This is a genomic window from Bacillus sp. FSL R5-0585 (assembly GCF_038004545.1).
In the GTDB taxonomy this organism is placed as follows: Bacteria; Bacillota; Bacilli; order Bacillales; family Bacillaceae_G; genus Bacillus_A; species Bacillus_A cereus.
In genome coordinates this window covers 2,478,451-2,536,121 of the sequence record NZ_JBBORJ010000001.1, presented here as the reverse complement: position 1 = coordinate 2,536,121, position 57,671 = coordinate 2,478,451, and the positions used below count along the sequence as shown (strand labels likewise).

Below are 57,671 nucleotides of genomic sequence, written 5' to 3'. Positions count from 1 at the left end.
GAATAAGGAATTACATATGTCGAGTGATCCTGGAATTGCCATGCTTCGTTTTAATGAAAAAAATACCGCGTTAGCAAATAAAAAGGTGCGTCAATCTATTTCATTAGCGTTAAATAAAGATGATTTCGTTGCTCACTTTATTAATAACGGAGCAAAGCCTGCAAGTGGGCTTGTACCAGTTGGTCATGTAAATGAAGTGACCGGTAAAGATTTTAGAAAAGAAAACGGAGATCTTTCTTCATATGATTTGCAAAATGCGCAAAAGATTTGGAAAGAAGCGAAAAAAGAGCTTGAAGTAGAGCAAGTAAACCTCGAGTTTTTAACGTTTGAACAAGATAATGCAAAACGGATGGCAGAATATATAAAAGGTGATTTAGAAAAGAATTTGCAAGGACTCACGATACAAATTAAACAACAGCCATTTAAGCAAAAATTACAGTTAGAACAAGCAGGTGATTACGATATAACTATGGCAAATTGGGGACCTGACTATAAAGACCCAATTAGTTATTTAGAGTTATTTACGACAGGGAATCCGAATAATAAAATGAATTATTCTAATGTTCATTACGATGAATTAATAAAGAAAGCGAAAACGGATTTTGTACTAGATACGGAAAACCGATGGGAAGCGTTGCGAGAAGCCGAGCAGGTATTATTAGAAGATGCTGCGGTGGCGCCGCTTTATCATATTGGCTCAGCATATGTACAAAAAGATTATGTAAAAGGAATTGAAAAGCATCAATTTGGTGGTATTTATACTTATAAGAATGCTTATATTGCTAATGAATAAATATAAAAAACCTTACTTTTTAAAAGTAAGGTTTTTTACACATGAATTCTATTAAACCGATTTTAATAAAGCGTAAAAATTCGTATCATATGGGACATCATCTTGATACATATAATTTTTTAGAACGCCTTCTTTTTCAAAGCCTAATTTTAATAGTACTTTATTGGAAGCTTCATTTTCAAGAAATACAATTGCTCCAATCCGCTTTAAATGAATTGTATGGAAACCGTATGATATAACCTCAGAAACAGCTTCAGTCGCATATCCTTTTCCCCAGTGTTCAGGCAAAAAGGCATAACTTATATTGGCTCGTTTATGCTCAAAAGACCAATCGTGAAAACCGATGGTACCGATGAGTTCTTTCGTGTCTTTTAATTCGATTCCCCATTTTATACCGCTTCTTGCATTGTAACTCAACTTAAAGTTATGAATGATTTGTTTCACTTGATCAACATCTTGTAACGGTTTTTGGCCATAATAGCGCAGTACATTAGTATTAGAAAAGCATTGTAGTATACGCGGTGCATCTTCTTCGGTAAGTTCTCTTAAAATGAGTCGGTCTGTTTTCAATATAGGAAACATGCTTTCACTCCATTTCTTTTGAAACTAGAATGTGTTGTTATTATATAATCTAGTCTGAAAATAAAGATTATTCAAGAGGGGAGTATGGTTTTAATTTATGATAAAATTGATTGTGGAATATATTTCAAAAAGAGGTTTGTATATGGAGAAAAATTCAATTTTAATTGTAGATGATGATCAAGATATTGTTCAATTTATAAAAGTGAATCTCATGCAAGAAGGTTTTAAAGTTTTTAGTGCTCATAACGGAGAAGAGGCTTTAGAAATAATAAATAATGACAGTATTCAACTTGCTATTTTGGATATTATGATGCCACAAATGGATGGGATAGAATTGTGTAGAAGGATTAGAGAGAAACATAGTTTACCAATTATGTTTTTAAGCGCGAAATCATCGGATGTCGATAAGGTAATTGGATTTAGTACTGGGGCAGATGATTATATTGTGAAGCCGTTCAGTACAATTGAATTTATCGCAAGAGTGAAAGCTCAATTAAGAAGGTATACATATTTCAACCAAAATGCTGTCCAAGTAATGGAAAAGAAAATAAATATTAGAGGTTTAGAAATAGATGAAGTGTCGAGAACTGTAATGTTATATGGAGAAACAATGAATCTTACGAAAACTGAATATGATATTTTACACTTAATGGCAGCCGCAAGGAATCGTGTGTTTACAATTGAAGAAATATATGAGAGCGTTTGGAACGAAAGAGCCTATGAAAGTAATAATACAGTAATGGTTCATATTGCAAGATTGAGAAATAAAATTGAAGAGAATCCAAAAGAACCGAAGTTTATACAAAATGTTTGGGGAGTCGGATATAAAATTGAAGATTAGATCTTTACAGGGTATTAGGGCGAAATTTTTTTTAGCTTTCATATGTAGCATCTTGTTAGCGACTGTAAGTATAATAGTGCTTCAAATTTTAGTTGGAAATATATATAGTCATGTTAATGCGTTAGAGGAAAAATATTCATTTTTATACTTTATAGTTTTTTTGATTTTTACTACGACATACTTTGCATGTATGACAAAAACAATGATGAAAAGATTGTCTGAAATTAATAAGAACGTGAAGGAAATAAGTAATGGTAATTTTGAAGTACATATACCTATTTCAAAAAATGACGAGATTGGTGAATTAGCGACGAATGTAAATAGAATGGCCAAAAGTTTAAAAGAGTCTATCGAGAATGAAAAAAAATCACAGGAAATGAAAAATGAAATGATTAGTAATATTTCTCATGATTTACGAACGCCAGTAACATCTTTAATCGGTTATGCGGACCTGTTAGGAAATAAACTCCATTCGAATGGAGAAGAATGTGAACAGTATGTAAGTATATTAAAGCGAAAAAGTTATGAATTAAAACATCAAGTAGATGATTTATTAGAATACTGTCAAATAAATTATAGAGAGATTGAATTACATAAAGATGAAGTAGATATGAAAGCATTAATTGAACAAATCATGATTGGCTTTGTACCACAATTAGATGATGCTAATATGAGCTTTTATATTAAAAGTGATGAAGTGCTGTATGTAGAAGTTGATGTGGCACTTATAGTGAGACTATTTGAAAATATAATAGGTAATAGTATTATGTATGGAAAAGATGGAAAGGAAATTGCAATTGGAATTTCCAATAAAACAATGAATGTTGAAGTAGAAATTAAAAATTTTGGACAATGTATTCCGGAAGAGGACCTTCCTTACGTTTTTGAGAAATTTTATCGTAGTGAAAAATCACGTAGTTCTTATACTGGTGGGAAAGGAATGGGGCTTCCGATTTCAAAAAGTATAGCCGAGCTCCATCAAGGGGATATCACTGTACGTAGTAACGATAAAGAAACAGTTTTCACTGTGAAATTACCGCAGTATAAAAAAGTAAGAAAGTCGTAAGTATTTCTTTTATATGTCGTAATTTTTACTTTATATCATTGAGAAAAAGGATATGAGAGTAGGGATGCGACATGTGGAAGAAATTTTTATTAGTGATTATAGTTTCTTTTTTAATTATAAGTTGGATCTTAGTTTATGTAGCTAATGGTGTTACATCAGTTTTTGTTTGGTGGAGTATTCAGGCTTTTAGTTTTATTTCAGTTTTCCTCTTGGTAGGATCAGTAATAATATTTTTTTGGAAAGGCATATTTAGAAAGCGGATAGATAGAACGCTATTTTTAATCATTCTGTTTTCTATCATTGGAGCTTGGCCTATCGGTTGGTTTGCTAATATAGGTAGAATTGCTTACCCAGCAGATATACAATCTATGAGTCCTAAAGCAGTAGTTCGTGTTCCTTTGAATGAACGAGCATTAATAGGCTGGGGCGGTGATCAGTTAGAAACGAACTATCATGTTATAAAGCCAAATGAAAGGTGGGCATATGATATCCTCATTCCACCTGCTGAAGTGAAAAGTAATAAGTTAGAGGATTACGGAATATATGGAGCGAAAGTAATGGCACCAGCTTCTGGGACGGTTGTATCAATCAATAATAATGAAAAAGATTTAATTCCCGGATTGGATGATTTTCAGTCAATGGCAGGGAATTACATATATTTACGGATAGATGAAACAGAGACATTTTTGATTCTTGCCCACTTAAAGAAAGGGTCCATTAAAGTTAGAGAAGGACAACGTGTAAATGAAGGAGAATTTCTTGCTCAAGTCGGTAACTCAGGAAGTTCAAGTGAGCCACATTTACATATTCATCATCAAAGGCAAGATCCGTCCAAGGTAAGTATGTTTTTTGCGGAAGGATTGCCACTTTACTTTCGAACTGAAAATGGTGTGATGATGCCGGAAAGAGGGGCATACATAAGTGGTAACTAGAAGAAAATCATTTCATCCAAAAAGGGTATTCCAAATTAAAATTGGAATACCCTTTTTCATTACCCTACAAATGTTTGATACAGTAAGAAGATATTTAAAACGATAACGAGAGCAGCAATTATCCATGCGATAAATGTTGTTATGCGGTGGTTAACGAGTGCACCCATAATCTTTTTATTACTTGTAAACATAATAAGTGGCACTAATGCAAATGCAATACCGAATGATAAGACGACTTGGCTCATGACTAGAGCGTATGTTGGATTTACACCTAAAGCGATAATTACTAGTGGTGGAATCATTGTAATAAATCGGCGTAAATATAACGGAATATGCATGCGAATGAAACCTTGCATAATAATATCACCCGACATTGTACCGACAGAAGAGCTAGATAGTCCTGCTGATAAAAGTCCAATCCCAAATAATGCAGCCGATACAGGACCTACTAAATTGGTAAATTGAGTGTAAGCAACATCTAAATCTTCAACGTGCAAGCCATTTTTAAAAAATAGTGCAGCTGCTACAATTAACATACTTGCATTAATTGCTCCAGCAATAACCATTGCAATAATAATATCGATAAATTCGAAACGAAAAATCTTTTTCTTTTGTTCGTCAGTTGTTCCGACCACACGGCGTTGTGTTAATGCAGAATGCAAGTATATTGCATGCGGCATAACTGTCGCACCTAAAATCCCTGCTGCAAGTAATATACTGTCTACACCTTGGAATTTTGGAATAAATAGTCCTGAAAGAAGGGGACTTAATTCTGGTTTTGCATAAAAAACTTGAATCCCAAAAGCAATTACTACAATGAAAATCATTCCTGTAATAATAGCTTCTAGTGGACGAAATCCTCTACGTTGAAATTCAAGGATAATAAATGATCCGGCTGCTGTAATTAAAGCGGCAGGTAGCATGGGGATTCCAAATAGTAAGTAAAGCCCCAATGCAGCTCCAATAAATTCCGCTAAATCTGTAGCCATAATAACTAGTTCACCTTGTATCCATAAGCCGATAGACACAGGCTTTGGAAAGTTTTCACGAGCTATTTCGGGTAAATTGTTTCCTGTAGCAATTCCTAATTTAGCCGATAAAGTTTGGATTAATACAGCCATTAAGTTAGAAGCGAGTATAACCCATAATAGTAAATATCCATATTGTGAACCAGCTGCGATATTTGTAGCAAAGTTGCCAGGATCAATATAAGCAACGGACGCGATAAAAGCGGGTCCTAAAAATGGTAACAGTCTTTTCCAGCCTTTTGTTTCTCCACTTAAAGCTAAGTGAGCTGATTGTACGGTTGTACTTTCAGAAGGGAGATGTTCATCTTTTGTTATATCTTTATTCATAGTAGTTTTCCCCTTTAAAATGTTAACTTGATGAAATTATTGTATTTATTCTTACTCATTATTTCAATACATTTAAATATGTTATATGATAATTTCATTTGAACACGAAAGTTTCCTTAATGCAAATTATATGCCTTTATGCAATGGATGGTGTGATAACGTAAAATAAATTGGGAGTTTATGGTGTGATGACGTGGGGAAACATAATAAATTAAAGGGTTAATTTTGAAATTTATGTGAACATAAAGCCGATAATACAGCATATTAATTGATGGAATTGCATTTGTATGATATATAATATATTGGGATTACAACATAACCATAGTGTTTTGATGTGTAATCTTGTTTTTTATTTTTGTTAACTGATAGAAAATAGTATAAAGAAAAGAAAATGGGATTCATTTTCTTATTATATATGTTTTGATATGAACGTTAACTTATACATGATTTTAAAAATTAGATAGGTGGTAGAAATACATTGGCAACTACAAAACCATACAGAGTATTACTATATTACATGTACACAACAATTGAAAACCCAGAAGAATTCGCGGCAGAGCATTTAGAATTTTGTAATTCACTTGAATTAAAAGGAAGAATTCTTGTAGCGAAAGAAGGTATTAACGGAACTTGTTCTGGAACTGTAGAACAAACAGAGAAATACATGGAAGCAATGAACAATGATCCACGTTTTGACGGTATCGTATTTAAAATAGATGAAGCTGATGGTCATGCATTCAAGAAAATGCACGTGCGTCCTCGTCCAGAGTTAGTTACACTTCGTCTAGAAGATGACATTAACCCACACGAAATAACTGGCAAGTATTTAGAACCAAAAGATTTTTATGAAGCAATGAAACAAGAAGATACAGTTATCATTGATGCACGAAATGATTATGAGTTTGATTTAGGTCACTTCAAAGGTGCGATTAAACCTGATATCGAATCATTCCGTGAATTACCAGATTGGATTCGTGAAAATAAAGAAGTACTTGAAGGTAAAAAGATTTTAACTTATTGTACAGGTGGAATTCGTTGTGAGAAGTTTTCTGGTTGGTTAGTTCGTGAAGGCTATGAAGATGTAAGTCAGCTTCACGGCGGAATTGTAACGTACGGAAAAGACCCAGAGGTACAAGGTGAGCTTTGGGATGGACAATGTTACGTGTTCGATGAGCGTATTGCTGTACCAGTAAACCAAAAAGAACATGTTATCGTTGGTAAAGACCACTTTACAGGTGAACCTTGTGAGCGCTATGTAAACTGTTCAAATCCAGAATGTAATAAGAAAATTTTATGTTCTGAAGAAAACGAAGCGAAATATTTACGTGCATGTTCTCATGAATGTCGTGTAAGTCCACGTAACCGCTACGTAATACAACATGAATTAACGGAAGAGCAAGTAGCTGCTGCATTAGAGCAAATCGAAGCAGGGAAGTAAACTGAATTCGTATAATAAAAGGGGTACTTCAAGTTTAATTTTGGAGCACCCTTTTTTTATTATCCGGTCCTGTTATTTGTCGGTTTTTGTCGGTAAGTCGATATATTAAAAAAATCGCTGATATATTTCGAGTTGCGCCGATATAATCGGAAAATCGCTGGTAAAAATTTCACTTACTGCAGCGGGCCAAGAATTTGAAAATAATCTTCTTTAATTTTTATCTTCTTTCTCTTTAACGGCAGAAAGTACAGTTTGTTTTACCCAAGCTTTTCTTCGTTTATGTTGTAGACCCCATTGGTATAAACTTTGGGCTCCTAAAATAAGTGAAATGACAATGCCGCTAATCGCAATTAATAGAGCGAAAAATTCAAGAGGGGACGATATTTTGTTTGAATCGGTGTTTCTTAAAAGGTCAATCATAGTAAACCCTAACATTTGGCCCACTACAGAGTAGAGCGTTAAAATTAATAATAAAAGGCTATCTTTTTTAGAGGCGACATTTTCTTGATATTTAAACAAACTATCAAGATTTTGTTTCGCGTTCGAGTATAGAACCTCAATATTAAAAAGTTTTCTTAAGCGGAAGAAAATATCTTCACTTTGTGATTGGGATACTAATTCTAAAGAAAAATAATTAGCAGTGAACGAATTGATCGAATAAATTAATTTCTCTATTTCATTAGTATCTTGTTCAATGTTTAGCTCAGCATAGGCGTTTGCCATTTTTAATAAAACAATTTTATGGAATAGGTTTAATAGTAAAGCGTAATAAAATTCTCCGTACATTTGACTAGCAAGTTTAGAGATTTCGCGTTCGCCTTCATTTGTTACACATGTAAAAATATGTTCTTCCATAATGAAATAACGATTTGGAGCCCATCTCTGGTAAGCGTGTTTTTTTAAATAGTCATGAATGTAAGGAAGGTTATTTGCACTCACATAGGGCTTACCATCACTTGTTAATCCGGAAAGACTAGAAGTACGATAAACATCTACTTCATTAAGTTCCATACCTTCTTTTAGTGACAATAAAGTTTGAACGTACATTCTTTGGTCTTCAAAGAAAGGGAAGGTTTGAAAGTATGAACTTCTTAATCTCTTCTTTTCAAAGAAATCAGTTACACCATGAAATAAATAACCAAAAATGAATTTTTCAACTTGGGAATACTTCTTTCCGTTACATTCAATACAAATAGTCTCATTTGTATCATTTTTAGTTTCAAGTACACGGAAGCGAGCAGCGAATTCGATTGCTTCAGATAAAGTCATGTTTGGAGCAGTGTTTACTTCTGTTCGAATTGTTAAGAAGCCAAGTTCATAAGGACAAAGTGTTACATCAATAGAGTGTATCTTGAATGGAATTGAAATAAGGTTTGTTGTTAAATGTCCAGTTAAGTTAAGGTCCTTTGAATAACGTTGCAAGCCCTTTTGATGCTCTGAGTGAGGAAAGAGAATTTTATTGGTAAATGAAAGATAGTATGCTTCCATATTTTGATGTGAAACTTTAAACTCCCCATAATATGTATTTTCATCATCGAGATGATCGAGCCGAAAAGGACGAAAATCGTTTTTTTGTAAGAAAGGGAACATATTTTGTTCATATCCAGTTTTAAAAGAAAACGGGAATATAAATTGAAATATAGCTGTTGCTACATCTTTTTCCTCAATTGCTTGTATTGCCTCCATCTACATTGTTTCCTTTCCGTATATGCTATAGAAACAACATGCCCAAATTTATTTGAAAATAACCACTGTTTTATACCCGATTGAGAGTGAAAATTCAGCTTATTTAGCAGAGGACATGTATAATGTTATGTATACTAAAAGTTATAAAATTTTATTTTGAAAAGGGGGATGCTGTATGCGGATTTTAGTATTAGGCGCTGGTGGAGTCGGAGGATTTTTTGGTGGCAGATTAGTCGAAAAGGGAGAAGATGTTACATTTCTTGTTCGTAGTAAACGGAAAAAACAATTAGAGGAAAGAGGACTTGTAATCCGAAGTGTTAACGGGGATTTTTCCTTTCAACCGAAATTAATAACGAAAGAAGAGAGAACTTCTCCATTTGATGTCATTTTATTTTCAACAAAAGCGTATCACTTAAACGAGGCAATTCAAGATTTGAAGCCGTTTGTTGGCGAAAATACTGTAATCATTCCATTGTTAAATGGTATCGCTCATTTATCGCTATTACAAAAAGAATTCGGCGAAGAAAAAGTAATTGGCGGTTTATGCTTTATCGAGACGACGTTAAACGATCAAGGAGAAATTGTACAAACTAGCGCTGCCAACAGACTTGTGTTTGGAGAAATTAAGTCTCAAAATTCAGAGAGAGTAAAGCATATTTCTAAAGCATTTTCAGGTACGAAATCTAGTTTTGTTTTAAGTGAAAATATTACGCAAGATATGTGGCATAAATATTTATTTATTACTGTAATGTCAGGTGTGACAACGTTAATGCGTGCACCAATTGGACCAATCCGTGAAAGTGAAGGCGGCCGTGATTTTATCCGTAATGTGTTTGAGGAATCTGTACAAATCATGAGAGTATTAGGAGCTCCAGTAAAGGAAAATATTGCCCAGGAACATATGAAAACGATTGATAAAATTTCGTATGATATGAAGTCATCAATGCAACGTGATATGGAAAAGGGTTCGTTTATTGAAGGGAAGCACTTGCAAGGATATTTACTGGATGTAGCAGAGAAATTTTCTATAGCGGCACCATTATTAGAATCTATATATCAAAATTTAAAGGTGTATGAAGAGATGACCTTTAACAAATCTGTAATAGAATTAGATGTATGAAAAAATAAAAAAGATAGCAATATATAAGTGTATTGCTATCTTTTTTATTTTTTTGTATGACAAATTATTTATTTCTTTTCGTTCTATCTGTCAAATTTATTTCCTGTTCACGTTTACCATATAACTGATTAATTTCATTTGCTACTGCATCTAAATATGAATCGGAAAAAATAGGCTTCTTTTCTTTAGACATATGGGTCTCCTTTGCGGATTTTTTAGTATTCATTATGTATATTTCTCAGTGGATTATGCGCAATCATTTTAATTTTTTTCTTATTAAAAATTTTTGTTTACTTTTTGAAAATAAAGGAGTATTATAATCCACAGTTTCAATTTTCTAAATCGCTGAAACCGCATGGTACGGGGGACCCGTTTTTACGGATTAGTACATAATCCGATGGGGTGAATCCTTGAAAAAGGTAGGGCTACTCATAGGCCCGAATCCGACAGCTAACCTCGTAAGCGTTATATTGAGAAGGAAGGTGGAGCTTGTGCGACAAAAAAAATAATGTCTACAAGTCTATTTCGCTATGGCTTGTAGACATTTTTTGTTTTCTGAAGAAATAGTTTACTGGCTGTAACAAGCAGAAAAGTTCGTACAAAATTATTGGAGAGTGGACAGCATTGGTTTCATCTATTAAAAGATTTTTAATTGGAAGACCGTTAAAATCAACAGAGCTTGGAGAACAAAAGCTTAATAAAACGAAAGCTTTAGCTATTTTATCTTCTGACGCATTGTCATCAGTTGCTTACGGTCCAGAACAAATTTTAATTGCTTTAGCAGGTGTGGGAGCGATCGCTTATTGGTATTCCATTCCGATCGCTGTTGGGGTATTAGTATTATTGACAGCCCTTATTTTATCTTATCGTCAAATTATTTTTGCTTATCCGCATGGCGGGGGAGCGTATGTTGTATCAAAAGAAAATTTAGGGATGAATCCAGGCTTAATTGCTGGAGGATCTTTATTAGTCGACTATATTTTAACTGTTGCGGTAAGTGTATCTGCAGGTACAGATGCGCTAACATCTGCTTTTCCTAGTTTACATGCACATAATGTAATCATTGCGATTATATTTGTTATATTTATTACGATCTTAAATTTAAGAGGAGTAACGGAATCAGCTTCTGTTTTAGCATATCCTGTTTATTTATTTGTTTTAGCCCTATTTATATTAATTGGTGTAGGCATATATAATATTTTGACTGGTCACGTTTCACCAACTTTACACACGCCGATCGGAACGCCGGTTGCGGGTATTAGTTTGTTTTTACTGTTAAGAGCATTTGCATCAGGTAGTTCTGCTTTAACAGGTGTTGAAGCAATTTCAAATGCAATTCCGAACTTTAAAGATCCTGCGCCAAACAATGCTGCAAAAACATTGCTTGCAATGGGTGCATTACTTGCTGTGTTATTTTCAGGAATTGTATTTTTAGCTTATTATTACGGAGTGACTCCGAGTAAAGAAGTAACAGTTGTTTCTCAAATTGCTGAACAAACATTTGGACGTAATTTCATGTACTATTTCATACAAGGTACAACAGCTTTAATATTAATTCTCGCTGCTAATACAGGTTATTCTGCATTTCCTTTATTAGCGGTTAACCTTGCAAAAGATAAATTCATACCGAGAATGTTTACGATTAGAGGAGACCGTCTAGGTTACTCAAACGGTATTATTATACTTGGAGTTGCTTCGATTATTTTAATTGTAGCTTTCCAAGGACAAACAGAACATTTAATTCCGTTATATGCAGTAGGTGTATTTATTCCATTTACACTTTCTCAAACAGGGATGGTATTAAAATGGCTTCGCGAAAAGCCTGAAGGATGGGCTTTAAGATTAACGGTTAATTTAATTGGTGCAGTTATTAGTTTTATCGTAATGAGCATGTTCTTTTTAACTAAATTTGCACAAGTTTGGTCGATTCTTATTTTCTTACCAGTTATTATCTTCTTATTCCATCGAATTAAGAAGCATTATGATGCAGTGGGTGATCAATTAAGTTTAAAAACTTGCGAACCTCTTATTCCAATTGAGGGGAATGTAATTGTCGTTCCTGTAGCAGGTATGACCCATGTAGTAGAAAATTCATTGAACTATGCGAAATCTCTTTCGGCAGATCAAGTTATCGCAGTATATGTTGCTTTTGACAGAGAAGAGGAAAAGAAATTTGAAGAGAAATGGAAGAAGTGGCAACCTGAAGTAAGGCTTGTTACATTACATTCCCATTATAGAAGTATTATTCAGCCGCTAACGAAGTTTATCGATACAGTGCAATATAAGGCGAGTGAATCGAATTACCGTGTTACGGTCGTTATACCACAGTTTATTCCGAAAAAAGGTTGGCATAACATTCTTCATAATCAATCCAGTTTACTCATACGTGCGTATTTACTTTATAAAAGAAATGTTGTTATTACGACAGTTCCATATCATTTGAAAAAATAAGAAGATTTTTAAGGATAGCTTTGTGAAAATGAAGCTATCCTTTTTGTGTATATGCTATGCATAATTGCATATGGGCTTAAAAATTATACTAATATAATTTAATTAGTTATTTGAAAGTAGTGTTTTCTGTTGTGATATGTAGATATTTCAATCGATAAAGCGAATCGGATTATATTTTGAAATAAGGACATGAAAGCTTGAAAATAAAGGGAATGAAAATACTTCTTTACGATATATAAACAGCTGTGTTTAAATGACCTTACAGTACAAAACTTATATGAAAACAAAACGGAATTTCATATTTACTTACGTTATTAAGTTTAAAATGAATAATATTTTTATGTAATATATTCACTGTATCGATGTGGAAAATGAGGGTCGATAGAAAATTTATGCAATGTTATTCATACTAAGCACATATGAAAAGGTTTATAACAATAAGTAAGTACTGTGGCAATAACAGTTGGGAGAGATGGTTCGTACGTCAATCACGGTGAGTACGTCCTCTATTTTAACTATCTTAAATTATATGCAAGAAAATAGAATAATAAAATGCGATAGTAATAGTTGCTAATACATAGGAGGAGTTAAAGTGAAAAAAACTTTAATTACAGGGTTATTGGTTACAGCAGTATCTACGAGTTGCTTCATTCCTGTAAGCGCTTACGCTAAGGAGGGGCAAACGGAAGTGAAAACAGTATATGCGCAAAATGTAATTGCTCCAAATACATTATCCAATTCAATTAGAATGTTAGGATCACAATCACCGCTTATTCAAGCATACGGATTAATTATTTTGCAACAGCCAGACATTAAGGTAAATGCGATGAGTAGCTTAACGAATCATCAAAAGTTTGCAAAGGCGAATGTACGAGAGTGGATTGATGAATATAATCCGAAGCTAATTGACTTAAATCAAGAGATGATGAGATACAGCACTAGATTCAATAGCTATTATAGTAAGCTCTATGAACTAGCAGGAAACGTAAATGAAGATCAGCAAGCAAAATCAGATTTTATGAGTGCATATGGAAAATTACAATTGCAAGTACAGAGCATCCAAGAGAGTATGGAGCAAGATTTATTAGAGTTAAATCGATTTAAAACAGTATTAGATAAAGATAGTAACAACTTATCAATTAAAGCCGATGAAGCAATAAAAACACTGCAAGGATCAAGCGGAGATATTGTGAAATTAAGAGAAGATATTAAAAGGATTCAAGGGGAAATTCAAGCTGAACTAACTACTATTTTGAATAGACCTCAAGAAATCATTAAAGGTTCTATTAATATCGGTAAACAAGTATTTACAATCACAAATCAAACTGCACAAACGAAAACAATCGATTTTGTTTCTATCGGTACTTTAAGTAATGAAATTGTAAATGCCGCAGATAGTCAAACGAGGGAAGCAGCTCTTCGCATTCAACAAAAGCAAAAAGAGTTATTGCCACTTATTCAAAAGTTATCACAAACTGAAGCAGAAGCGACTCAAATTACATTTGTTGAAGATCAAGTAAATAGCTTTACAGAATTAATTGATCGTCAAATTACAACTTTAGAAACGTTATTAACGGATTGGAAAGTTTTAAATAATAATATGATCCAAATTCAAACAAATGTTGAAGAAGGCACGTATACAGACAGTAGTTTACTTCAAAAACATTTCAATCAAATTAAAAAAGTAAGTGATGAAATGAATAAGCAAACAAATCAATTTGAAGATTACGTTACAAACGTTGAAGTACATTAAACAGAAAAATAATTAGCGATATAGGGAGAGAAGAAAAATGACAAAAAAACCTTATAAAGTAATGGCTCTATCAGCACTGATGGCAGTATTTGCAGCAGGAAATATTATGCCGGCTCATACGTATGCAGCTGAAAGTACAGTGAAACAAGCTCCAGTTCATGCGGTAGCAAAAGCTTATAATGACTATGAAGAATATTCATTAGGACCAGAAGGCTTGAAAGATGCAATGGAAAGAACAGGTTCAAATGCTTTAGTAATGGATCTGTATGCTTTAACAATTATTAAACAAGGTAATGTTAACTTTGGAAATGTATCGACTGTTGATGCAGCTTTAAAAGGAAAAGTGATTCAGCACCAAGATACAGCTAGAGGAAATGCGAAGCAATGGTTAGATGTATTAAAGCCACAGCTTATTTCAACGAATCAAAACATCATTAACTACAATACGAAATTCCAAAACTATTATGATACTTTAGTTGCTGCGGTAGATGCAAAAGATAAAGCGACTCTTACGAAAGGCCTAACTAGATTATCAAGTAGTATTAATGAAAATAAAGCACAAGTGGATCAGTTAGTAGAAGACTTAAAGAAATTCCGAAATAAAATGACGTCGGATACGCAAAATTTCAAGGGTGATGCAAATCAAATTACATCTATATTAGCTAGTCAAGATGCAGGGATTCCCCTTCTGCAAAATCAAATTACAACGTACAATGAAGCAATTAGTAAATATAATGCAATTATTATCGGTTCATCTGTTGCGACAGCTCTAGGACCAATTGCAATTATTGGTGGTGCAGTAGTTATTGCTACGGGCGCAGGAACACCGCTAGGAGTCGCATTAATTGCAGGTGGTGCAGCAGCTGTAGGCGGTGGTACAGCTGGTATCGTATTAGCGAAGAAAGAACTTGACAATGCACAAGCTGAAATTCAAAAAATAACTGGACAAATTACAACTGCTCAATTAGAAGTAGCTGGGTTAACGAACATTAAAACACAAACTGAGTATTTAACAAATACGATTGATACTGCAATTACAGCGTTGCAAAACATTTCAAACCAATGGTATACAATGGGATCAAAATACAATTCTTTACTTCAAAATGTGGATTCAATTAGTCCAAACGATCTTGTTTTCATTAAAGAAGATTTAAACATTGCGAAAGATAGCTGGAAAAACATTAAAGACTATGCAGAAAAGATTTATGCTGAAGATATTAAAGTAGTAGATACGAAAAAAGCATAATCGAATACGAATCGTTAGGGCGTTAAGTGTTGATGAATGATTTGAAGCTCCTGTTCAGTTGTGAGCAGGAGCTTTTGATATCCTTATAAAGAGAATAGGTGAAAAATATGCAGAAACGATTTTATAAAAAATGTCTTTTAGCGGTAATGATTGCTGGGGTGGCAACGAGTAACGCATTTCCTTTACATCCTTTTGCAGCAGAACAAAATGTAACGGTGCTACAAGAAAATGTGAAAAACTATTCTCTTGGACCAGCAGGATTCCAAGATGTAATGGCACAAACGACATCAAGCATATTTGCAATGGATTCATATGCAAAATTAATTCAAAATCAACAAGAGACGGATTTAAGTAAAATAAGTTCGATTAATAGTGAATTTAAAGGGAATATGATTCAGCATCAAAGAGATGCAAAAATTAATGCAGCATATTGGTTAAATAATATGAAGCCTCAAATTATGAAAACAGATCAAAATATTATAAATTACAATAATACTTTTCAATCGTATTATAATGACATGTTAATAGCGATTGATCAAAAGGATAGCGGGAAATTAAAAGCGGATTTAGAAAAGTTGTATGCGGATATTGTAAAGAATCAAAATGAGGTAGATGGATTATTAGGAAATTTGAAAGCTTTTCGCGATAGAATGGCGAAAGATACAAATAGTTTCAAAGAGGATACAAATCAGTTAACATCGATATTGGCAAGTACGAATGCTGGTATTCCAGCTCTAGAGCAACAAATAAATACATATAACGATTCGATTAAAAAGAGTAATGATATGGTCATTGCTGGTGGCGTACTTTGCGTAGCTCTAATAACATGTCTTGCTGGCGGGCCGATGATTGCGGTTGCGAAAAAAGATATCGCAAATGCAGAAAGAGAAATCGCCAATTTAAAAGATAGAATTTCAGGAGCACAAGCAGAAGTCGTAATTTTGACTGATGTAAAAAATAAAACAACAAACATGACAGAAACAATTGATGCAGCAATTACAGCACTACAAAACATATCAAATCAATGGTATACAGTAGGTGCAAAATATAATAATTTACTACAAAACGTAAAAGGAATTAGTCCGGAAGAGTTTACGTTTATAAAAGAAGATTTACATACAGCGAAAGATAGCTGGAAAGATGTAAAGGATTATACAGAAAAATTACATGAAGGTGTGGCAAAGTAAACAGTGGACTAGTTCTGCTGTTTATTTTTTTATCCTGTTTTTTGTGAGAGTTGAGCTTGCAATTATATATAAGTTTGTCATGTGTTTTATCCATGTGTGTATAAAAATCTTTTCGTTATCGCTCCCTTTGATAGAATCTATTTTTATATGGTTTTTTACCGAATTTTTTAAAAATTAAATTTTATGGCTTGATAATTCATTTAAAATGATTTAATCTTATTTCAAATGATATGTTTATCTATCAAAAATGCTTTTGTAAAGATAAAGGAGTGATTGAGAATGTTAAACGCCCCATTGATGGTAAGTCTTTAGGTACAGCAGCATTGAAAAGATTGGGAAGAAATGAGTGAGCTTTCACAATAAAGAACTCTATAACTTTATGTAGTGTTTGATACCCTTCGATTAGATTTTTTGAAAAACAAATCAATATTAATTGAATCAAAGTTTAGAAAGTATGGTATGAAAGCAGGTTAGTGAGGGGAATTCAAAACCAATTTAATAAAAGCGAGGTAAATAATATGACTTTTGAAGAAAAATTACAAGCATATGCAGAACTTACGGTGAAAATCGGTGTCAATATTCAACCAGGGCAATACTTATTAGTCAATACATCAGTGGATGCATTGGATTTCGCCCGTATAGTTGTGAAAGAGGCTTATAAGGCTGGGGCAGGGCGTGTTCATGTTAATTTTTCGGATGAAGAAATGGAACGTGCTTACTTTGATTATGCCTCAGATGAAGAATTTAATCGCTTCCCAGAGTGGATAGTCAAAATGAATGATGAGCTGATCGAACGTAAAGGAGCACTATTAATGATAGATGCTACAGATCCTGATAAATTTACAGGTATTTCATCTGATCGTCTAGCTACCTATCAAAAGGTAGCAGGAGCTGCTCTGAGAAACAATCGCAACGCCGTAATGAAGGATTCAATAGCTTGGTCGATGGTAGCAGTTCCTTCACCAAAGTGGGCATCGAAGGTGTTCCCAGGTTTAGCAACTGAGGATCAAGTACCAGCATTATGGGAGGCTATTTTTAAAGCTGTTCGTATTGGTGACGGCAGTGCTATTGAAAAATGGCGTGAACATGTAACAAATTTAGAATCTCGTGCGGTCCTACTGAACGATAAAAAATATATGAAGCTTCACTATACAGCGCCAGGTACTGATTTAACAATTGCATTAGCACCACAGCATAAATGGGTTACTGGAGGTGGTAAAACTCCTGATGATACTATCTTTATGGCTAATATGCCGACAGAAGAGGTTTATACGTTACCGATGAAACAAGGTGTAAATGGCTATGTAAGCAATACAAAACCATTAGTTTATCAAGGGAATATTATCGATGGCTTTAAACTGACATTTGAAGAAGGAAAAATTGTTAAAGCTGAAGCACAGGTAGGACATGATTTATTACAAGAGCTTATTAATGTGGATGAGGGCTCTTGCTATTTAGGTGAAGTAGCACTTGTACCACATGAATCACCAATTTCAGCATCGGGAATTTTATATTTTAATACATTGTTTGATGAAAATGCATCGAACCATTTAGCGATTGGTAAAGCTTATCCAACTTGCTTAGAGGGTGGAAGAGATCTAGAAAACGATCAGCTTGAAACGTTAGGGGCAAATATTTCAGTAACACATGAGGACTTTATGATTGGCAGCAGTGAGATGGACATCGACGGTATTCTACCAGATGGAACTGTAGAACCAATTTTCCGTAAAGGTAGCTGGGCATTTTAAGTTTTTAATTTGAATAAAGGAGTAGAGTGGATGAAACGATTAGCATAATCGGTGCAACTATATAGGTGTTTCACCTGCTTTTGCTTAGGCTGAAAACAACCTCTTTAATTAGAAGTAAAATGCATGCAAAGGAGATAGGCCAATGAATTTCTGGGAAGTTGTTTTGATAGTAGTGAATTTTAGTCTATTGAGTTGGATACTGTTAATAGGCAGAGAAACGAAAAAGTGGTCTAAATTAGCTACTTTGATTGCCGTTGTAATGGTTACAGTTCAGTTATTGGCAGAAGGTTTTAGGTGGCAGATGATTCCGGCATATGTATCCCCAGTTATCTTAATTTTATGCTATTTATTAACTGGGCAGAAAAAGGGCTTTAGAAGTTCGGGTATATTCATAGTTAAGACTTCGTTACTATGTATCTATTTGTTTGTAGCAGTTGCGCTACCCTTACTTATGCCAGTATTTTCATTTGAAGAACCAACTGGTCCACATAGGATCGGTACGAAGCTATATCATTGGGTTGATCATCAGAGAAATGAACCATATTCGAAAAATCCAAATAATCGGCGCGAACTGATGGTGCAAATTTGGTATCCTGCAGCTGAAAAAAGCAAGGGGGATCCAGAACCTTATATTCGTAACATAAATGAGCTTTCCAAGGGATTGGAAAAAACATTGTCTATTCCTGCATTTGCATTCAGCCACATGGAATTGGTAAAGTCTCATTCGTTTATGGATTTACAACTCTCAGACTCAGAGAATCACTATCCCATATTACTCTTCTCTCATGGTTTTAATGGTTTTCGTAATCAAAACACGTTTCAAGTTGAGGAGTTGGCTAGTCAAGGATATATTGTTCTAAGTATCGATCATACCTTTGATGCTGCAGCTACCGTCTTTCCAGGTGGTCGAACTGCTTACGTACAGCCCATCAATTTAACTGATGAAGGAGATAGCCACATAAAATTATGGGAGGAAGATGTCAGCTTTGTCCTTAATCAGATAGAGAAACTTAACGAAAACGATGAGACCGGTTTCTTTACAGGAAGACTGGATACCTCGCGAATTGGAATGTTTGGCCACTCTTACGGTGGAGCTACCGCAGCACAAATACTTGCAAAAGATTCTCGTGTCAAAGCAGCTATCAATATGGATGGTACATTGTATGGTGAAATCTTGCCTGAAAGTGGCATTGGAAAACCATTTCTGCTCATGAATGCAGAAGAGCCTGATGAAGCAGATCCCTTTGAAGTGAGGGAGCGATACGGACGCGGGTTAGCTGGCGGTGGTATGTCAATGGTCATTCCTCATACGGATCATACAAGTTTTACCGATTTACATTTGTTCTCACCTCTGTTGCAGAGCCCAGGTGAAAATCCAAAGGAAGTTCATCGTATTATTAACGAATTCAGCCTGGCATTTTTTGACCAGTATGTAAAACAGAAGGATGACGGCTCAACCCTTAAAAGGCTGATAACCCAATACCCGGAAGTGAATTTTAAAATAAACCGATAACTTTATGCAGAAAGTAACTCGTACCATTTCCTTTGGCTCTTGTATTTATTACATTAAAGAATTTAATTTCTTCATCGTTATCTAAATAATGAAATGCTAAAAATGAAACATTCAAAGTACTATCAGTTTCAGGAATATAATTCTTTTTGAAAAGTTACATTCAGCAGCTGGACACTTTATTTGAGATTGTTTATTATAATATCAAATGATATATTTATCTATCAAAAATGACGACATTATACAGAAAAAGGGAGAGATTGACGATGAAGAAAGACTTGTCAGCGTTGAAGGAAGCGAGATTTAATGCAATTCTTGATTCAGCTACTATATTGCTTGTTGAAAATCCTACTGCTTCGATGAATGAAATTGCGGAATATGCGGGAATTGGAATTGCTACACTCCATCGCTACGTCGAAAGCAGGGAGAAATTGATGCTGTTCTTGGGCCATCGGGCTATACAACTGGTAAGTGATACTGTAAACCAGATTCCACTGGATGAGGAAAGAAGCGAAAACTATATCCCGGAACTCATTGAAGCGTTAATCCCTTTAGGTGACAAAATCTATTTTCTAGGTCATGATGCATCTGTATTTAACAACAAAGAATTAGGTGAAGCAGAAGAGAAGCTGAGGGAACCCTTAAGACGCGTTATTGAATTGCTACAACAAAGAGGTTACTTTCAGCAAACAGTTAGCAGTGAATGGATTTTGAATACGCTTTATGCTCTGCTTTTCCATACCTGGGAACAGGTACATGAAGGAAATGTGGCTAAAAAATCTGCTGCAGAGCTTGTTTTAAATACATTTTATTATGGTTTCAAAGCTAAGGATGAATTGAGAGGGAAGTGAACTGATTCAAATCCATGATAATTAATATTAATAATATAGAAAGTGAAAAGGAGCAATAGGATAATGAATAAAATCTCTATTGTAAAGGCTGTTCATCAATCCATGGTCGGCGCCCAGCTAAATGTAATGGCATTGGAATACATGGCGTTTCCACTTGCAGGATCTGAGGAGAAGAACACAGTCGATTGGACATTTTGTAAGCTATGGCGGCAGGAGAACAACCGTTTTAGTCATCAATACGCCTATGAAGCTCAAATGGATGGGAAAACTTTAGGGATGATTACTTGCTATCCCATACCCGTTTTAAATCGTCTTACCTGGCCCACTTTTAAACAGCTGCTTTCGTTCCGAAAGCTGGGTTTTGTTGTTTATAACATTCTGAATTTCAAAATGCTTTATTCCATGTTTACCTTGAAGGAGGGAGAAGATGATGAGTTTCACATCGGAACAATTGCCTTACTGCCCGAAAGTCGAGGACTAGGGATAGGTACCAGATTACTTGAATTTGCAGAGGAGCAAGCTTCGTTGCAAGGCTTTTCCAAATGCTCTCTGACAGTAAAGAAAGAGAACCAACTTGCTATTAAATTGTATCAGAGGATAGGCTACCAAATTACAGGTGAAATCAATAAACCAAAGTTATCGTTGTACAGAATGGTCAAAAACGTAGAACCTTACAACCATTTATAAAAAAGTTGTACAGTATTAGGGTACCACCACATGCCCATAAACTTAAGGATTCAAAATTACCCCAAATCGAAAAAATAGACTTTTTGCACAAGTTAACATAAGATTTTTAGCTTGATAGTGATGAGGCCTCTATATAAAAAACACAGTTTACACTCAAACTGTGTTTTTCGACGTACAATGATTTATAAACATCTCTTGTTATTCTTTAAAATCTGCAACAGAATCAGGATTTCCCCTCAAAGTATAAATTCCAAGAGGAACCGTTTTTTCATTTACTTATATACGTACAGCTGTACCACTGACAGCAACCATTAACATTCCATCGCGAATAACTTCGTAATCTACGTCAACACCAACGATAGCGTTCGCACCTTTTTGTTTTGCTAGTTCTTTCATTTCATCCATCGCAATATCACGTGCCTCTTTTAATTTACTTTCGTAAGCACCGGCACGACCACCGACAACATCACGAACGGAAGCCAATACATCGCGTACAATGTTTGCACCCATAATAGCTTCACCATTTACAATATCAATATACTCAATAATCTCTTTACCTTGAATTCCAGAAGTTGTTGTTACAATCATGAATGACACTCTCCTAATATATTATAATTTTTGATTAGCTTTCTTATGCTATAGAAAAAGCGGTTCTGATGCTCAAAACACTCGATAAAAACATATATTATTTTTGCATCAAAACCTACTATTGCATATGCAATTGAATAAAAGCGATAGAATTGTTTAACATATGTATCGCTATAACATATGCAAGGGATCTGTTAGAAATAAGATAAGCCGCAGTGAGTATCACCGAACCAGGTAAATAAAAAGCATAATCCGAAAGCTGGTTCGTATGAATGAATGTAAAAAGAAAAATTGAAATGATAGATGCAATAGCAGTACCAATATAATGTGAAAAACGATTTAATATTATATGACGAAAAATAATTTCTTCAAGTATTGGACCGAAAATACCGAATACAAGCAATGTAAATATAAGAGGTACCCCTGTGCCCGTTTCAAGTAGCTGTTCTTGGTTCTCTTGGCCAGTTGTTAGAAAACGTAGAACAGCCTGTTCTACAATTACCATAAGTAAAACCACCATAGGAATACTTACTACTTTCAAAATTGTCTTTTCTTTAAAATAAGTAAAACTTTCAATGATTTCTTTCCTAAAGAAAATTATTCCCACAATAGCAGGGACAGTTAAACCGATGGCAATAAGAGCAAATTCTGATTCAACTATATTGCTGTTAGTTAAAAGGGATATGCCAAATAATATGAACAAGCCAATTTGAAATGCCATAAACAGTGTATAAATTATTAGCAAAATAATTTCTTTTGTATTCGTTTTTATAAAGTTCACTTTGTTACCTCCATAATGAAATTACTTAGAATCTTTGAATTTTCTTTCTGCATTAGGTTCTCCTTCTAAAATATACTTATATAGATACCGAACCGGACCGTTCGGTTCGGAAACTAATGATACTATAAGTTTCTAGTTTTTTAAACCCCTTTTATAAATTATTAATAAAATAAAAATGGTAAACAACAAATATATTTATACCTCAGTTGCTTATTTACAAGCAAATTTCAGTACTCATTAACTTTTGACAATTAGCTTTTGATAGAATGAAGTGATAAGACTTTTAACTGCAAGGACTGCGGGAGCCTAATATACGAAGTGAAAGTGGGGGTAGTTCAAACACTTTAGCTAAACATATTAATAAAAATTATATATAATAATCATATGTCTATACGTTAAAATTAACTATATATTTTTACACCTCTACGATTTTAGGTAAAATTAGTTGTATAATATGACTGAATTAAACAATTGGTCATATTGTTTTGACAGAAAATTCACTTAAGTTATATAGGTAATACAATTTGATTAACTTCTTTTCAAACTGTATTGTTTGAGGTTTCCATAAGATAGGGATTGATAAGATATTTCTGTTCCAAACTTATTTATACTTACAAAAAAATTAAGAAAATAGAGGGTAAACATTACCTAGAATATTAGGATCGTTTTCATTAGGAGGATTACAAAGCATGACTAAAGTTGATAAGGTTAAAGAAAAAATTATTGAAACATCTTTATATTTATTTAATACTAATGGGATAACTCGCACATCCATCCAGGATATAATGACAGCTACTGAACTACCTAAAGGATCTATTTATCGTAGATTCAAAAGTAAAGAAGAAATTGTCCTTGCTGCCTACGACAAAAGTGGTGAGATTATGTGGAGTCATTTTCATAAAGCAATGGAAAATAAAAAGACAGCAATTGATAAAATCCTTGCAATTTTCCTTGTATATCAAGATGCAGCTAATAATCCTCCTATTGCTGGAGGCTGTCCATTACTTAATAGCGCAATTGAAAGTACTGGAGTATTTCCAGAATTACAAAAAGCAGCAGCAAAAGGTTATGATGATACAGTAATGTTAATGGCTTCTCTCATAAAAGAAGGAATAGAGAAACAAGAACTTAAAGAAGATATAGATATTATATCGCTCGCTTCTTTTCTTGCATCTTCAATGGAGGGAGCTATTATGGCAAGTCGAGTATCTAACGATAATATACACCATCATTATTTTATTGAACAAATAAAACATCATCTTTTATCCTATTCTAAATAAGTGAGAACTTGCATTGTTTCCATCCAATTTTTATAAAATTAAATTGAATAAATACCCCTTATAAATAGTATCTTCTGTTTATAAGGGGTATTTGAATAGTTTTTTAGCAAAGGTAGTTTTTAGATGATGTTTCATGTTTCTTATTGAACGGTTTCATTATATATAATAAGCGTAATAGAAGTTCAGTTAAATAAAATTCGGTAGTCGAATTTTTGTGCATAAAGCTGTATAATGCTTGTAACGAAAGGGAAATACAGGAAGGGATTTGTAATGAGTTACTATGGAAAAAGATAAACAACAATTAAGCGTTGAAGTTGCAAGATTATATTATCAATCAGATTATAGTCAGCAAGAAATTGCTAACAAATTAAATATTTCAAGACCGACGATTTCTAGATTGTTAAAGTACGCGAAAGAGAAAGGGTTTGTTCAGATTAGCATCGCTGATCCATTTGCAGATTTAGATAACGTCGGGAATTTACTGAAAGAAAAGTATAACTTATTAGAGGCACATGTTGTATTTTCTCCAGTTCCGGAATATGCAACGATTACAGAATATATTAGTAAATATGCTGCTGAGTATATGGAAAAGACGGTTAAAAACGGTGATATCGTTGGTGTAAGCTGGGGAATGACGATGTATGAAATCGCTAGGAAAATTGTGCCGCAACATGTAAAAGGGGTAGAGGTTGTCCAGCTAAAAGGTGGTATTAGTCATTCGAGTGTAAATACATATGCGAATGAGACAATCGCTTTGTTTGCAGAGGCCTTTCAAACGACGCCAAGAAATCTACCTCTTCCAGTTATATTTGATAATGCAGTGACAAAAGAATTAGTGGAGCAGGATCGACATATTCATCATATTATTGAAATGGGGAAACAAGCAAATATTGCAGTTTTCACTGTAGGAACAGTGCGTGATGAAGCGCTATTATTCCGATTAGGATATTTAGATAAGGATGAAACAAATATACTGAAAAAACAAGCTGTCGGTGACATTTGTTCACGTTTCTTTGATGGAGACGGAAATATTAGTAGCGAAGAAATCAATAAGCGTACCATTGGAATTGAGTTAGAGGAACTGAAATTAAAGAAACGCTCTATTTTAGTTGCAGGTGGTAATAGAAAAATAAAAGCAATTGATGGTGCGTTACGTGGCGGGTATGCAAATGTATTAATTATCGATCAGCATACAGCAAAAGAATTATTACATTATCAAAAAGATTAGAAATAAAAGGCGTTCTCAAGATGTTAATTTTGAGAACGCCTTTTATTTTGTTATGTATGAATGATAGGAGTTTTTTGAACACAAATTGCCTTTTTAAAAATAATTATGGATATGGAGATACATACTACCATTGTTAACATAAAAATTTTGATTATATATCTGAAATGTTCTTTGTTAGAATGCGCTTTATTTACTACAAGAAAATTCCTTTTAAAAAAGAATGAACAAAATTTCAAAAGTGTATTTACATTTGTTCAACTAAGGGTTAGAATGAAGTTGTTAAAAGATATGAGGAGTGAAGATGATGAACATTGCAAAGTTAATTGACCATACAATTTTAAAAGCTAATTCTACAAAAGAAGATGTTATGAAAGTAATCGAAGAAGCAAAGGAATATAAATTCGCTTCTGTTTGTATTAATCCTACATGGGTGAAGCTAGCTGCTGAAGAATTAGCTGGACATGATGTAGATGTTTGTACTGTAATCGGTTTCCCATTAGGAGCAAGCACGACTGAAACAAAAGCATTTGAAACAAAAGATGCGATTGCAAAAGGTGCAACTGAAGTTGATATGGTAATCAACGTAGGCGCTTTAAAAGATGGCGACAACGAACTTGTTGAAAAAGACATTTATGAAGTAGTACAAGCAGCAAAAGGAAAAGCTCTTGTAAAAGTAATCATTGAAACTTGTCTATTAACAGATGAAGAGAAAGTACGCGCTTGTGAATTATCAGTAAAAGCTGGTGCTGACTTCGTAAAAACTTCAACTGGATTCTCAACTGGCGGAGCAACTGCTGAAGATATCGCATTAATGCGTAAAACAGTAGGACCAAACGTTGGTGTAAAAGCATCTGGTGGCGTTCGTACACGTGAAGATGCAGAAAAAATGGTAGCTGCTGGAGCTTCTCGCGTTGGAGCAAGTGCTAGTGTTGCAATCGTATTAAATGATGCAAAAGGTGCTACAGATAACTACTAATCATTAATGAAGTCAAAAGCAATAGATACACAAAGTAAAGTGTATCTATTGCTTTAATAATTGAAAAAAATGTAAGCGGATACGAATGGGAGGAGACGGCTTATGAAATACTTAATCGGTGTTTTAGGCCTCGTATTGATTTTAGGTATCGCTTGGCTTGCTAGTAATGATAGAAAGAAAGTCAAATATCGCCCAATCATAACGATGGTTATATTACAATTCATTTTGGGGTTTCTATTATTAAATACAAGTGTAGGGAATATATTAATAAGCGGAATAGCAGATGGTTTTGGAGAGCTATTAAAATATGCTGCTGACGGTGTGAATTTCGTATTTGGTGGATTAGTAAATCAAAAAGAGTTTTCGTTCTTTTTAAGTGTATTAATGCCAATCGTATTTATATCAGCCTTAATAGGTATTTTGCAACATATTAAAGTATTACCTATTATTGTGAAATCTATCGGTCTAGCATTAAGTAAAGTAAATGGAATGGGGAAACTAGAATCATATAACGCTGTGGCATCAGCGATTTTAGGACAATCGGAAGTATTTATTTCAGTTAAGAAACAACTAGGGTTATTGCCAGAGAAAAGAATGTATACATTATGTGCATCAGCAATGTCTACAGTTTCTATGTCTATCGTTGGATCATATATGGTGTTATTAAAACCACAATATGTTGTAACCGCTTTAGTGCTTAACTTATTCGGTGGCTTCATCATTGCTTCTATCATTAACCCGTATGAAGTTACTGAGGAAGAAGATATGTTAGAAGTACAAGAAGAAGAGAAAAAGACTTTCTTTGAAGTATTAGGGGAATACATTATTGATGGATTTAAAGTTGCGATTACAGTAGCAGCTATGTTAGTCGGTTTCGTTGCTCTTATCGCATTCATTAATGCGGTATTTAAAGGTGTAATCGGTATTTCATTCCAAGAAATTCTTGGTTATGCATTTGCACCATTTGCATTTATTATGGGTGTACCTTGGCATGAAGCAGTTAATGCCGGAAATATTATGGCAACAAAATTAGTATCAAATGAATTTGTCGCTATGACAGATTTAGCACAAGGAAACTTTAATTTCTCAGATAGAACGACAGCGATTATCTCTGTATTCTTAGTTTCATTTGCAAACTTCTCTTCAATTGGGATTATTGCAGGAGCAGTTAAGAGTTTAAATGAAAAGCAAGGGAATGTAGTCGCAAGATTTGGTTTGAAATTACTATTCGGTGCAACATTAGTAAGTTTCTTATCAGCAACAATCGTTGGCTTACTATTTTAATAGATTCATATAATATAAAAAGGAATGGTGATTGTAATGAGAATGGTAGATATTATTGCAAAAAAACGTGACGGCAAAGAATTAACGACTGAAGAAATCAAATTCTTTATTAATGGATATACAGACGGAAGTATTCCTGATTATCAAGTGAGTGCGCTTGCAATGGCAATCTTCTTTAAAGATATGACAGATCGCGAACGTGCAGATTTAACGATGGCGATGGTTGAGTCTGGAGAAACGATCGACTTATCAGCAATTGAAGGAATTAAAGTAGATAAACATTCAACTGGCGGTGTTGGTGATACGACAACATTAGTATTAGGACCATTAGTAGCTGCTTTAGATGTACCAGTAGCAAAAATGTCTGGTCGTGGTTTAGGACATACAGGCGGAACAATTGATAAATTAGAAGCGGTAGAAGGATTCCACGTTGAAATTACGAAAGAGCAGTTCATTGATATTGTAAACCGTGACAAAGTAGCTGTTATTGGACAAACAGGAAACTTAACACCTGCAGATAAAAAGATTTATGCATTACGCGATGTAACAGGAACGGTTAACTCAATTCCTCTCATTGCAAGTTCAATTATGAGTAAAAAAATTGCAGCAGGTGCTGACGCAATCGTACTTGATGTAAAAACAGGTGCTGGTGCATTTATGAAAACAGAAGAAGATGCAAAAGAATTAGCACATGCAATGGTACGTATCGGAAATAATGTAGGACGTCAAACTATGGCTGTTATTTCAGACATGTCACAACCGCTTGGTTTTGCGATTGGTAACGCTCTAGAAGTAAAAGAAGCGATTGATACGTTAAAAGGTGAAGGTCCAGAAGATTTAACAGAATTAGTACTTGTATTAGGTAGCCAAATGGTCGTACTTGCGAAAAAAGCAAATACGTTAGAAGAAGCTCGTGAAATGCTAATTGAAGTGATGAAAAACGGAAAAGCAACTGAGAAGTTTAAAGAGTTCTTAAGCAATCAAGGCGGAGATAGCTCAATTGTAGACAATCCAGAAAAAATGCCACAGGCGAAGTATGTAATTGATGTACCTGCAAAAACTTCAGGTGTTATTTCTAACATTGTTGCAGATGAGATTGGTATTGCAGCTATGTTACTTGGTGCAGGTCGTGCAACGAAGGAAGATGAAATCGATTTAGCAGTAGGATTAATGTTACGTAAAAAAGTTGGCGATGCAGTAAAAGAAGGCGAGCCATTCGTAACAATCTACGCAAATCGTGAAAATGTAGAAGATGTAAAAGCAAAAATTTATGAGAACATCTCTATCGCTGAAACAGCAGTGGCTCCTAAATTAGTTCATACAGTTATTACTGACTAATCATCATTTCGTTTACTTTGAGGGGGAAATAATATGGGTAAGAAAAAATATATTGAAGAAGCAAACAAGATGTTATCGAAAGCGTATATTCCGTATTCTAAATTTCCTGTTGGCGCAGCGTTAGTTACGAAAGAAGGGAAAATCTATACTGGTTGTAATATAGAAAATGCTTCTTACGGTTTATGTAACTGTGCAGAAAGAACAGCAATATTTAAAGCAGTATCAGAAGGTGAGCGCGATTTTAGTTATTTAGTTATTACAGGAGAAACTGATGGACCTATTTCACCATGTGGTGCGTGTAGACAAGTAATTGCTGAATTCTGTGATCCGAAAATGCCTGTATTATTAACGAATGTAAAAGGTGATGAAAAAGAAGTGACTGTTGAGCAATTACTTCCAGGTGCTTTCTCAATAGAAGATTTAAAATAAGTTGAAAAGTGAACTGCACCTCCAGTTGTTAGACACGCATAACAATTGGAGGTGCAGTTTTTTTACTTTATATTGCGGTGAATTATTTACTGATATTTTGTCCCCTTTTTCATCAATTTATTATTTTACCACATGTGAAATTTTAAAAATTAAATATTAATGTAGTGTAAGTACAATATAAATTCCCAATTAATATTAAAAGATGATAGGCTATTTTTATAATTGAATTACCTTTCGTACTCTAAAAAACACCCTACCAACAAAGGTTCTCTATCAATATAAAAATCTATACTAATATGGTATAAATTTCATGCTCTATTAAGTATAGAAGGGGTTTATACGATGGGACAATTTCAAAGTAATTTTCAAAGCGCTACACAAATCGCAACGCAAATGAGGGCAGCTTCAGATACAATCCAAAGCGCAACAAATCGTTCTATAAAAAAGGTGACACGTACTACGCTCTCAGTTAATTCAAAAGCACAAGAAGCGAACCAACAAGTTTTAGATTTGACGAAACAATTTTCCACCACCTTTCAACAAGCGGTCGATAACATTCATTCGGTAGCCAAAGAGTTTGAGAGAATGGATCACGAGCTTCACAATACTTTCCGCTAATATGACCACCTTCGTAAAGATAAAACGGTAGGAGGAAAAAAATGGATCGAGATATCAAAAACCAAATTAAACAGTTAAATCAAAAATTACGAAGTGTATTTGAAGAACAGAACAGGACCGAAATTAATCCGCGCTTCGAACTCAGGAACAAGCGGAAGCTGATTTTCACGAATTGAAAAATCGAAGCAACCGCTTATTTAACCGTATTTTAGAAACTTGGCACAATGATAAAGAGTTATCTCATTTCTTTATAAATATCCGTCAAGAAGCACAACACATTGAGCGAAAACTTACATTGAATGCAAAAGATTGGAGTACATGGCCGGGGCACCCTAAATACGGTAATGTTCCGGAAATTATAAGACTAGAAATGTTAGAACGTGAAGCAGTGGCTAGAGAAGCTTTGAAAAAATCAATAAAAGAGAGGTTACAATCCATTGAAAACAATAGTTAAAAATATAGGTGGTAAAAAGATAATAGCTACAGCAGAAGAACATTTAGGCCCCCAGATAGAAAAGTTATTGTATTTGCTAACTAAAGTAGAAGATAACAAATTAGTTGATAGATTTTCTATGCAAGTTGGTTGGTCTATTTTTGTTCTATCCAAACGTGAAGATGGGTATCATATTATTGCCCCAGATTATACAAAAAATCCATTTAAGGATACTACAGATGATCTAACAATTGCTTTATGGGTGCAATTAGAACAAGTACATTGTTTACGTCAGTTAAATATTGACGGTGAAACAATAAAGTTTAGCGATAAAATAGTGACTTCAAAAAATGTGTTACAACTAGATGAGGTTTATTTACAAAGAGCTAGGGATTGTGACAAAGGTGATTCTGGTTGGTATATCGGTCCTGTCGATGAAACAGAAGAAACTGACGGTGAATTAGAAGTATATTACGCATATCAGCTACTAAAAATTAGACCTTCAATTATTCAAGTTTTAGCCTTACCTTATGAATATCTGGTAGTTTTTGAGAAAGATAAAATCAAAGCCATTTTAGATGATAATGATGTCGATGTTTGGAATGGAGTTACAAACTAAGATTAGTTAAGTTCTAAAATAATTGAGAGGGCTTAACCGCATGAACTCAAAAATCCTGGAAATTTTAGGGATATTAGACGGTTATGAGAAAAGGGTAATTTTAGTAATTATAGAAACTGAAGCAATGGTTTAAATTAAGCTAGAAACTTAAAGGATGGAAAATAATCAATAATGAATAAATTATAAAAGAGCATCCCACCATTAAAAACTGAACTGCACCCCAATTGTTAGACACAGTCTAACAATTGGAGGTGCAGTTTTTCTATGGTTAAATTCACAACTGATGAAAAAATATACATCGTTCAACGTTATTTGAACGGAAATGAAAGTTACCGAGAAATTAGTAAAGCTATTGGTATAAGAGACACCGTAATTTTGAAATGGGTAAACCAATATAAACAAAATGGCTTTTTATTTGAAAATAGGATGTAATATTTTATTCATATTCCGTTCATAAACTTTCCGTAAAATGATTGCAGCGAATATAGAAAGTTTACAACAGGAGGAATAGAATGAAGAAATTATATAATGCGGCATTTATTTACTTAATTATTGGTTTATTATCAGGTGTATTTGCAAGAGAGTATACGAAAGCACAAGGAATTAAAGGATCCACAATGTTGCAATTAGTGCATACACATGTATTAGTGCTCGGTTTTGTATTCTTTTTAATTGCTTTAGCTTTATGTAAAGTGTTTCATGTACAAGAAACAAAGAGCTTTTGTGCATGGTTTGTTGTTTATAATGTAGGAGTAATCTTTACTATTGCTACAATGCTATGGAGAGGTCTTCTACAAGTAAATGGAACTGACTTTTACGGTTTAAGCCATATGGCTGGATTAGGTCATGTTATTATAAGTATCGGGCTCGTTTGGTTTATGATTTTGCTAAAAAAGTCATTTAAATAGATAGGAGTGGAAAGTATGATAGCACTTTTATCAAGTGTCGTAGCAGTTTGTATGGCTGTTGGGGTAATGTTTCTACGTTTTAAAGCAGCGAAAAAGCCGGTAACGAAAAAGAAAATTATATTGCCGCCAATTTTTATGAGTACAGGCGGGATGATGTACTTTTTACCAGAGTTTCGATTAACATCGTTAGAAATAGTCGAGGCAATTAGTATAGGGCTTATCTTTTCTATTTTTCTTATTAAAACAACTAAGTTCGAAATAAAAGGCGAACATATATTTATGAAACCGTCAAAAGCATTCATATTTATTTTAGTAGGCTTATTAGCTGTACGCGTGGCATTAAAGTCATATTTAAGCCAATCAATTGATTTGGCAGAGTTAAGCGGAATGTTTTTCTTACTTGCATTTGCGATGATTGTGTCGTGGAGAATTGCGATGTATCGCTCGTTTACTAAATTAGAAAAGACAATAAACAGAGCTGGAATTTCTATATAGGAAATCCAGCTCTGTTTATGTTTTATTAAAATTCTTTAGCGCGGAACTCATTTGCTTAATTTTAAACGTATTTGAGCATCTTGTAATGCGGCTGGTGTAACGTTAAGACCATTTTGATCAACAATTTTTGTGTTTAATAAAATGGAATCTAAGCTTCCACGAAATGTTTGTGTATAGTTTTGACGCAACATTTGTTGTTCTTGTTTTTCATCAACTGTTAATCCAGTTGCTTTTTCTTTTTTGGACAATTCGTTAATACGGAATAAAATATTTTTCATTTGTTTCACCTCTAGTTAGATTTAATTACATTAGTTACTTACTAATGTATAGTTATTTTAACCTATCTTTTAATAAGTGTCAATGTCTATAAAATGCCTTGTTTTGTAAGTGTATGGGGTGAGAGAGAATGTAAATGACTACTAATACTTGAAATAGAAAAGATGTTAATATACAATACCGTAGTAGGGTATAAAATTGTTGTTTTACATTATGAAAGAAATGAGCACAAAGGAGTATGTAATAATGAATGCAGTAATTTCAAAGAAAGAAACAATCATCTCATATACGATTGCTATTTTATTTATTTTAGCCATGGTAACAGCGGGTGTGTTATTAAATGATCCAGAAGTCATTTTGCCGGAAATAGCGGCGATGGCAATTGCTTTATGGGCGTATCGTGAGCCAGGATGGTTAAGACAACCAGAAAAAATTTTTATTGCACCGTCAATAACAGCTGTAATCGGTTTTATGGTGAATCAAATGGATATAGCCTATTTAGGGAAAGTAAGCTTAACGCTTGTATTCATGATGCTGTTTTTGCGTGTAATTCAATCCAATTTAGCACCATCAATTGCGACAGGTTTATTACCATTAGTAACAAATGCGACGGAATGGTCATTTGTTATCGCGGTCTGCGCTTTAACATTTATATTAATGGTTGGTGTACTTATATTTAAATTGAACAGTGGTCTGGAGCGAAAAGTGAATATACAGTATAAGTATATGATTGTATTTCTAATACTAAACTTTGTGTGGATCAGTTTATGTTGGATAACTGGTTATGAACAATTAGCAGTTATTCCACCAATATTAGTTGTCGTGTATGAATCACTTCAAAAGCCGATGTACAATGAAAAAATGGCTTTTAAACAAATAGTCGTATTAACTGCATCTGCAACTGTTGGAACAATATTGTACTTTGCGATTGATTCATGGATTGTAGTCACTTTATTAAATATGATATTAATGCTTATTTTATTAAAAATTGTTGGTGTACGTATTCCAGCAGTGTATGCATTTCCATTATTGCCGCTCGTATTTCCAGATGGAATGATAAAGATGTTACCAGTAGCTTCATTTGTTGCGGGAGTATTTTTATTTGGTGCAGTACTACTGTATAAAAAGTGGGAGATGAAGCAAAAGGGCATGGCAATGTAGATAGAGTAAAGATAGCTTTTAATTAGTAAAATAAATAGACACCTGTGAGTGTCTATTTATTTTATGAAAAATTTAGTTTAATTCATTTAAGTAATGAACAAGTGCTGATGCTTTAGAGAAAAATGGAGAATGATCAGCTTCTAAAGTAATAACTTTCTTGCAAGGTGTTTCTGTATTCATTCGGCGCTGAAAATCAATTGGAATCGCTCTATCTAGAGTCGTTTCAATATAAATGCGATCTATGGCTCCAAAGTTTTCTTCAGATATTTTCAGCTCTTGTTGGAAGGGTCCTAGTGGTTGAGGACGCATTTGATTAAAAGATGCTTCTTTAATAGAACCGTCTTCTGTAGCATTTAAAAATGTTTGTTCAATTAGATTAGGTATAAGTTCAGCAGTCAAGTCATTTTCATTTATAGTGAATTGCGGGCCATCTTCTCCGTCTAATTTACTACCAAGACTTTCTCCGTTTTGTGGTAAAAAGGCACAAAGATATACTAATTTATCGATTTTATTTGGTATAAGTTCAGCAGTTTGAGTAATAACGATTCCACCCATACTATGTCCAACAAGAATAACCTTTTCATTTTGTTGATTTATATTAGCTGTTACTGCATCAACATAGGAATCTAACGTTATATTTTGTGAAGGAGTTGTATCTTTCCCACTTCCAGGTAAGTCTAGTGTAATAACAGTGTGACCTAAAGCCTCTAGTTGAGGTTTTACTAATTCCCATGCCCATTCACCTTGCCATGCTCCATGTACTAAAATGTAAGTACTCATTTAATCAACACTCCTCTAGGGTATATAAGTTTCATCTATTTGTAATATTGATGATGTATACTCAGTGTAAATGAAGTGGTTTCATAAATATAATGAAGGTTATTTATAGATGATATAAATATATTTTATATAAGGAGAACAGAATGAATGTTTTTGATTTTAAAGTCTTTACATATGTGGCTCGTTTAAATAGTATTAGTCTGGCAGCAAAGGAATTACATATGACACAGCCAGCAATAACCCATATTATTAACAAATTAGAGAAACGATATGCTATAACGTTATTTGATCGCTCTAGACAAGGAACGATTCTAACTGAAAATGGCAAAGAATTTTTAGTTGGTGTAAATCGACTTCTAATGGAGTATGAAAAACTTGAGGAAACAGCTTTCCAGTTGAAAAATAAAAGCTTGTATAAAATTGTACTAGCTACGTATCCTTCCGTTACTGTATATTGTTTGGCGGAGTGTATTCAACTAGGGAATATTGATCATAGTCAATATGTACTTGCAGTTCGAGAAGGAAGCTATCAAGAAGTGTTAGATTGGCTATCATCAGGTAGTGCAGATTTTTCTATTTCTATAAAAGAAAATTTAATACAAGGATTTCATTATGATGTCATTGGTGAAGATCCGTATGTTATGGTTTCTTCAAAAAAAGTTCCGCCTAACCTTACTATTAATGATATAAAAAATTATCCTTTTATTATGCCGCTTTCTGGTTGCAAAGAAGTGCTCGAACCGTATTTGATGAAAAATGAAATAACAGTTAATAAAGTGATGGAGTCAGAATCAATTAGTTCAGCATTAGCACTTACTATACAAGTTAATGGCATAACAATCGTTCCGTTATCAGGACTACATAAGCAAATTATTCATGACTTCATTGTACAGCCGATAGAAATTACAATTCCACGACAACTTATTATGCAATGGTCACCTAAAAAAGAGAATGACCCGCTGTTTCTCGCGTTTGTTAAGAACTTATTAGCTCAACTACAGCAAAAGAAAAAATGAATATAATATTACAAAAGGTAAGCTCATTTCACTGAAGCTTATCTTTTGTATGTATTACCAATAAAGAGCGGTATCATAAAGTCCGATTAATATAAGAAGAACACCGGCTACCTGTTGAACGCGTTTGCCAATATTCCTACTTTTTTTAAGTAATGTTCCATTTAATCCAAGATAAGAGATGATGAACATAATTCCAACGATAGGGAGAGCAGTTCCTAGCGAAAAGAATGTTGGAAACAAGTAACCATAATTATATGAGAAAGATAAAGGGATTAACGTTCCAAAAAATAGAACGAACATAGTCGGACAAAAAGCTAAGGAAAAGAAGAATCCAAGTAAAAATGAGCCAGTTTCATTTTGTTTTCTTATAAATTTGATTGAGAAGAAGTTTCTTGCTTTTATAATACCTGCCAACATTAACCCCATTAAAATTAATAGGGGTCCCATCATTTTGCGTAACCATGGGAAATACAAAGTTAATATTTGCTGAATCTCTTTTCCTAAAAACCATACTAATAGTCCAAGCGTCGTAAAAGCCATTATTTTTCCTAAAATGAATAAAAGTATATGTTTCCATACATGTCCTTTTTGTAAAGATTGGTTGCTATAAAGTGTAATAGCACTAATGTTTCCTGTTAATTGACAAGGAGCAAGTGTACCTACAATGCCTAATAAAAACGCAAATAAAAGAGGTACTGATTTCGTAGCATTCGCGACATCTATTAAAGGAGACATGAGTTGATAGCTCCATTCACTAATTATTGAAAACACGTTATATTCACCCTTCTAATTAATTTGGAATATTCCTTCTTTAGTAAGCTGCTTCCATGTTTTACCCTCATCCGTAGAAAGGAACACATTTGCTTTCATTGTAGCAAATACAATTTCAGCTGAATTTTGAGGGTTTTGTGATATATACATAATTGTATCTTTAGGATCTAAAGGTGGAATTTGTATGTTTGTCTCCTCATTTGTAGCAATTGATTTCTTCGTTACGATTTGCTTATTGATAGGCGCGTAAATAACATCTTCATTACTTAATGTAATTGCGGTCGATTCAAGTGATTTAGCGAATATTTCAAACGTATTTCCGTAATCTGTAGATAAGTAAACACCGTCTTTGGCACTTACTGCGACTACACTAGATTGATTCGGATGTACGGAAAAGGAATGAATCGTACTTGAAAGACCTTTTAACTTACTATTTTCCCAATCTTGTCCGTTGTTCGTACTGAAATAAAAACCTTGTTGTAATTTAGAATTTGGACGCTCATTGTATAAATAAATTGCTTCTGTATTATATCCGACAGCAAGGTTATGAAAATCAGATTCTCCGTAAAATGCTAGCTTTTCAAGAGTATTACCACCATCAGAACTTTTCAATAATCCTAAAGGGTTTTTTAAATTTGCACCTGGTTCAGGGTGACCGCTGGCAAAGAATCCGTTCTTCGTTGCCTGAAATCCCATATAATCATGTAGCTCAGTCTTAGTTTCAAACCATTTGCCATCTTGATAAACTTTTATCCCGCTATGAGTGGCAATAGAAACACCTAGCATATTTCCTGCATAGCCAATTCCATGAATGTGCTCGATTTTTCCAGATGTAATTTCTTTATAGGAGTCTTGCGGATTCGTATTTGCTGTTTTTGTATTTTTTGGTTGAGATTGCGCCGTTCCTTTCTTCACTGGTGCTGTTTCGACGTTGCTAGAACATCCTGAAATTATTAATAAAGAAGTAATTGCTAACCCTGTTGCTACATAATGTTTCAAATTTGTAGGCCCCTTTCCTATATACGTGATTTTAAGTATATGGAATAAATGTCAAGAAATTGTGGAGTGGTATGCATAATTTAGCGTGGAAGGGACCTTAGTAAGGAAAATTCTCCTTTGGCTATGAGTACTATCAATTGACGAAAAATTATAACAATAATAGAATGAATTGTATTGATGATTAGTTTCACAAGCATACATAGAACACTAGGGGGATTATCATGAAATCAACATTTTTTGCTCAAAATAGAGAACGATTAGCAAACACATTACCAGAGGGGTCTATTACGATTTTATTTGCGGGACAAGCATCGCATATGTCAGCTGATGCACATTATAAATTTGTACCGAATCGTAATTTTTACTACTTAACGGGAATCGATGAACCAAATGTTATTTTTATGCTGAAAAAGGTTGGAAGTAGTGTTGAAGAAACACTTTTCATTGAAAAGTCAGATCCAGTAATGGAAAAATGGGTCGGTAAAACAGTTTCTAACGAAGAAGCAGAGAAAATTTCAGGTATAAAGAAAGTTGTATATTTAGATAGCTTTGAAAAGACAATGTCAAATATACTTTTTACAGAAAATGCGAAGCATCTATATTTAGATATAGAACGTCGTAATTGGAATGGTACGGAGACAAAAACATTAGCATTTGCTAAACATGTAAGAGAAAAATACCCACACGTAACAATTGGTAATGTATATCCGAACATTTGTGAATTACGAGTATTTAAAACAGAGGAAGAAATTGAAATTATTAAAGAAGCGATTGCTATAACGAAAGACGGTATTTACAACGTACTTAAGCATGCAAAAGCAGGCATGATGGAGTATGAATTAGAAGCACAATTTGATTTTACACTGAAGTCATCTGGCATTAAGTACCATGCGTTCAATACAATTTTGGCGAGTGGGAAAAATGCTACAGTTCTTCATTATGAAGATAATGATGCACAAATTCAAAATGGTGACTTAGTATTACTAGATTTAGGTGCTCAAAAAGACTACTATAACGCTGATATTAGTTATACATTCCCGGCAAATGGAACATTCTCTAGTCGCCAAAAACAAATTTATAATATTGTATTAAAAGCATTAAAAGAAACAACAGAGATTATTAAGCCAGGATTAAAGTTCGCTGCATTAAATGAGCATACAAAAAAGGTACTGGCAGAAGAGTGTAAAGCAATTGGTTTAATTCAAGAAGATGAAGAGTTATCAAAATACTATTATCATGGTGTCAGCCATTTCCTTGGTTTAGATACACATGATGTAGGAACATATAAAGATAGAGTGTTAGAAGAAGGTATGGTTATAACAATTGAACCTGGTCTTTATATTGAAGGAGAATCAATTGGAATTCGTATTGAAGATGACATTCTTGTAACGAAAGACGGGTATGAAAACTTGTCAAAAGATATCATTAGGGAAGTTGAAGAAATTGAAGAATTTATGAGTGTAAATAATGAACATGTAAAAGGAAACCAAGCTGTAGTAAAATAATAAAAGAGTCATCACTAATTTATTTGAACTTTATCTCGAATCGTGGACAATTAAAAAATCCATGATTCGGGATAGGGTTCTTTTCTTCGAAATACTAATCTTTAATTATTAATCCTAATAAAGTAGCAAACTGAACAGCTTGATATGTCGATACTTTACATCCTCTTAAATCGTTCACTGAAACTGTAAGTGTATCAAAGGTAGAAGAACTAATATCTATCCCCTTCAGTGATGTCTGATCAAAATTAGCTTCATCAAGACTACATAATTGGAATTCAACTTTTTTAAGTTTACAGTCAAAAAAATCTGCATTATTTAATGAAGTTTCATTGAAGATGATTTTTTCTAGTTTAGAATTTCCAAATGCCGCTAAATTCAAAATTGAATTCTCAAATTTAACATTTCCTAAGCTAGATTCTGTGAAATTTACTCCGATTAATTTACTGTTTTTAAATTCGACTCTGTGAACAGAAGAATTGCTTAAATTAACATTTGATAAATCACAGTTTTCAAAACAAACATCTGTAATATCAATATTGCTAAAGTCTGTATTAGTAAACTTACAGTTTTTTATCACCGCATCATATAATCGCACTCTATCTACAGATTCATTTTCGAAAGTGGAGTCTATAATTTCACACACTTCCAATGTTGGATCTTCTTCATAAAAAATATCTTGAAAATTCTTTGAAGATAACTCTGTTGAAATTTTTGGTCTATCAATTTTCATCGTATATCAATCCTCTTCTATTTGATATATTTGTGTAATTTGAGTCCATTGTTTCCTTGTGAGGAACATTAGTTCTTATTATACAAAAATCTAAGTTCTTTTGTGAAGAGCATTTTAGCTACATTTTTCTTATTTAATAATAGCAGTGTTATTGTTTCTTAAGAAATAACGTCAAAATAAATATGAAAACGGCTAATATAGTCGCTACAAGGGAAGTATTTTATACTTTTAAAATATTCGCCTCTTGTAATGTCTCCGCTTTTAGTAATCTTCCAATTAGCTTACGTATTATCTAATTACATCTCCTTATTTTCTTGAAAATCAAGTTCTATAATGATTTTGAAAAAGAAAAAGGAGGGATTTTCCATGAAGCGATTTGTATTAACAGCTGTTACGGTCTCTGTAATATTTTTAATTGCTGCCTGTTCTGTGACGACAAATACAACAAATGATCATAAAAATATGAATGATAACAAAACACTACAGACTGAAACAGCTACAACACCATTGAAGGTTGAAAAAGGGCCAGAAGTTACTTTAATAGCGAAAGAAGAAAAGCAAAAATTAAGTAACGGTGTTATTGTTCCAGTCTGGACATTTAATGGCTCATCTCCTGGTCCAGAAATTCGGGTGAAAAAAGGTGAAAAGGTGAAAGTGACATTAAAAAATGAATTATCTGCACCAGTATCTATTCATTGGCATGGATATCCTGTCCCAAATAACATGGATGGAATTCCGGGCGTGACACAAGATGCAGTTGAACCAGGAAAAAGTTTCACTTACGAATTTGAAGCGAACGTACCAGGAACGTACTGGTATCACTCGCATCAAGATTCTGTAAATCAATTAGATAGAGGTTTGTATGGAGCGCTCATTGTAGAGGATACAAAGGAAAAATATGATAAAGATTACACATTACTGTTGGATGAATGGGTTACAGATAAAGAAGAAATTAAAAAGCAGTTAAAAGAAATGACAAAAGGGCAAATAGGTAATAAATCTAAAGGTGATGAAAATACGAAAAAGAATGATGATAAGAACGGCATGGATCATTCTGGTATGGACATGGGCAGTGATCAAAAAGACTCTGGCAATATGGCAGGAATGGACCATGGAAATATGAAGATGGAAGGTCATGATATGAGTATGTATGATTTATTCACAATCAATGGAAAAAGCGGTGATTTAGTAGTGCCATTGAAAGTGAATAGGGGAGATAAAGTTCGTCTTCGACTTGTTAATGCTGGTTATCTATCACATGATATACATGTTCACGGTCATGATATAAAAGTAATTGCGACAGATGGTCAACCAATAAACAATCCAAAAGTTATAAAGGATAAAGTAATTTCAATCGCACCGGGTGAACGTTATGATATTGAATTTACTGCTAACAATTCGGGGAAATGGTATGTTGAAGACCATTCAGAAAATAAAGGTGCAAAAGGAATGAAAGCTGTTATTGAATATGATGGCAGCAAAGAGATGAAAGATAAAGCAGATGAAAAGGGAAAATTAGCGAAATTAGATATGACAAAATATGGTGCTAAAAAATTAGGTAGTTTCACGTTAAATCAAGAGTATACTGCCACATATAATATGGACTTAAATACGCAAATGAATGAAAATGAAATGGTATATACAATTAACGGAAAGGTATTTCCGGATATTGACCCAATTCAAGTGAAAAAGGGTGATTTAGTAAAAGTGAAATTGGTAAATCGTTCTAAAATGGATGATCACCCAATGCATTTACATGGTCACTTCTTCCAGGTGTTGAGTAAAGATGGAAAACCGATAGAAGGTTCTCCAATTGTAAAAGATACATTGAACTTAAAACCAGGAGAAGAATATGAAGTAGCCTTTGTAGCAGACAATCCCGGTGAGTGGATGTTCCACTGTCACGACCTACATCATGCTTCAGCAGGGATGGTAACGGAAGTGAACTATACAGATTATAAATCTGATTATGTTCCAAACCAAAATATTCCTAATAAGCCAGAATAATAGGAAGCAGTTATCCTATGGATAGCTGCTTATTCATTTTTGTTGCAAGTACTAATGTATATGTTGATTATGCCCAGGTGAAGGTGCAGGAGTATGATCTGGGAATGTCGCGAATACGGCAACGATAATTACTACACTAATTGAAAGGAATAACAAAAAACGACGTTGGATAAAAGTAGAAAAGTTCTCCGATAACAATTGAATCACACAGGACATAGTAATCGTTATAGTAAGTAAAAGGCTAATGAACAATATACTATGAGCTTGTTGAGCATTTAACATTTCTGTAATCATTGCTCCCATCATACTTGCCATTAATCCAGAAAACATTCCTTCTAAAGCAGTATATAGGTGAAAACGTAGACCCACTAAAAAACCGATAAAACCACTAATTAAAATAGCAAGTAAAGTAGAATATAGTAATCCCCCCTTAAAGAGAATGCCTAAATAAAAACCAATACTTAAACCGATACTCATACTAAAAGACATAATAAATACCATATACTCCATTAGGGTACCCTTACGTTTAGAAATATTGGATGTAATAAGAATTGAGGTACAGCAAAGTGTTAAGGTAGTTAACGTATAAGCAAACATTATGATACCTCCTTGTCCTATCGTTCATTTCATCATATGTGTACTTATGATAATTTATATCTGCATATTATCTGCACAATTTCATAGATGTAAGCAAAGGAACGCTTGATTTTTTAGGGCGTCTTTTTTAATTGTAAGCATGTGAAAGAAATTGTTATATTATGAGTTTCTATTGTGAAGCCATAAAGAATAAGCGTATAATATTATAGGTCTCCCATTTGCGAGACAAACCGCGAATGATAAATAAGATTGTTGTTTTATCATCGCTTCTAAACATATAGACAATGAAAGTAACACTGGAATACAGATAGGGAGTTATAAAATGAAATTAATTATTGCCGAGAAACCAGATCAAGGGTTGGCTCTTGTTTCACAGTTTAAATATCGCCGGAAAGATGGATATTTAGAAGTAGAAGCGAATGAGTTATTTCCAAATGGAGCGTACTGTACATGGGCAATTGGTCATTTGACGCAGTTATGTAATCCAGAGCATTATCACGCAGAGTGGAAAAAATGGTCACTTGATACGTTACCGATGATTCCTGAACGATTTCAATTTGAAGTAACAAAGTCAAAGTATAAGCAATTTAACGTTGTGAAACAGCTGTTACATAATCCACAGGTAACAGAAATTATTCACGCAGGCGATGCTGGGCGTGAAGGGGAACTGATCGTACGAAATATTATTAATCTTTGTAACGTGCAAAAGCCGATGAAGCGTCTATGGATTTCGTCTTTAACCAAGCAAGCTATTTACCAAGGATTTAAAAATCTACTTGATGAATCAGATACAATTAATACGTATTACGAAGCATACACAAGATCTTGCGCTGACTGGGTTGTTGGTATGAATGCATCACGTGTGTTTAGTATTTTGTTAAAGAAAAAAGGAATGAATGATGTATTTTCTGCTGGTCGTGTCCAAACACCAACGTTAGCATTGATTGTAAAGCGAGAGAAAGAAATTGAAAACTTTAAGTCAGAGCCTTTCTGGGAAGTGTTTGCAACCTTTAATATAGAAGGAAAGAAATATGACGGGAAATGGGAAAATGATAATGAATCCCGCTTAAAAGACCCCGATATGGCGAATAAAATTGCGGCATTTTGCCAAGGAAAACCGGCTGTTGTGAAGGAAATGAAAACGGAGCGTAAAGAGTTTCAGCCGCCGCTTTTATTTAACTTATCATCACTGCAAGCAACGGCAAATAAAGCCTTTAAGTTTTCACCGAAAAAGACGCTTGATATAACGCAAGCACTCTATCAAAAAGGGATTGTTTCTTATCCACGTTCAGATTCTAACTATGTTACACAAGGAGAAGCAGCGACGTTCCCTGATATTTTACAGAAGTTAAGTCAGTTTGATGAATATAAAGGCTTATTACCGGCTCCGGTTGAATCCATTATGAATAACAAGCGTTATGTAAATGAAAAGAAAGTAACAGATCACTACGCAATTATTCCGACAGAGCAAGTTACAAACCCAAGCAGACTATCAGGTGATGAAAAGAAAATATACGATATGATCGTAAGAAGGCTTATTGCAGCTCATTATGAAGTTGCAATCTTTGACTATACAACAATCATTACGCTTGTAGATGAACGTGCTGAATTCATTTCAAAAGGAAAACAGCAAATTCAAGAAGGTTGGCGTAAAGTTATTTTCCAAGACGATAAAGATGACGAAACCATTCTTCCAATTGTAGCTGAAGGCGAAGAAGGAAAAGTTGTCAAGGTGAAAGTGAAAGAAGGAAAAACACAGCCACCGAAGCGCTATACAGAAGGACAACTTATTACGTTAATGAAAACAGCTGGTAAGTATTTAGAGAATGAAGAGCTGGAGAAAGTATTAAAGAAAACAGAAGGTTTAGGTACGGAAGCGACTCGCGCAGGTATTATTACGATGCTGAAAGACCGTAAGTATATAGATGTAAAGAAAAACCAAGTGTATGCGACTGATAAAGGAAAAGTATTAATTACCGCAATTGGTGACAAAATACTAGCTTCACCAGAAATGACTGCGAAATGGGAACAACGTCTTGCGGAAATTGGTGAAGGTACAGCTTCACCAGCTACATTTATGGAACAGACGAAAAAGCTATCAGCTAAAATTATTGAAGATGCAGTGGAAATGTCAGAGAAATGGGACTTTACTGGATTGCATGTTGAATCGATTGAGCGAAAAGGATCGAGATTTACAACAGGTAAAAAGGTTGGTAGCTGTAAAAAATGTGATGGCGATGTAATTGATAAGTCAACGTTTTACGGCTGTTCTAATTACAACACGACACAATGTGACTTTACCATCTCGAAGAAAATATTAAGTAAAACAATTTCGCAAAAGAATATGACAAAGCTCTTAAAAGGTGAAAAGACTGATTTAATTAAAGGCTTTAAAAAGGGCGAGAAAACGTTTGATGCGAAATTAGAGTGGAAAGATAATAAGATTAATTTTGTATTTGAGAATTAATTTGTTAAAAGAGCATGACATAAAACTGTCATGCTCTTTTGTTTTTCTTTTATATAAAATTTAACGATAAAAAAAATCCTTTAAATAATAATTTTTTATTGTAAAACGATAAAATTTGTATTAAAATCAAAATCATAATAAATGAGTGAGGTGCTTTTGTTAAAAGGTAACAACCTTATTTTTAAAATTAGAGGAGGTATAACTATGAACATTAACAATTTGATTGTTAAAAATATGGATAACCCCCATGAGTTGGAGAAGATGTATAGAAAAGATCCGAAAGCTTTTAAAAAAGCATTCTCACAAGCATGGGACCAAAACCCTGATTCTCAAGTTCTAGGTGCTTGGTATGAAAGGTTGCATTTCAAGGAGAAAGTAAATAAAGAAAAAACATCTTTGTTTCAAAAAGGTTTCTTATTCATGGGCCTTTTAGCTATTCTGGCCGGCATAAGCACCAGGATCATTTTCCACTTTGTTGAGCAGGAAGCAATTGCTCCAATTAACTTGGCTTTTGGTGTAATTCCCTTTATTGCTGCTTATTTTGTTTACAATAATACTCCGAAAAAAAGTATTATTTATTCCCTTGCAGCGTTGTTCCTAATTTCCGGGTATTATCTTAATACGCTGCCAGTAAATTATAAAGACAGTACCATACTTGCGTATTTACATCTTCCTATATTTTTATGGGTCTTAGTAGGGCTTGCATTTACAGGAAATGAATATTCAAAAGGCAGTACAAGATTAGCCTATATTAAATTTAATTTAGAATATTGTCTTCTCTACGGGAGCATGGCAGTGAGCGGAATGATACTTGCGGTATTCACCATGCGTTTATTTAGCTTTGTTGACTTAGATATAGGAGAATTCTATTTTAGTAATGTTGTTTTATTTGGAGCAGCGGCTCTCGCTATTGTGACTGCATACTTAGTATCAATGAATCTTAAGCTTGCTAAAAATATTACACCATACATATCTAAAATTTTTAGTCCTCTCGTCCTGATTACCTTGCTTATCTATCTTATAACGGTAATTTGGGTCGGGAAAAATCCATTCTTGGATCGCAATTTCCTAATGGCCTTCAACGGAATACTGCTTGGCGTATTGGCTGTTACTATATTTTCTATCGTTGAGAGTGACTCGGACGAGAAAAAGAACATTTCAGATTATATAAATTTTTCCTTAATTGTTCTGGCGCTTATTATTGACACTGTCGCATTGTCAGCCATAGTATTTAGACTTTCTTCTTACGGGATTACACCTAATAGACTTGCTGTTTTAGGAGTAAACATACTGATTTGGGCAAATCTCATTTGGATTATGTTTGCCTATATGCGTTTCTTGCAAAATAAATCAGGACCAAAAGCTATCCAAGATGCCGTTACGAAGTATTTGCCAATATACGGACTTTGGGCAGCTTTCGTTATATTTACGTTTCCTATCATTTTTAATTAGAAAGGATCTGTTAATGCGGGAGTGGTGAGGGCTAATAATCATTGGGGGATGAACAAAACCCCCAATGATTAAAGTTTCACTTTATTACAATTGGTATTATTACGTTTGTAGTTTCGGTAATTTCATTTGTATTGATAAATAAGAAATAAGAAATAAGTGTTGTATGTAATCTTTCCATAATAAAAAACGTCCCAAAATGGGACGTTTTTTATTATGCGTATTGCCGTTTTTTCTTAATAAGCAACAAAACTTGTGAAACAAAAGCTAGTACCGGTAACTCAATCAACGGTCCAATAACGAGTGCAAGTGCGATAAGAGGCTCGTCTGGAAAAGCTGTTACAGCGATAGCGAGTGCAACAGGTGAGTTTCTTGCTAACGTTGTTAAGCTTAGACTTACTGTATCTTTGTAAGATAAATGCATCATGCGCCCGATAAATTGTCCTAGTAAAAAATTAATGATGAAGAACAATAGAACAGGAACGAGTAATAATAAAACGACATTCATATTTTGCAGTAAATATTTACCTTGTGATGCAAACATCGCTACTATTGCTAAACTTAAAAATATAATTTGAGCAGAGCTGAAAAACGGAATGAGTTTATTCTCGAGAGTTTCAGCTTTTTTCATTTTATTCATAATGAACTTTGTAGCGTGTGCAAGTATAAATGGTAAGACGATTACGATAACAATACTTTCTACTAAAACAGAAATCGCTACAGTTTTCATGACACCAGCAAATAAAAATAAATAAATGGGAAGGAGCAGTACTTGCAAAATTAAATTTACAGGTAAAATTGCAGTAGAAAGTGCTACATTACCTTTCGCTATTTCAGTAAAGATTAAGTACCAATCTGTACATGGAGTAACCATTAACATTATAAATCCAACCCAAAGTGCTGGATGATCGGAAAGAAATAGTGCTCCTAACCCCCAAGCGAGTAAAGGTGTCCATAAGAAGTTAATAGTAAGACTTGTTCCAGCAAATTTTAAATTGCGAAATCCGTTTTTTATTTCTTTTAATGGAATGCTGAGGAATAATCCATATAGCATGAAAAATAAGAAGGGGACAATAAATTTGTCTGAATACGTATGTATCATATTAAATTGTCCGAGTACGATGCCGCATGTAACAGCAAAAAGAATAATAAAAGTTTGAAGCTTTTCTATAGTGCTCATGAATAAATCCTTTCTATATATGAATTTTCCTCTCAAAGTTTATTATACAAGTAATAAAGATGTATTTGGTGTTCAATTGTATTTTAGTTAATATTTTTAATTTGAGATTTTATTTTTTTATTAAAAGTTACTTGACTAAAGTAAGTGACTATATTATAATCACTTACATAAGGTAATTAAATAACAAAAAGTTGTGATAGCGTAACTTAAGGTATCTATTGGAACTTTTTCTTAGAATAAGAATTTTTATGATGATGAATAATGAATATGAAAAGAAAGATTAGGTGAAGAAAATGGGACTATTTAGCTCATTATTTGGTAAAAAAGAAGAAAATACGAATGTAGAGGGGAATAAAAAAATGTCAAAAGTATTATTTGTAAAAGCAAACGATCGTCCAGCGGAGCAAGCAGTTAGTTCAAAAATGTATGAAACATTTGTAAGTACTTATAAAGAAGCAAATCCAAATACAGAAATTACGGAATTAGATTTATTTGCATTAGATCTTCCTTATTACGGAAATATCGCGATTTCAGGTGGATATAAACGTAGCCAAGGCATGGAGTTAACTGCTGAAGAAGAGAAGGCAGTTGCTACAGTAGATCAATATTTAAATCAGTTTTTAGAAGCTGATAAGGTTTTATTTGCATTCCCATTATGGAACTTTACAGTACCAGCGCCATTAATCACATATATTTCATACTTATCTCAAGCTGGAAAAACGTTTAAATATACAGCAAATGGCCCAGAAGGTTTAGTTGGTGGTAAAAAAGTAGTTGTGTTAGGTGCTCGTGGTTCAGATTACTCTTCAGAGCAAATGGCTCCTATGGAAATGGCAGTTAATTACGTAACAACGGTACTTGGATTCTGGGGAATTACAAATCCAGAGACAGTTGTAATTGAAGGACACAATCAATATCCAGATCGTTCACAACAAATTGTTGAAGAAGGTCTAGAAAACGTTAAAAAAGTAGCAGCAAAATTTTAATTCATGATAGTAAATGGAAAAACCAACATGGATGACCATGTTGGTTTTTTAGTCTATTTTTCATGTTAAAAAATGTATATTTATAAAATAAAAGAAAAGTTCGAAAATAGTATTGCAAAATATTATATAGCAAACTATAATGAGTTCAAGAATAGTTGATACTTAAATTAAATATTCAGAAAATTCAATTAGTTAAAATTGGAAAATGAGATAAGGAAACTTGAATGGGGGTTATATTATGGCGAATAAAGTACCGTTTTCGTTCATAGTAGTTATTGGATTAATGTTATTTGCACTATTTTTTGGAGCGGGAAATTTAATTTTCCCAGCGATGCTTGGTCAATCAGCAGGAGAGAATGTATGGATTGCTAACGCTGGATTTTTAGTAACTGGTGTTGGATTACCATTACTAGGTGTGCTAGCATTTGGTTTTTCAGGTAAAGATGATTTGCAGTCGTTAGCTAGTCGTGCTCACCCAGTGTTTGGGATTGTGTTTACAACAGTTTTATACTTAGCGATTGGTCCGTTATTTGCAATACCGAGAACAGGAAATGTTTCTTATGAAATTGGTCTTAAACCGTTTATGCCAGAAGGAGTAGGTTCTACACCTTTAATTCTTTTCACAATTATATTCTTTAGTATCACTTGTTTTTTTTCGCTAAATCCCGCGAAAATTGTCGATATTGTTGGAAAAATCTTAACACCAATTAAGTTGACTTTCATCGGTATTTTAGTAATCGTTGCTTTTATACATCCGATTGGAGATATGCAAGCACCAGTGGAAGCTTATACATCACATGCATTCTTTAAAGGATTCCAAGAAGGATACTTAACGATGGATACGCTTGCATCATTCGTATTCGGGATTATCATTATCAATGCTATTAAAGAAAAAGGTGCGAAAACGAAAACACAAATTATGGTCGTTTGTGCAAAAGCGACAATTATTGCAGCATCTATTTTAGCAATTATCTATACAGCACTTTCTTATATGGGTGCTTCAAGTGTTGCAAAGCTTGGACATTTAGAGAACGGCGGAGAAGTATTAGCGAAAGTTTCTAACTACTATTTCGGATCATATGGCGGAGTATTATTAGGATTAATGATTACAGTAGCTTGTTTAACAACTAGTGTGGGACTTGTATCAGCATGTTCTTCATTCTTCCATAAGTTATTCCCAAATGTTCCTTACAAAGCAATTGCAATCACGCTATGTGTATTTAGTGCAATTGTTGCAAATGTAGGATTAACACAGTTAATCGCAGTTTCTGTTCCAGTATTAACAGCAATTTATCCACTAGCAATCGTATTGATTTTCTTAACATTCTTCCATTCATTATTCAAAGGAAGAGCTGAAGTTTATCAAGTGAGCTTAATCGTAACATTTATCATCAGCTTATTCGATGGATTAAGTGCAGCTGGAGTTAACATTGAAGTAGTAAGCCAAGTGTTCACTAAATTCCTTCCGATGCAGGAAGTAGGATTAGGCTGGATCTTCCCAGCGATTATCGGTGGATTTATCGGATATGGACTTAGCATTTTAAAAGTGAAAAACCAAGTTCAACCAGCAACTAGAGCGGATAAGAAAATAGGTTAAATAAAAAAAGTTATAGAACTTGTTTCTATAGCTTTTTTTGTTACTATTAATAATGAGAAAAAATAAAGTAGTAGGGGAAATAAAATGAAAAAAACAATTGATCATATCGGAATCGCAGTTCGTGATATAGATAGTACGATACGTTTTTATGAACAGGTTCTATCAGGAGAATTAATAGATCGGTACGTAAGTGAAGCTCCTGGTGTGGAAAGCGAAGTAGCCATTCTTGAAGTGGATGGAGATAGAATTGAATTACTTGCACCGACGAATAATACGACATCTCCAATTGCCCGTTTTATTAAACAAAAAGGTAAAGGTGTTCATCACGTTGCGTATCGTGTCGATGATTTAGAGGTGGCTCTAGAAGAGTTAAAAGAACAAGGTATTCGGACATTAGAGCATACACTACGCATTAATAAGCACGGTAGAAGGTTAATTTATCTTAACCCAGCGGATACTGAAGGAACGATTATCGAGTATTGTGATTATCCGGAAGAGAAATAGAAGAGGGATATTTTTTTAAAGGTGTTACGTAATAACGTAATACCTTTTTATTTATGTATTTCACATTTTCTTCACAAATGATTCACGATAACTTTTCTTCTTTGATAACTTACATAAATATATTTTATGATATAATAACAATCGACTTTAAAAATGTAAGTTGTATCTATCATGATAGTTACTATTATATTAGAAGTTTAGAGGTGGAAGAGAAATAAAGAGTTATACTTTCTAGAAGTTTATATTTAATCAGGTTAATATTTCGCCGGAGAATCAAACTTCGGAAGTTAAAGTAATGAAAATAGAGCGATGAGGAAGAAAGAAGTGAAATGAGTATGAAAGTAATGAGAAGATTAGGGACATGGTTATTACTTGCATGTGTGCTTATCATATTGATACCGAAAAGTGCATCTGCTCATGCGTACGTTGTGAAATCAAACCCTACTGAAAATGAAACATTGAAGAAAGCACCATCTGTTGTAAAAATCGAATTCGATGAGGACATACAAGTTTCAAGTTTTAATACATTGTACGTGAGAGATACATCAGGTAAAAGAGTCGATTTAAAAGATGCTCATATTGATAAAAAAAATAAAAAGCTATTAGAAGCTGGATTAAAAGAAAACCTCAAAAATGGTCTTTACTCCATTCAGTGGAAAGTGATTTCAGCTGATGGACATCCAATTCAAGGAGTTATCCCGTTTCGGATTGGATTAGCGGAAGCGGAAACAGACGATATACAAGTGGAAGAGATGGGGTATGTCCCGCAAATCGATATGATTATGGAACGTGGGATTCTATATACGAGTTTCTCGCTATTTTTAGGAGTTCTCTTCTTTAATCTTATTATGTATAAAGGGAATGCAACCTCGGTTCGATCAAGGAGTAAGAACATAATATGGATCTCCTTATTTGGGATATTTATTAGCTTGTTATTCAACCTACCATTGCAAGCGAAAATAAATGCTGATGTTTCATGGCTAGAAGCATTCAATCCTTTACTATTAAAAGAAACATTACAGCTTTCTGTTTTTGGTTATGTATGGATTACTCAAATGGTTCTCATTAGTACGCTTATAATTGTTACGTATTTTGCGGTGAAGCATGAGAAGTTTTCGTCGTTTAAAGTATGGAGTATTCAAATACTATTGTTTATAGGGTTACTTGTTATGAAAGCCTTTAATAGTCACGCATACGGTTTAAAGTTTAAAGACATTGCTGTCGTTATGGATTTTCTACATTTATTCGCAGCTTCATTATGGGTTGGTGGTTTATCATCTATTATTCTTCTTTTACGTAAAGAGGATAACAAGTGGCATATGTATTGGGATATGATTAAGCGTTTTTCACCGTGGGCAACAGGTGCTGTTATCGTGATTTTAATAACAGGCCTTTTTAACAGTACATTTTTTATTCCAACAATCCACTCGTTATTTGATACGAAGTATGGATTGGCTTTATTAACAAAGATACTTTTATTCATTTTCATGGGGATATTGGGAATTATTCATTATATGAAAGGGAGAATGCGAGCGAAGCAAGGATTAGGTGCTACGGTGAAAGTAGAGTTTATCATTGGAATTATCATTTTCGTAATCGTAGCTTTTATGACAAACGTACAAACACCACCGATGCCTCCTACTGGACCTTTTACAGAGAGTAAACAATTAGATAATGGATATGAAATGACGCTAAATGTAAGTCCTAATAGAGTAGGACAAAATATATTCCATATTACTTTAAATGATGAGAACGGACAACCCGTTACTGATATGGAACAAATTATATTAACGACTCAATCGTTAGATATGAATATGGGAAAAGGATCATTTAAAGTTTCGGCAGTTTCACCGGGAGAATATGAAGCAGAAGGTATGTATATTAACATGACAGGAAACTGGAATATACAAGTACATGGATTAACGAAATCGCTTGATAGCTTCGATACGGATTATAAATTTATTGTAGGTGGCAGATAAAGTGAAACTTTAAGCAGCCCTCATCAATTGGGCTACCCGGCGAATAGCAGGATAAAGAGTAGGTATAGATAAAAAGGAGCTAATTGAAAATGAAACGCATAAAAAAATTAGGAACAACAATGATCGCAACAGTAATTGCAATGGGAATGTTTTCGTTACCTGTTAGTGCGCACGTTACTGTGAAGCCAGCAACTTCTGACATCGGTTCTTGGGAGACTTACACGATAAAAGTACCAGTTGAAAAGAATATAGCAACAACAAAAGTTACACTGAAAATACCGTCTGGTGTGGAATTCCAACAGTATGAACCAGTGCCAGGGTGGAAAATGGAAGAGCAAAAAGATAATGCCGGAAAAGTGAAAACTGTAGTATGGGAAGCAATAGGAGAAGGGATTTTACCCGGTCAGTTCCAACGATTTACTTTCGTCGCTAAAAATCCGGATAAAGAACAAAAAATAGCTTGGGATGCATATCAACAATATAAAGACGGAGAAATTGTTGAATGGACAGGCGATGAGAAAGCTGAAAAACCGCATTCACTTACTACAATTGCAAAAGGTACGTCATTAACAGGAGAACATGGTGAAGTATCTAATGTAGAAAAGAATGAAGGTACTAGTAATATGCAATTGATAGCGATTGTTTTATCTATTTTGGCAATTGTATCTTCGGTAGGTGCGTGTGTTTTTGTAGTGCGTCGTAAAAAATAAGATATAAAAAAGAGCCTACAAATAGTAGGCTCTTTCTCATATTTATTTCACTTCAACCTGCTGCCTTACAGCAAGTGTTTTCGGCTTTATATTTACAAAACAAATGCTCACAACAATAAATAATAGGCCAATAAATAAGCTCAGTGTAATGGCTTCATGTAAGAAGATTGAACTTACAATAATAGCGATAAGGGGAATAAGGAATGTATAAGCCCCTACTTTACTCGCTTCACCAGCTCCAACGAGTGTGAAGTATGCAAGCCACCCCATTGCAATAACAAAGAATGAAATAAAGAGTAGTACACTAACAAATGGCATACTCCAAGCAATACTAGACCAACTTTCAAATTCTGAGCCAAATCCGATTAAACAAAGACCACCGATAAGAAGCTGAATTGTTACCATCCAAATGGCATTAACACGGTGACCAGTCTTCTTAATGAATACTGTGCCAAGTGCCCAGCCAATAGCGCATCCTAACGCGAGAAGGATTCCAATAACAGAAATATGTCCGGTTAAACTGCTTGAGCTAATAACACCTACACCAATAAATCCGAGAACAAGCCCGAAAATTTTCAAGCCGTACATTGATTCTTCAAGCCATATCCACGAGAAAATACCGAGTAAAACTGGTTGTAGAAATACAATGGCGGAAAATAACCCAGCAGGCATATATTGAAGACCAACAGTTTGTAACCCGTAAAATATAATGATGTTAAGTAAAGAAGAAATAACGTATAAGTGCCACGTTTCTTTTAAATGTAATTCTTTATATTTGGGTAGAGCGAAAAGGAGTAAAATGAATCCTCCAATTAAAGTTCGAACGCCTGCAAATAAAACAGGTGGTGTATAATGCAGAGCAAACTTTGATAAAGGCCAATTGATTCCCCACATGAAAACGAGAAAGGTAAGGATGATGGCCGTCTTAGTTCGAGAAAGCTGTGTCACTGAAAGACCTCCTTGTTGTTATTCATTTCACTATGATATGATATCGACTGTAATAAATAAAATGAATCTTTTTTATAAGGAGTATAAGTGATTAGTTATGACTATTACACAACTGCAAGTATTAATAAAAACTATTGAGTTAGGTAGTTTTACGAAGGCTGCCAGGGTGTTAAATATGACGCAGCCAGCTGTAAGTCATGCCATTTCAAGTATTGAGTCAGAGTTAGGAGTTACGATTCTTATACGTGATAAACGACAAGGATTACTCGTTACGGATGTAGGAAACAGAATTCTTGTACATATTAGAGAGATTTTGAACGGTGTAGAGAAGATTGAACAAGAAGTTGCGATGGAGAAAGGACACGAAGTGGGGACGATTCGAATTGGGAGTTTTCCGAGTGCTTCTGCACATTTCTTACCGAAAATGATAAACCATTTTAAGGAGAAGTATCCGAGCTTAGAGGTCGTTCTTTGTGAAGGAACAATTAAAGAAGTTGAAGATTGGTTAATATCGAGGGTTGTTGATATAGGAATTGTTATTTTGCCTAATAAAGAGATGGAGATTGTCCCGTTAACGAAGGGAAAAATGGTTGCTATCTTAAGAGAGGATCATCCTCTTTGTAAGAAGGACTCTATTACAATTCGTGATTTGGAGAATGAACCGATCATATTATGTAAGGGCGGATACGAACCACCCATCATTGATATGTTTAAACAAGCCAACGTACCACTTCGAGCTGAGTATGTAATTTCTACCGTTACTACAGCTTTAAATATGATTCAAGAAGGATTAGGCATTGCAATATTAGCTGAATTATCTTTAACGAATTTACCACAGAATGTGCAAACGAGAGAATTGGAACCGCAAGTATGGAGAGAAATTGCTTTAGCTGTTCCTTCATTAAAGGATTCTTCAATCGCTGTACAGCTATTTATTGAAGAATTTCAAGCGCTATTTGCAGAATAAAAAGGGGTGTCTCATATATCATAATGGGGCACTTTTTAATTTGCTTATAAAAAATCTATGAAAAGGATTGACTTATTTTTTAGTTGTAACTATAATGATTACATCGAGGTGGTGATTACGATGAAAATTAGTAGCCGCTTTTCCATAGCTGTTCATATTTTATCTATTTTGAAAAACAATCCATCTTCACTTTGTACTTCAGACTATATGGCTGAGAGTGTCAATACAAATCCAGTAGTCATTCGTAAAATCATGTCGTACTTGAAACAAGCTGGCTTTGTTTACGTAAATCGTGGACCGGGTGGCGCGGGATTACTAAAGGATTTACATGAAATCACATTGTTAGATGTGTATCATGCAGTGAACGTAGTCGAAGAAGACAAGCTATTTCATATTCACGAGCAACCGAATCCAGATTGTCCAATTGGGGCGAATATTCAAGCGGTGTTAGAAATTATTTTAATTCAAGCACAATCCGCGATGGAAGAAGTTTTGAGAAATATTACGATGGGGCAGTTGTTTGAAACTTTGCAAGAAAAAATGAATGCTTAAATAATATTTATATTTTTTTATCATTAATGTAACTTATTTGATTACAACGATAAGGTAAGGTGTAAAAGTTATGACTGTAAAAATGAAAGTATACTCAGATTTTATATGTCCGTTTTGTTTTTTAGCAAAAGGTCCATTAGATGAGGTAGCGAAAGAGAAAGATGTAGAGATTGAATGGATGCCATTTGAATTACGTCCAAGTCCATATTCAAAAATAGATCCATGGAATGAACCAGAAAAATTAGGTTCATGGGATGCTTTCATTCTTCCGACAGCGAAGAAGTTAGGAATTGATATGCGCTTGCCACGTGTTTCACCACATCCATATACACATTTAGCTTTCGAAGGATGTCAATTTGCGAAAGAACGTGGACTAGGTAATGAGTATCATCACCGCGTATTCACAGCATTTTTCCAAGAAGAGCAAAACATTGAAGATATTGATGTGTTAACAAAATTAGCGGTAGAAGTAGGACTTCCTGAGGCGGAATTTAAAGATGCTTTAGTAACTCGTAAATATAAAGAAAAGCATCAAGAAGCAATTCAACACGCATATGATGAAGCGAATATTATGGCTGTTCCAACTGTCATGATTGGAGATGAAGTCATTCAAGGGCTTGCTAGTAAAGAAACACTAGAAAGGGTCATTGATAAAGAAATTGAAAAGGATAAAACAAATTCATTTGAAGGTATGCAATGTAATACCGATGGATATTGCTAATTCGCTTGTTATGAAATAACAAAATAAATGATAAAACAAACATTTGGAGGAATTAAAATGTCAGCAACTACAACAAACTTAAAAGAAGCAATCGTGAACCGCCGTTCAATTCGTAAAGTAACAAAAAACGATGCAATTACGAAAGAAAGAATTGAAGAAGTGTTAAAAACAGCTTTACACGCACCAACATCTTTCAATATGCAAAGTGGTCGTATGGTTGTATTAATGGATGGAGAGCATGAAAAGTTTTGGGATATCGTTAAAGAAACACTAAGAGCACGCGTACCAGCAGAAAACTTTGAAGCGACTGTAGAAAGACTAAAAGGCTTCCATGCAGGTGTAGGAACAGTTCTATTCTTTGAAGATCAAGCAACTGTAGAAAAAATGCAAGAAAATGCCCCATTATACAAAGATCAGTTTCCATTCTGGTCTCATCAAGGAAATGCGATGTTACAACATACTGTGTGGATGCTATTATCTGCTGAAGGAATTGGGGCGTCATTACAACATTACAACCCAATCGTAGATGCTGAAGTGAAAGAAACTTGGAACATTCCGGCAGAGTGGAGCTTAGTAGGTCAAATGCCATTTGGTGAACCAAACGAACAACCAGCAGAAAGAACGTTCTTGCCTACTGAAGATGTAGTGAAATTTTATTAAGAAATACAATATGTAACGAGAAGGAAGCTGTGCTTAAAAACAGCTTCCTTTTTTGTAGTGGTGTTAATTTATGCGCATTTAGGGAAGAAATATAAGAAATAATACGGTGAGAAGGGAATTAGAAAAATGAATGATGAGAAAAAATATACAGTGGTAGGTACTGATGTTGAGGAAGTAAAGCGTTTAAATAAAAATTCAGGGTTAACGTATAATCAAGTGAAAGAAATGTTAGCAAAGCAAATGCAAAAAAAGAAGTAATTAGATTGAAATCTTTCATTTTTTCATTTAGCATTTTGATTGGAGAGAGTTAAGTAAAAGGTAACTCTCTTTTTTGTATAGCTAAGCATCTTATAGAGTGGAGGAAGCAACATGAAGAAATGGGTAAAGGTAACGCTGTCTATCACTGGAGGCATTGTCTTATTAGCGTGTGCCGGCGGATATTACGTGTATAAAAATTATTTTCCAAAGGAACCTGAGCGTATTGTATATGATAAAGAAAGAGTGCTACAACCGATACATAATCAGCTTAAAGGAATCAATATAGAAAATGTAAAGATAAAAGAAAAAGAAGTTGTAAATGCGACTATAGATGAGCTTCAAAAAATGATTGATGATGGAAAGTTGTCATATGAAGAATTAACGAGTATTTATCTCTTTAGAATACAAGAACATGATCAAAATGGAATAACATTAAATTCTGTTACAGAGATAAATCCTAATGCGATGGAAGAAGCAAGAAAGTTAGATCAAGAGCGGGGGAGAAACAAAAAGTCGAATTTATATGGTATTCCTGTCGTTGTAAAAGATAATGTACAGACGGAAAAAGTGATGCCGACTAGTGCAGGAACTTATGTATTAAAAGATTGGATTGCAGATCAAGACGCAA

The 57,671-nt window shown here is 34.0% G+C and carries 55 protein-coding genes, 2 pseudogenes and 1 riboswitch (2 of these 58 only partly in view); of the genes and pseudogenes, 43 read left to right on the top strand and 14 right to left on the bottom strand.

From position 1 onward, the window contains the following. Positions 1-793: the 3' portion of a peptide ABC transporter substrate-binding protein gene (locus MKY38_RS12945; RefSeq protein ID WP_065223450.1), read on the top strand. Its footprint begins 836 nt before the window's first position; only the last 793 of its 1,629 coding nucleotides appear in the window; its start codon lies beyond the left edge, outside the window; its stop codon occupies positions 791-793. Between the two features lie 51 nt (positions 794-844). Here MKY38_RS12945 and MKY38_RS12940 read toward each other — a convergent pair whose 3' ends face one another. Beyond that, positions 845-1,375 (bottom strand): GNAT family N-acetyltransferase, encoded by a 531-nt coding sequence (locus tag MKY38_RS12940; RefSeq protein ID WP_065223451.1) that lies wholly within the window; start codon positions 1,373-1,375, stop codon positions 845-847. Between the two features lie 142 nt (positions 1,376-1,517). Here MKY38_RS12940 and MKY38_RS12935 point away from each other — a divergent pair, with 142 nt between their 5' ends. The 3 genes from MKY38_RS12935 to MKY38_RS12925 all read left to right on the top strand — a co-directional run bounded on the left by MKY38_RS12935 (position 1,518) and on the right by MKY38_RS12925 (position 4,214). Continuing rightward, on the top strand, positions 1,518-2,216 hold the full coding sequence (locus tag MKY38_RS12935) for a response regulator transcription factor (RefSeq protein ID WP_065223452.1): 699 nt from the start codon (positions 1,518-1,520) through the stop codon (positions 2,214-2,216). Continuing rightward, complete coding sequence (locus MKY38_RS12930) at positions 2,182-3,282, top strand: HAMP domain-containing sensor histidine kinase (protein ID WP_114555907.1); 1,101 nt, start codon at positions 2,182-2,184, stop codon at positions 3,280-3,282. Before MKY38_RS12935 ends, MKY38_RS12930 begins: the two co-directional genes overlap by 35 nt. Positions 3,283-3,353: 71 nt before the next feature. Next, positions 3,354-4,214, top strand: coding sequence for a M23 family metallopeptidase (locus MKY38_RS12925; RefSeq protein ID WP_114555908.1), 861 nt, complete (start codon positions 3,354-3,356; stop codon positions 4,212-4,214). Positions 4,215-4,273: 59 nt separating this feature from the next. Here the strand turns inward: MKY38_RS12925 and MKY38_RS12920 are convergent, their stop codons facing one another. Further along, positions 4,274-5,569, bottom strand: a complete 1,296-nt coding sequence (locus MKY38_RS12920; RefSeq protein ID WP_001030679.1) for an Nramp family divalent metal transporter — start codon at positions 5,567-5,569, stop codon at positions 4,274-4,276. Between the two features lie 478 nt (positions 5,570-6,047). Between MKY38_RS12920 and trhO the strand changes: the two genes are divergently transcribed. Further along, positions 6,048-7,007 carry an oxygen-dependent tRNA uridine(34) hydroxylase TrhO gene (trhO, locus tag MKY38_RS12915; RefSeq protein ID WP_000246231.1) on the top strand — a complete coding sequence of 320 codons (960 nt, stop codon included), beginning with the start codon at positions 6,048-6,050 and terminating at the stop codon, positions 7,005-7,007. Positions 7,008-7,217: 210 nt separating this feature from the next. Here trhO and MKY38_RS12910 read toward each other — a convergent pair whose 3' ends face one another. Then, a complete protein-coding gene (locus tag MKY38_RS12910) occupies positions 7,218-8,693 on the bottom strand; it encodes a hypothetical protein (RefSeq protein WP_065223455.1) in 1,476 nt (491 codons plus the stop codon). A gap of 175 nt (positions 8,694-8,868) precedes the next feature. Between MKY38_RS12910 and panE the strand changes: the two genes are divergently transcribed. Beyond that, positions 8,869-9,813 (top strand): 2-dehydropantoate 2-reductase, encoded by a 945-nt coding sequence (gene panE / locus MKY38_RS12905; RefSeq protein WP_341049127.1) that lies wholly within the window; start codon positions 8,869-8,871, stop codon positions 9,811-9,813. 64 nt (positions 9,814-9,877) lie between these two features. On the opposite strand, the gene MKY38_RS12900 is transcribed toward panE, so the two are convergent. Further along, positions 9,878-10,006, bottom strand: coding sequence for a hypothetical protein (locus MKY38_RS12900; protein ID WP_000031873.1), 129 nt, complete (start codon positions 10,004-10,006; stop codon positions 9,878-9,880). Between the two features lie 140 nt (positions 10,007-10,146). Next, positions 10,147-10,293, top strand: a riboswitch (cyclic di-AMP (ydaO/yuaA leader). Between the two features lie 144 nt (positions 10,294-10,437). Here MKY38_RS12900 and MKY38_RS12895 point away from each other — a divergent pair. The 8 genes from MKY38_RS12895 (at position 10,438) to MKY38_RS12860 (ending at position 21,246) form a co-directional block, all read left to right on the top strand. Then, on the top strand, positions 10,438-12,264 hold the full coding sequence (locus MKY38_RS12895) for an APC family permease (protein WP_016122295.1): 1,827 nt from the start codon (positions 10,438-10,440) through the stop codon (positions 12,262-12,264). A 592-nt stretch (positions 12,265-12,856) separates the two neighbouring features. Continuing rightward, on the top strand, positions 12,857-14,017 hold the full coding sequence (gene nheA, locus MKY38_RS12890) for a non-hemolytic enterotoxin NHE subunit A (protein ID WP_025710132.1): 1,161 nt from the start codon (positions 12,857-12,859) through the stop codon (positions 14,015-14,017). Between the two features lie 37 nt (positions 14,018-14,054). Then, positions 14,055-15,263, top strand: coding sequence for a non-hemolytic enterotoxin NHE subunit B (gene nheB, locus MKY38_RS12885; protein ID WP_000162975.1), 1,209 nt, complete (start codon positions 14,055-14,057; stop codon positions 15,261-15,263). Positions 15,264-15,370: 107 nt separating this feature from the next. Further along, a complete protein-coding gene (nheC, locus tag MKY38_RS12880) occupies positions 15,371-16,450 on the top strand; it encodes a non-hemolytic enterotoxin NHE subunit C (RefSeq protein ID WP_001171992.1) in 1,080 nt (359 codons plus the stop codon). A gap of 518 nt (positions 16,451-16,968) precedes the next feature. Next, positions 16,969-18,198, top strand: coding sequence for an aminopeptidase (locus tag MKY38_RS12875; RefSeq protein WP_000141971.1), 1,230 nt, complete (start codon positions 16,969-16,971; stop codon positions 18,196-18,198). Positions 18,199-18,340: 142 nt separating this feature from the next. After that, a complete protein-coding gene (locus MKY38_RS12870) occupies positions 18,341-19,711 on the top strand; it encodes an alpha/beta hydrolase family protein (RefSeq protein WP_098014321.1) in 1,371 nt (456 codons plus the stop codon). A 263-nt stretch (positions 19,712-19,974) separates the two neighbouring features. Continuing rightward, positions 19,975-20,559 (top strand): TetR/AcrR family transcriptional regulator, encoded by a 585-nt coding sequence (locus tag MKY38_RS12865; RefSeq protein WP_000710981.1) that lies wholly within the window; start codon positions 19,975-19,977, stop codon positions 20,557-20,559. Positions 20,560-20,622: 63 nt separating this feature from the next. Next, positions 20,623-21,246 (top strand): GNAT family N-acetyltransferase, encoded by a 624-nt coding sequence (locus MKY38_RS12860; protein WP_114555909.1) that lies wholly within the window; start codon positions 20,623-20,625, stop codon positions 21,244-21,246. Positions 21,247-21,522: 276 nt separating this feature from the next. Here MKY38_RS12860 and MKY38_RS12855 read toward each other — a convergent pair whose 3' ends face one another. Continuing rightward, positions 21,523-21,834: a heavy metal-binding domain-containing protein gene (locus MKY38_RS12855; RefSeq protein WP_065223460.1), complete on the bottom strand. Its 312-nt coding sequence runs from the start codon at positions 21,832-21,834 to the stop codon at positions 21,523-21,525. A 118-nt stretch (positions 21,835-21,952) separates the two neighbouring features. Further along, on the bottom strand, positions 21,953-22,615 hold the full coding sequence (locus MKY38_RS12850) for a CPBP family intramembrane glutamic endopeptidase (RefSeq protein WP_046945401.1): 663 nt from the start codon (positions 22,613-22,615) through the stop codon (positions 21,953-21,955). 689 nt (positions 22,616-23,304) lie between these two features. Between MKY38_RS12850 and MKY38_RS12845 the strand changes: the two genes are divergently transcribed. The 12 genes and pseudogenes from MKY38_RS12845 to MKY38_RS12790 all read left to right on the top strand — a co-directional run bounded on the left by MKY38_RS12845 (position 23,305) and on the right by MKY38_RS12790 (position 32,223). Then, on the top strand, positions 23,305-23,895 hold the full coding sequence (locus tag MKY38_RS12845; protein ID WP_341049126.1) for a TetR/AcrR family transcriptional regulator: 591 nt from the start codon (positions 23,305-23,307) through the stop codon (positions 23,893-23,895). A 280-nt stretch (positions 23,896-24,175) separates the two neighbouring features. Next, complete coding sequence (locus tag MKY38_RS12840; RefSeq protein ID WP_046945400.1) at positions 24,176-25,123, top strand: sugar-binding transcriptional regulator; 948 nt, start codon at positions 24,176-24,178, stop codon at positions 25,121-25,123. 304 nt (positions 25,124-25,427) lie between these two features. Then, positions 25,428-26,099, top strand: coding sequence for a deoxyribose-phosphate aldolase (deoC, locus tag MKY38_RS12835; RefSeq protein WP_078385009.1), 672 nt, complete (start codon positions 25,428-25,430; stop codon positions 26,097-26,099). A 102-nt stretch (positions 26,100-26,201) separates the two neighbouring features. After that, on the top strand, positions 26,202-27,383 hold the full coding sequence (locus tag MKY38_RS12830; protein WP_044795723.1) for a NupC/NupG family nucleoside CNT transporter: 1,182 nt from the start codon (positions 26,202-26,204) through the stop codon (positions 27,381-27,383). Positions 27,384-27,419: 36 nt separating this feature from the next. Beyond that, complete coding sequence (locus MKY38_RS12825) at positions 27,420-28,721, top strand: pyrimidine-nucleoside phosphorylase (protein ID WP_001983022.1); 1,302 nt, start codon at positions 27,420-27,422, stop codon at positions 28,719-28,721. 33 nt (positions 28,722-28,754) lie between these two features. Beyond that, on the top strand, positions 28,755-29,150 hold the full coding sequence (locus MKY38_RS12820) for a cytidine deaminase (RefSeq protein ID WP_000516778.1): 396 nt from the start codon (positions 28,755-28,757) through the stop codon (positions 29,148-29,150). 342 nt (positions 29,151-29,492) lie between these two features. Then, entirely contained in the window at positions 29,493-29,768 is a 276-nt protein-coding gene (locus MKY38_RS12815; RefSeq protein ID WP_046392616.1) for a TIGR04197 family type VII secretion effector, read from the top strand. A gap of 41 nt (positions 29,769-29,809) precedes the next feature. Then, a pseudogene (locus MKY38_RS12810) lies at positions 29,810-30,078 on the top strand (DUF3958 family protein); the annotation flags it as partial. A gap of 127 nt (positions 30,079-30,205) precedes the next feature. Continuing rightward, positions 30,206-30,820: an immunity protein Imm33 domain-containing protein gene (locus MKY38_RS12805; protein ID WP_006919945.1), complete on the top strand. Its 615-nt coding sequence runs from the start codon at positions 30,206-30,208 to the stop codon at positions 30,818-30,820. A 264-nt stretch (positions 30,821-31,084) separates the two neighbouring features. Continuing rightward, positions 31,085-31,228, top strand: a pseudogene (locus MKY38_RS12800) (transposase); the annotation flags it as partial. Between the two features lie 104 nt (positions 31,229-31,332). Further along, positions 31,333-31,728 carry a DUF2871 domain-containing protein gene (locus MKY38_RS12795; protein WP_000737876.1) on the top strand — a complete coding sequence of 132 codons (396 nt, stop codon included), beginning with the start codon at positions 31,333-31,335 and terminating at the stop codon, positions 31,726-31,728. A 15-nt stretch (positions 31,729-31,743) separates the two neighbouring features. Continuing rightward, the gene (locus MKY38_RS12790; RefSeq protein WP_000561076.1) at positions 31,744-32,223 is read left to right on the top strand and encodes a CcdC family protein; all 480 of its coding nucleotides are present in this window, start codon (positions 31,744-31,746) and stop codon (positions 32,221-32,223) included. A gap of 47 nt (positions 32,224-32,270) precedes the next feature. Here the strand turns inward: MKY38_RS12790 and MKY38_RS12785 are convergent, their stop codons facing one another. Continuing rightward, entirely contained in the window at positions 32,271-32,501 is a 231-nt protein-coding gene (locus MKY38_RS12785; RefSeq protein WP_000789783.1) for a DUF896 domain-containing protein, read from the bottom strand. Positions 32,502-32,745: 244 nt separating this feature from the next. On the opposite strand from MKY38_RS12785, the gene MKY38_RS12780 reads away from it, so the two are divergent. After that, complete coding sequence (locus MKY38_RS12780) at positions 32,746-33,660, top strand: hypothetical protein (RefSeq protein WP_000994721.1); 915 nt, start codon at positions 32,746-32,748, stop codon at positions 33,658-33,660. A 72-nt stretch (positions 33,661-33,732) separates the two neighbouring features. Here the strand turns inward: MKY38_RS12780 and MKY38_RS12775 are convergent, their stop codons facing one another. After that, positions 33,733-34,440, bottom strand: a complete 708-nt coding sequence (locus tag MKY38_RS12775) for an alpha/beta fold hydrolase (protein WP_025710127.1) — start codon at positions 34,438-34,440, stop codon at positions 33,733-33,735. Positions 34,441-34,583: 143 nt separating this feature from the next. On the opposite strand from MKY38_RS12775, the gene MKY38_RS12770 reads away from it, so the two are divergent. Next, a complete protein-coding gene (locus tag MKY38_RS12770; protein ID WP_001100328.1) occupies positions 34,584-35,456 on the top strand; it encodes a LysR family transcriptional regulator in 873 nt (290 codons plus the stop codon). Positions 35,457-35,510: 54 nt separating this feature from the next. On the opposite strand, the gene MKY38_RS12765 is transcribed toward MKY38_RS12770, so the two are convergent. Together MKY38_RS12765 and MKY38_RS12760 are read right to left on the bottom strand one after the other, a co-directional pair. Continuing rightward, complete coding sequence (locus tag MKY38_RS12765; RefSeq protein WP_236093400.1) at positions 35,511-36,227, bottom strand: urease accessory protein UreH domain-containing protein; 717 nt, start codon at positions 36,225-36,227, stop codon at positions 35,511-35,513. Positions 36,228-36,242: 15 nt separating this feature from the next. Then, positions 36,243-37,226, bottom strand: coding sequence for a F510_1955 family glycosylhydrolase (locus tag MKY38_RS12760; protein WP_025710125.1), 984 nt, complete (start codon positions 37,224-37,226; stop codon positions 36,243-36,245). A gap of 221 nt (positions 37,227-37,447) precedes the next feature. Between MKY38_RS12760 and MKY38_RS12755 the strand changes: the two genes are divergently transcribed. Further along, positions 37,448-38,731: an aminopeptidase P family protein gene (locus tag MKY38_RS12755; protein WP_341049125.1), complete on the top strand. Its 1,284-nt coding sequence runs from the start codon at positions 37,448-37,450 to the stop codon at positions 38,729-38,731. A gap of 94 nt (positions 38,732-38,825) precedes the next feature. Here the strand turns inward: MKY38_RS12755 and MKY38_RS12750 are convergent, their stop codons facing one another. After that, positions 38,826-39,461, bottom strand: coding sequence for a pentapeptide repeat-containing protein (locus MKY38_RS12750; protein WP_025710123.1), 636 nt, complete (start codon positions 39,459-39,461; stop codon positions 38,826-38,828). 366 nt (positions 39,462-39,827) lie between these two features. Here MKY38_RS12750 and MKY38_RS12745 point away from each other — a divergent pair, with 366 nt between their 5' ends. Beyond that, positions 39,828-41,468 carry a multicopper oxidase family protein gene (locus MKY38_RS12745; protein ID WP_341049124.1) on the top strand — a complete coding sequence of 547 codons (1,641 nt, stop codon included), beginning with the start codon at positions 39,828-39,830 and terminating at the stop codon, positions 41,466-41,468. Between the two features lie 51 nt (positions 41,469-41,519). Here the strand turns inward: MKY38_RS12745 and MKY38_RS12740 are convergent, their stop codons facing one another. Next, the gene (locus MKY38_RS12740; RefSeq protein WP_070180044.1) at positions 41,520-42,065 is read right to left on the bottom strand and encodes a hypothetical protein; all 546 of its coding nucleotides are present in this window, start codon (positions 42,063-42,065) and stop codon (positions 41,520-41,522) included. Between the two features lie 322 nt (positions 42,066-42,387). Between MKY38_RS12740 and topB the strand changes: the two genes are divergently transcribed. After that, positions 42,388-44,532, top strand: coding sequence for a DNA topoisomerase III (topB, locus tag MKY38_RS12735; RefSeq protein ID WP_065223467.1), 2,145 nt, complete (start codon positions 42,388-42,390; stop codon positions 44,530-44,532). Positions 44,533-44,736: 204 nt separating this feature from the next. Continuing rightward, positions 44,737-45,984 (top strand): DUF4153 domain-containing protein, encoded by a 1,248-nt coding sequence (locus MKY38_RS12730; RefSeq protein WP_065223468.1) that lies wholly within the window; start codon positions 44,737-44,739, stop codon positions 45,982-45,984. Between the two features lie 211 nt (positions 45,985-46,195). Here MKY38_RS12730 and MKY38_RS12725 read toward each other — a convergent pair whose 3' ends face one another. Next, positions 46,196-47,161, bottom strand: coding sequence for an arsenic resistance protein (locus MKY38_RS12725; RefSeq protein ID WP_341049123.1), 966 nt, complete (start codon positions 47,159-47,161; stop codon positions 46,196-46,198). A 293-nt stretch (positions 47,162-47,454) separates the two neighbouring features. Here MKY38_RS12725 and MKY38_RS12720 point away from each other — a divergent pair, with 293 nt between their 5' ends. From MKY38_RS12720 to MKY38_RS12700, 5 genes are all read left to right on the top strand, one after another. After that, entirely contained in the window at positions 47,455-48,147 is a 693-nt protein-coding gene (locus MKY38_RS12720; protein WP_070180046.1) for an FMN-dependent NADH-azoreductase, read from the top strand. A 238-nt stretch (positions 48,148-48,385) separates the two neighbouring features. Then, the gene (brnQ, locus tag MKY38_RS12715) at positions 48,386-49,744 is read left to right on the top strand and encodes a branched-chain amino acid transport system II carrier protein (protein ID WP_001284786.1); all 1,359 of its coding nucleotides are present in this window, start codon (positions 48,386-48,388) and stop codon (positions 49,742-49,744) included. An 84-nt stretch (positions 49,745-49,828) separates the two neighbouring features. Continuing rightward, positions 49,829-50,248 carry a VOC family protein gene (locus MKY38_RS12710; protein WP_070180047.1) on the top strand — a complete coding sequence of 140 codons (420 nt, stop codon included), beginning with the start codon at positions 49,829-49,831 and terminating at the stop codon, positions 50,246-50,248. A gap of 329 nt (positions 50,249-50,577) precedes the next feature. After that, a complete protein-coding gene (locus MKY38_RS12705) occupies positions 50,578-52,227 on the top strand; it encodes a copper resistance CopC/CopD family protein (protein WP_341049122.1) in 1,650 nt (549 codons plus the stop codon). Between the two features lie 89 nt (positions 52,228-52,316). Beyond that, positions 52,317-52,937 carry a YcnI family copper-binding membrane protein gene (locus MKY38_RS12700; protein ID WP_000821416.1) on the top strand — a complete coding sequence of 207 codons (621 nt, stop codon included), beginning with the start codon at positions 52,317-52,319 and terminating at the stop codon, positions 52,935-52,937. A 42-nt stretch (positions 52,938-52,979) separates the two neighbouring features. Here MKY38_RS12700 and MKY38_RS12695 read toward each other — a convergent pair whose 3' ends face one another. Beyond that, positions 52,980-53,885: a DMT family transporter gene (locus tag MKY38_RS12695; protein ID WP_065223510.1), complete on the bottom strand. Its 906-nt coding sequence runs from the start codon at positions 53,883-53,885 to the stop codon at positions 52,980-52,982. A gap of 97 nt (positions 53,886-53,982) precedes the next feature. On the opposite strand from MKY38_RS12695, the gene MKY38_RS12690 reads away from it, so the two are divergent. The 6 genes from MKY38_RS12690 to MKY38_RS12665 form a co-directional block, all read left to right on the top strand. Then, positions 53,983-54,852 (top strand): LysR family transcriptional regulator, encoded by an 870-nt coding sequence (locus MKY38_RS12690; RefSeq protein WP_000156743.1) that lies wholly within the window; start codon positions 53,983-53,985, stop codon positions 54,850-54,852. Positions 54,853-54,972: 120 nt separating this feature from the next. Next, on the top strand, positions 54,973-55,404 hold the full coding sequence (locus MKY38_RS12685; protein WP_000704073.1) for an Rrf2 family transcriptional regulator: 432 nt from the start codon (positions 54,973-54,975) through the stop codon (positions 55,402-55,404). A gap of 70 nt (positions 55,405-55,474) precedes the next feature. Continuing rightward, positions 55,475-56,125, top strand: a complete 651-nt coding sequence (locus MKY38_RS12680) for a DsbA family oxidoreductase (protein ID WP_000216673.1) — start codon at positions 55,475-55,477, stop codon at positions 56,123-56,125. Between the two features lie 57 nt (positions 56,126-56,182). After that, positions 56,183-56,785: a nitroreductase family protein gene (locus MKY38_RS12675; protein ID WP_001277021.1), complete on the top strand. Its 603-nt coding sequence runs from the start codon at positions 56,183-56,185 to the stop codon at positions 56,783-56,785. Positions 56,786-56,911: 126 nt separating this feature from the next. Continuing rightward, positions 56,912-57,043 (top strand): hypothetical protein, encoded by a 132-nt coding sequence (locus tag MKY38_RS12670; RefSeq protein ID WP_000997344.1) that lies wholly within the window; start codon positions 56,912-56,914, stop codon positions 57,041-57,043. 111 nt (positions 57,044-57,154) lie between these two features. Continuing rightward, a protein-coding gene (locus tag MKY38_RS12665) for an amidase family protein (RefSeq protein ID WP_114555689.1) crosses the window boundary here: on the top strand, positions 57,155-57,671 show its 5' portion. Its footprint extends 1,094 nt past the window's final position; only the first 517 of its 1,611 coding nucleotides appear in the window; it begins with the start codon at positions 57,155-57,157; its stop codon lies off the right edge, out of view.

Excerpts from the sequence above, each read along its gene's own strand:
- MKY38_RS12940 (WP_065223451.1), bottom strand. The coding sequence starts at position 1,375 with ATGTTTCCTATATTGAAAACAGACCGACTCATTTTAAGAGAACTTACC.
- MKY38_RS12935 (WP_065223452.1), top strand. The coding sequence starts at position 1,518 with ATGGAGAAAAATTCAATTTTAATTGTAGATGATGATCAAGATATTGTT.
- MKY38_RS12930 (WP_114555907.1), top strand. The coding sequence starts at position 2,182 with ATGTTTGGGGAGTCGGATATAAAATTGAAGATTAGATCTTTACAGGGT.
- MKY38_RS12925 (WP_114555908.1), top strand. The coding sequence starts at position 3,354 with ATGTGGAAGAAATTTTTATTAGTGATTATAGTTTCTTTTTTAATTATA.
- MKY38_RS12920 (WP_001030679.1), bottom strand. The coding sequence starts at position 5,569 with ATGAATAAAGATATAACAAAAGATGAACATCTCCCTTCTGAAAGTACA.
- MKY38_RS12910 (WP_065223455.1), bottom strand. The coding sequence starts at position 8,693 with ATGGAGGCAATACAAGCAATTGAGGAAAAAGATGTAGCAACAGCTATA.
- panE (WP_341049127.1), top strand. The coding sequence starts at position 8,869 with ATGCGGATTTTAGTATTAGGCGCTGGTGGAGTCGGAGGATTTTTTGGT.
- MKY38_RS12900 (WP_000031873.1), bottom strand. The coding sequence starts at position 10,006 with ATGTCTAAAGAAAAGAAGCCTATTTTTTCCGATTCATATTTAGATGCA.
- nheB (WP_000162975.1), top strand. The coding sequence starts at position 14,055 with ATGACAAAAAAACCTTATAAAGTAATGGCTCTATCAGCACTGATGGCA.
- nheC (WP_001171992.1), top strand. The coding sequence starts at position 15,371 with ATGCAGAAACGATTTTATAAAAAATGTCTTTTAGCGGTAATGATTGCT.
- MKY38_RS12875 (WP_000141971.1), top strand. The coding sequence starts at position 16,969 with ATGACTTTTGAAGAAAAATTACAAGCATATGCAGAACTTACGGTGAAA.
- MKY38_RS12870 (WP_098014321.1), top strand. The coding sequence starts at position 18,341 with ATGAATTTCTGGGAAGTTGTTTTGATAGTAGTGAATTTTAGTCTATTG.
- MKY38_RS12865 (WP_000710981.1), top strand. The coding sequence starts at position 19,975 with ATGAAGAAAGACTTGTCAGCGTTGAAGGAAGCGAGATTTAATGCAATT.
- MKY38_RS12860 (WP_114555909.1), top strand. The coding sequence starts at position 20,623 with ATGAATAAAATCTCTATTGTAAAGGCTGTTCATCAATCCATGGTCGGC.
- MKY38_RS12855 (WP_065223460.1), bottom strand. The coding sequence starts at position 21,834 with ATGATTGTAACAACAACTTCTGGAATTCAAGGTAAAGAGATTATTGAG.
- MKY38_RS12845 (WP_341049126.1), top strand. The coding sequence starts at position 23,305 with ATGACTAAAGTTGATAAGGTTAAAGAAAAAATTATTGAAACATCTTTA.
- MKY38_RS12840 (WP_046945400.1), top strand. The coding sequence starts at position 24,176 with ATGGAAAAAGATAAACAACAATTAAGCGTTGAAGTTGCAAGATTATAT.
- deoC (WP_078385009.1), top strand. The coding sequence starts at position 25,428 with ATGAACATTGCAAAGTTAATTGACCATACAATTTTAAAAGCTAATTCT.
- MKY38_RS12830 (WP_044795723.1), top strand. The coding sequence starts at position 26,202 with ATGAAATACTTAATCGGTGTTTTAGGCCTCGTATTGATTTTAGGTATC.
- MKY38_RS12825 (WP_001983022.1), top strand. The coding sequence starts at position 27,420 with ATGAGAATGGTAGATATTATTGCAAAAAAACGTGACGGCAAAGAATTA.
- MKY38_RS12820 (WP_000516778.1), top strand. The coding sequence starts at position 28,755 with ATGGGTAAGAAAAAATATATTGAAGAAGCAAACAAGATGTTATCGAAA.
- MKY38_RS12815 (WP_046392616.1), top strand. The coding sequence starts at position 29,493 with ATGGGACAATTTCAAAGTAATTTTCAAAGCGCTACACAAATCGCAACG.
- MKY38_RS12795 (WP_000737876.1), top strand. The coding sequence starts at position 31,333 with ATGAAGAAATTATATAATGCGGCATTTATTTACTTAATTATTGGTTTA.
- MKY38_RS12790 (WP_000561076.1), top strand. The coding sequence starts at position 31,744 with ATGATAGCACTTTTATCAAGTGTCGTAGCAGTTTGTATGGCTGTTGGG.
- MKY38_RS12785 (WP_000789783.1), bottom strand. The coding sequence starts at position 32,501 with ATGAAAAATATTTTATTCCGTATTAACGAATTGTCCAAAAAAGAAAAA.
- MKY38_RS12780 (WP_000994721.1), top strand. The coding sequence starts at position 32,746 with ATGAATGCAGTAATTTCAAAGAAAGAAACAATCATCTCATATACGATT.
- MKY38_RS12775 (WP_025710127.1), bottom strand. The coding sequence starts at position 34,440 with ATGAGTACTTACATTTTAGTACATGGAGCATGGCAAGGTGAATGGGCA.
- MKY38_RS12770 (WP_001100328.1), top strand. The coding sequence starts at position 34,584 with ATGAATGTTTTTGATTTTAAAGTCTTTACATATGTGGCTCGTTTAAAT.
- MKY38_RS12755 (WP_341049125.1), top strand. The coding sequence starts at position 37,448 with ATGAAATCAACATTTTTTGCTCAAAATAGAGAACGATTAGCAAACACA.
- MKY38_RS12750 (WP_025710123.1), bottom strand. The coding sequence starts at position 39,461 with ATGAAAATTGATAGACCAAAAATTTCAACAGAGTTATCTTCAAAGAAT.
- MKY38_RS12745 (WP_341049124.1), top strand. The coding sequence starts at position 39,828 with ATGAAGCGATTTGTATTAACAGCTGTTACGGTCTCTGTAATATTTTTA.
- MKY38_RS12740 (WP_070180044.1), bottom strand. The coding sequence starts at position 42,065 with ATGTTTGCTTATACGTTAACTACCTTAACACTTTGCTGTACCTCAATT.
- topB (WP_065223467.1), top strand. The coding sequence starts at position 42,388 with ATGAAATTAATTATTGCCGAGAAACCAGATCAAGGGTTGGCTCTTGTT.
- MKY38_RS12730 (WP_065223468.1), top strand. The coding sequence starts at position 44,737 with ATGAACATTAACAATTTGATTGTTAAAAATATGGATAACCCCCATGAG.
- MKY38_RS12725 (WP_341049123.1), bottom strand. The coding sequence starts at position 47,161 with ATGAGCACTATAGAAAAGCTTCAAACTTTTATTATTCTTTTTGCTGTT.
- MKY38_RS12720 (WP_070180046.1), top strand. The coding sequence starts at position 47,455 with ATGGGACTATTTAGCTCATTATTTGGTAAAAAAGAAGAAAATACGAAT.
- brnQ (WP_001284786.1), top strand. The coding sequence starts at position 48,386 with ATGGCGAATAAAGTACCGTTTTCGTTCATAGTAGTTATTGGATTAATG.
- MKY38_RS12710 (WP_070180047.1), top strand. The coding sequence starts at position 49,829 with ATGAAAAAAACAATTGATCATATCGGAATCGCAGTTCGTGATATAGAT.
- MKY38_RS12705 (WP_341049122.1), top strand. The coding sequence starts at position 50,578 with ATGAGTATGAAAGTAATGAGAAGATTAGGGACATGGTTATTACTTGCA.
- MKY38_RS12700 (WP_000821416.1), top strand. The coding sequence starts at position 52,317 with ATGAAACGCATAAAAAAATTAGGAACAACAATGATCGCAACAGTAATT.
- MKY38_RS12690 (WP_000156743.1), top strand. The coding sequence starts at position 53,983 with ATGACTATTACACAACTGCAAGTATTAATAAAAACTATTGAGTTAGGT.
- MKY38_RS12685 (WP_000704073.1), top strand. The coding sequence starts at position 54,973 with ATGAAAATTAGTAGCCGCTTTTCCATAGCTGTTCATATTTTATCTATT.
- MKY38_RS12680 (WP_000216673.1), top strand. The coding sequence starts at position 55,475 with ATGACTGTAAAAATGAAAGTATACTCAGATTTTATATGTCCGTTTTGT.
- MKY38_RS12675 (WP_001277021.1), top strand. The coding sequence starts at position 56,183 with ATGTCAGCAACTACAACAAACTTAAAAGAAGCAATCGTGAACCGCCGT.
- MKY38_RS12670 (WP_000997344.1), top strand. The coding sequence starts at position 56,912 with ATGAATGATGAGAAAAAATATACAGTGGTAGGTACTGATGTTGAGGAA.